Origin of the sequence: Bacillus sp. EB01 (genome assembly GCF_000613125.1) — a bacterium.
Classification (GTDB): Bacteria; Bacillota; Bacilli; order Bacillales; family Cytobacillaceae; genus Bacillus_D.
This window is the reverse complement of record NZ_HG964497.1, coordinates 4418470-4474639: the sequence shown is the minus strand read 5'-3', so window position 1 is coordinate 4474639 and position 56170 is coordinate 4418470. Positions and strand designations below refer to the sequence as shown.

General features: G+C 42.3%; 66 protein-coding genes, 1 tRNA gene and 1 pseudogene (2 of these 68 running past the window's edge). 14 read left to right on the top strand and 54 right to left on the bottom strand.

Features of this window, described 5'->3' with window-relative positions:
• Positions 1-47 carry the 3' portion of an MFS transporter gene (locus tag TY16_RS20975; protein WP_043933719.1) on the top strand. It extends 1225 nt beyond the left edge of the window, so only the last 47 of its 1272 coding nucleotides appear in the window; the start codon falls outside the window, past its left edge; it ends in the stop codon at positions 45-47.
• A gap of 333 nt (positions 48-380) precedes the next feature.
• Positions 381-464: transfer RNA gene (locus tag TY16_RS20970), tRNA-Leu, on the top strand.
• A 96-nt stretch (positions 465-560) separates the two neighbouring features.
• Here the strand turns inward: TY16_RS20970 and TY16_RS20965 are convergent.
• The 3 genes from TY16_RS20965 to TY16_RS20955 are packed head-to-tail and all read right to left on the bottom strand — an operon-like array spanning position 561 to position 4194.
• Positions 561-1139 carry a DMSO/selenate family reductase complex B subunit gene (locus TY16_RS20965; protein ID WP_043933718.1) on the bottom strand — a complete coding sequence of 193 codons (579 nt, stop codon included), beginning with the start codon at positions 1137-1139 and terminating at the stop codon, positions 561-563.
• A 15-nt stretch (positions 1140-1154) separates the two neighbouring features.
• Positions 1155-3539, bottom strand: coding sequence for a DMSO/selenate family reductase complex A subunit (locus TY16_RS20960; RefSeq protein WP_043933717.1), 2385 nt, complete (start codon positions 3537-3539; stop codon positions 1155-1157).
• On the bottom strand, positions 3529-4194 hold the full coding sequence (locus TY16_RS20955; RefSeq protein WP_043933716.1) for a TorD/DmsD family molecular chaperone: 666 nt from the start codon (positions 4192-4194) through the stop codon (positions 3529-3531). The genes TY16_RS20960 and TY16_RS20955 overlap by 11 nt, the downstream gene beginning before the upstream one ends.
• 272 nt (positions 4195-4466) lie before the next feature.
• Here TY16_RS20955 and TY16_RS20950 point away from each other — a divergent pair, with 272 nt between their 5' ends.
• Positions 4467-4754 (top strand): DUF6509 family protein, encoded by a 288-nt coding sequence (locus TY16_RS20950; RefSeq protein ID WP_043933715.1) that lies wholly within the window; start codon positions 4467-4469, stop codon positions 4752-4754.
• Positions 4755-5194: 440 nt separating this feature from the next.
• Here TY16_RS20950 and TY16_RS20945 read toward each other — a convergent pair whose 3' ends face one another.
• From TY16_RS20945 to ku, 5 genes are all read right to left on the bottom strand, one after another.
• On the bottom strand, positions 5195-5398 hold the full coding sequence (locus tag TY16_RS20945) for a cold-shock protein (RefSeq protein WP_043933714.1): 204 nt from the start codon (positions 5396-5398) through the stop codon (positions 5195-5197).
• A gap of 217 nt (positions 5399-5615) precedes the next feature.
• A complete protein-coding gene (locus TY16_RS20940) occupies positions 5616-6113 on the bottom strand; it encodes a metallophosphoesterase family protein (RefSeq protein ID WP_043933713.1) in 498 nt (165 codons plus the stop codon).
• A 23-nt stretch (positions 6114-6136) separates the two neighbouring features.
• Positions 6137-7627 (bottom strand): glycerol kinase GlpK, encoded by a 1491-nt coding sequence (gene glpK / locus TY16_RS20935; RefSeq protein WP_043933712.1) that lies wholly within the window; start codon positions 7625-7627, stop codon positions 6137-6139.
• A 77-nt stretch (positions 7628-7704) separates the two neighbouring features.
• The gene (locus TY16_RS20930; RefSeq protein WP_052342817.1) at positions 7705-8367 is read right to left on the bottom strand and encodes a phosphatase PAP2 family protein; all 663 of its coding nucleotides are present in this window, start codon (positions 8365-8367) and stop codon (positions 7705-7707) included.
• Positions 8368-8510: 143 nt separating this feature from the next.
• Positions 8511-9341 carry a non-homologous end joining protein Ku gene (gene ku / locus TY16_RS20925; RefSeq protein ID WP_043933711.1) on the bottom strand — a complete coding sequence of 277 codons (831 nt, stop codon included), beginning with the start codon at positions 9339-9341 and terminating at the stop codon, positions 8511-8513.
• Between the two features lie 138 nt (positions 9342-9479).
• On the opposite strand from ku, the gene TY16_RS20920 reads away from it, so the two are divergent.
• Positions 9480-11318, top strand: a complete 1839-nt coding sequence (locus tag TY16_RS20920; RefSeq protein ID WP_043933710.1) for a DNA ligase D — start codon at positions 9480-9482, stop codon at positions 11316-11318.
• A 138-nt stretch (positions 11319-11456) separates the two neighbouring features.
• Here the strand turns inward: TY16_RS20920 and dapF are convergent, their stop codons facing one another.
• The 3 genes from dapF to TY16_RS20905 all read right to left on the bottom strand — a co-directional run bounded on the left by dapF (position 11457) and on the right by TY16_RS20905 (position 14224).
• The gene (dapF, locus tag TY16_RS20915; protein ID WP_043933709.1) at positions 11457-12434 is read right to left on the bottom strand and encodes a diaminopimelate epimerase; all 978 of its coding nucleotides are present in this window, start codon (positions 12432-12434) and stop codon (positions 11457-11459) included.
• A 114-nt stretch (positions 12435-12548) separates the two neighbouring features.
• Positions 12549-13301: a hypothetical protein gene (locus TY16_RS20910; protein ID WP_043933708.1), complete on the bottom strand. Its 753-nt coding sequence runs from the start codon at positions 13299-13301 to the stop codon at positions 12549-12551.
• 65 nt (positions 13302-13366) lie between these two features.
• Positions 13367-14224 (bottom strand): patatin-like phospholipase family protein, encoded by an 858-nt coding sequence (locus TY16_RS20905; protein ID WP_043933707.1) that lies wholly within the window; start codon positions 14222-14224, stop codon positions 13367-13369.
• Between the two features lie 140 nt (positions 14225-14364).
• On the opposite strand from TY16_RS20905, the gene TY16_RS20900 reads away from it, so the two are divergent.
• The 3 genes from TY16_RS20900 to TY16_RS20890 all read left to right on the top strand — a co-directional run bounded on the left by TY16_RS20900 (position 14365) and on the right by TY16_RS20890 (position 17272).
• Positions 14365-15495, top strand: coding sequence for an amidohydrolase (locus TY16_RS20900; protein ID WP_043933706.1), 1131 nt, complete (start codon positions 14365-14367; stop codon positions 15493-15495).
• Positions 15496-15789: 294 nt separating this feature from the next.
• The gene (locus tag TY16_RS20895) at positions 15790-16350 is read left to right on the top strand and encodes a GNAT family N-acetyltransferase (RefSeq protein ID WP_043933705.1); all 561 of its coding nucleotides are present in this window, start codon (positions 15790-15792) and stop codon (positions 16348-16350) included.
• A gap of 475 nt (positions 16351-16825) precedes the next feature.
• Entirely contained in the window at positions 16826-17272 is a 447-nt protein-coding gene (locus tag TY16_RS20890) for an Hsp20/alpha crystallin family protein (protein WP_043933704.1), read from the top strand.
• A gap of 8 nt (positions 17273-17280) precedes the next feature.
• On the opposite strand, the gene TY16_RS20885 is transcribed toward TY16_RS20890, so the two are convergent.
• On the bottom strand, positions 17281-17544 hold the full coding sequence (locus TY16_RS20885; RefSeq protein ID WP_043933703.1) for a hypothetical protein: 264 nt from the start codon (positions 17542-17544) through the stop codon (positions 17281-17283).
• 114 nt (positions 17545-17658) lie between these two features.
• On the opposite strand from TY16_RS20885, the gene TY16_RS20880 reads away from it, so the two are divergent.
• Positions 17659-17901 carry a hypothetical protein gene (locus TY16_RS20880; protein WP_043933702.1) on the top strand — a complete coding sequence of 81 codons (243 nt, stop codon included), beginning with the start codon at positions 17659-17661 and terminating at the stop codon, positions 17899-17901.
• 443 nt (positions 17902-18344) lie between these two features.
• Here the strand turns inward: TY16_RS20880 and TY16_RS20875 are convergent, their stop codons facing one another.
• The 7 genes from TY16_RS20875 to deoD form a co-directional block, all read right to left on the bottom strand.
• Positions 18345-19181, bottom strand: coding sequence for a hypothetical protein (locus TY16_RS20875; protein WP_052342816.1), 837 nt, complete (start codon positions 19179-19181; stop codon positions 18345-18347).
• A gap of 107 nt (positions 19182-19288) precedes the next feature.
• Positions 19289-19465 carry a hypothetical protein gene (locus tag TY16_RS26700; RefSeq protein ID WP_197028436.1) on the bottom strand — a complete coding sequence of 59 codons (177 nt, stop codon included), beginning with the start codon at positions 19463-19465 and terminating at the stop codon, positions 19289-19291.
• Between the two features lie 63 nt (positions 19466-19528).
• The gene (locus TY16_RS20870) at positions 19529-20449 is read right to left on the bottom strand and encodes a CobW family GTP-binding protein (RefSeq protein WP_043933701.1); all 921 of its coding nucleotides are present in this window, start codon (positions 20447-20449) and stop codon (positions 19529-19531) included.
• A gap of 23 nt (positions 20450-20472) precedes the next feature.
• Complete coding sequence (locus TY16_RS20865) at positions 20473-20850, bottom strand: hypothetical protein (protein ID WP_043933700.1); 378 nt, start codon at positions 20848-20850, stop codon at positions 20473-20475.
• A 388-nt stretch (positions 20851-21238) separates the two neighbouring features.
• Positions 21239-22741 carry a S41 family peptidase gene (locus TY16_RS20860; protein WP_043933699.1) on the bottom strand — a complete coding sequence of 501 codons (1503 nt, stop codon included), beginning with the start codon at positions 22739-22741 and terminating at the stop codon, positions 21239-21241.
• A 442-nt stretch (positions 22742-23183) separates the two neighbouring features.
• A complete protein-coding gene (locus TY16_RS20855; RefSeq protein ID WP_043933698.1) occupies positions 23184-23981 on the bottom strand; it encodes a M15 family metallopeptidase in 798 nt (265 codons plus the stop codon).
• Positions 23982-24200: 219 nt separating this feature from the next.
• The gene (deoD, locus tag TY16_RS20850; protein WP_043933697.1) at positions 24201-24905 is read right to left on the bottom strand and encodes a purine-nucleoside phosphorylase; all 705 of its coding nucleotides are present in this window, start codon (positions 24903-24905) and stop codon (positions 24201-24203) included.
• A gap of 207 nt (positions 24906-25112) precedes the next feature.
• Here deoD and TY16_RS26695 point away from each other — a divergent pair, with 207 nt between their 5' ends.
• Positions 25113-25241 carry a hypothetical protein gene (locus tag TY16_RS26695; protein WP_197028435.1) on the top strand — a complete coding sequence of 43 codons (129 nt, stop codon included), beginning with the start codon at positions 25113-25115 and terminating at the stop codon, positions 25239-25241.
• A 192-nt stretch (positions 25242-25433) separates the two neighbouring features.
• Here the strand turns inward: TY16_RS26695 and TY16_RS20845 are convergent, their stop codons facing one another.
• The 7 genes from TY16_RS20845 to TY16_RS25910 form a co-directional block, all read right to left on the bottom strand.
• Complete coding sequence (locus tag TY16_RS20845; RefSeq protein ID WP_043933696.1) at positions 25434-26204, bottom strand: sporulation protein; 771 nt, start codon at positions 26202-26204, stop codon at positions 25434-25436.
• Positions 26191-27012 carry a serine/threonine protein kinase gene (locus TY16_RS20840; protein ID WP_043933695.1) on the bottom strand — a complete coding sequence of 274 codons (822 nt, stop codon included), beginning with the start codon at positions 27010-27012 and terminating at the stop codon, positions 26191-26193. The genes TY16_RS20845 and TY16_RS20840 overlap by 14 nt, the downstream gene beginning before the upstream one ends.
• A 79-nt stretch (positions 27013-27091) precedes the next feature.
• Positions 27092-27262, bottom strand: coding sequence for a hypothetical protein (locus tag TY16_RS26690; RefSeq protein WP_197028434.1), 171 nt, complete (start codon positions 27260-27262; stop codon positions 27092-27094).
• Positions 27263-27387: 125 nt separating this feature from the next.
• Complete coding sequence (locus TY16_RS25915; RefSeq protein ID WP_081773062.1) at positions 27388-27552, bottom strand: YozD family protein; 165 nt, start codon at positions 27550-27552, stop codon at positions 27388-27390.
• 115 nt (positions 27553-27667) lie between these two features.
• Positions 27668-28360, bottom strand: a complete 693-nt coding sequence (locus tag TY16_RS20835; RefSeq protein ID WP_043933694.1) for a hypothetical protein — start codon at positions 28358-28360, stop codon at positions 27668-27670.
• A 446-nt stretch (positions 28361-28806) separates the two neighbouring features.
• Positions 28807-29028: a YozE family protein gene (locus TY16_RS20830; protein ID WP_081773158.1), complete on the bottom strand. Its 222-nt coding sequence runs from the start codon at positions 29026-29028 to the stop codon at positions 28807-28809.
• Positions 29029-29528: 500 nt separating this feature from the next.
• Complete coding sequence (locus tag TY16_RS25910; RefSeq protein WP_081773061.1) at positions 29529-29660, bottom strand: YjcZ family sporulation protein; 132 nt, start codon at positions 29658-29660, stop codon at positions 29529-29531.
• 198 nt (positions 29661-29858) lie between these two features.
• Between TY16_RS25910 and TY16_RS20825 the strand changes: the two genes are divergently transcribed.
• Together TY16_RS20825 and TY16_RS20820 are read left to right on the top strand one after the other, a co-directional pair.
• Complete coding sequence (locus tag TY16_RS20825) at positions 29859-30962, top strand: SGNH/GDSL hydrolase family protein (protein ID WP_043934890.1); 1104 nt, start codon at positions 29859-29861, stop codon at positions 30960-30962.
• A gap of 61 nt (positions 30963-31023) precedes the next feature.
• Positions 31024-31617 (top strand): DUF502 domain-containing protein, encoded by a 594-nt coding sequence (locus tag TY16_RS20820; RefSeq protein ID WP_043933692.1) that lies wholly within the window; start codon positions 31024-31026, stop codon positions 31615-31617.
• Between the two features lie 24 nt (positions 31618-31641).
• Here the strand turns inward: TY16_RS20820 and TY16_RS20815 are convergent, their stop codons facing one another.
• From TY16_RS20815 to rsgA, 3 genes are all read right to left on the bottom strand, one after another.
• On the bottom strand, positions 31642-32142 hold the full coding sequence (locus TY16_RS20815) for a PTS sugar transporter subunit IIA (RefSeq protein WP_043933691.1): 501 nt from the start codon (positions 32140-32142) through the stop codon (positions 31642-31644).
• A 288-nt stretch (positions 32143-32430) separates the two neighbouring features.
• On the bottom strand, positions 32431-33129 hold the full coding sequence (locus TY16_RS20810; RefSeq protein ID WP_043933690.1) for a DUF1287 domain-containing protein: 699 nt from the start codon (positions 33127-33129) through the stop codon (positions 32431-32433).
• A 285-nt stretch (positions 33130-33414) separates the two neighbouring features.
• The gene (gene rsgA / locus TY16_RS20805; RefSeq protein WP_043933689.1) at positions 33415-34473 is read right to left on the bottom strand and encodes a ribosome small subunit-dependent GTPase A; all 1059 of its coding nucleotides are present in this window, start codon (positions 34471-34473) and stop codon (positions 33415-33417) included.
• 261 nt (positions 34474-34734) lie between these two features.
• Between rsgA and TY16_RS20800 the strand changes: the two genes are divergently transcribed.
• On the top strand, positions 34735-35331 hold the full coding sequence (locus tag TY16_RS20800; RefSeq protein ID WP_043933688.1) for a DUF4397 domain-containing protein: 597 nt from the start codon (positions 34735-34737) through the stop codon (positions 35329-35331).
• Between the two features lie 272 nt (positions 35332-35603).
• Here TY16_RS20800 and TY16_RS20795 read toward each other — a convergent pair whose 3' ends face one another.
• The 10 genes from TY16_RS20795 to TY16_RS20750 all read right to left on the bottom strand — a co-directional run bounded on the left by TY16_RS20795 (position 35604) and on the right by TY16_RS20750 (position 42661).
• Positions 35604-36188, bottom strand: a complete 585-nt coding sequence (locus TY16_RS20795; protein ID WP_043933687.1) for a YpmS family protein — start codon at positions 36186-36188, stop codon at positions 35604-35606.
• Positions 36189-36214: 26 nt separating this feature from the next.
• Positions 36215-37015: an SGNH/GDSL hydrolase family protein gene (locus TY16_RS20790; protein ID WP_052342814.1), complete on the bottom strand. Its 801-nt coding sequence runs from the start codon at positions 37013-37015 to the stop codon at positions 36215-36217.
• Between the two features lie 441 nt (positions 37016-37456).
• Positions 37457-38005, bottom strand: a complete 549-nt coding sequence (locus tag TY16_RS20785) for an SCO family protein (RefSeq protein WP_442853260.1) — start codon at positions 38003-38005, stop codon at positions 37457-37459.
• A 148-nt stretch (positions 38006-38153) separates the two neighbouring features.
• Positions 38154-38996, bottom strand: a complete 843-nt coding sequence (locus TY16_RS20780; protein WP_043933685.1) for a DegV family protein — start codon at positions 38994-38996, stop codon at positions 38154-38156.
• Between the two features lie 101 nt (positions 38997-39097).
• Positions 39098-39373: a DUF2535 family protein gene (locus tag TY16_RS20775; RefSeq protein ID WP_081773059.1), complete on the bottom strand. Its 276-nt coding sequence runs from the start codon at positions 39371-39373 to the stop codon at positions 39098-39100.
• 87 nt (positions 39374-39460) lie between these two features.
• On the bottom strand, positions 39461-39670 hold the full coding sequence (locus tag TY16_RS20770) for a hypothetical protein (RefSeq protein WP_043933684.1): 210 nt from the start codon (positions 39668-39670) through the stop codon (positions 39461-39463).
• Between the two features lie 100 nt (positions 39671-39770).
• The gene (locus tag TY16_RS20765; RefSeq protein WP_043933683.1) at positions 39771-40427 is read right to left on the bottom strand and encodes a hypothetical protein; all 657 of its coding nucleotides are present in this window, start codon (positions 40425-40427) and stop codon (positions 39771-39773) included.
• A 108-nt stretch (positions 40428-40535) separates the two neighbouring features.
• Entirely contained in the window at positions 40536-41354 is an 819-nt protein-coding gene (locus TY16_RS20760) for a TasA family protein (RefSeq protein WP_043933682.1), read from the bottom strand.
• 90 nt (positions 41355-41444) lie between these two features.
• Positions 41445-42017 carry a signal peptidase I SipW gene (gene sipW / locus TY16_RS20755; RefSeq protein ID WP_043933681.1) on the bottom strand — a complete coding sequence of 191 codons (573 nt, stop codon included), beginning with the start codon at positions 42015-42017 and terminating at the stop codon, positions 41445-41447.
• Between the two features lie 26 nt (positions 42018-42043).
• Entirely contained in the window at positions 42044-42661 is a 618-nt protein-coding gene (locus TY16_RS20750) for a SipW-dependent-type signal peptide-containing protein (protein WP_043933680.1), read from the bottom strand.
• A gap of 295 nt (positions 42662-42956) precedes the next feature.
• Here TY16_RS20750 and TY16_RS20745 point away from each other — a divergent pair, with 295 nt between their 5' ends.
• A complete protein-coding gene (locus TY16_RS20745) occupies positions 42957-43322 on the top strand; it encodes a helix-turn-helix domain-containing protein (RefSeq protein WP_043933679.1) in 366 nt (121 codons plus the stop codon).
• A 56-nt stretch (positions 43323-43378) separates the two neighbouring features.
• On the opposite strand, the gene TY16_RS26685 is transcribed toward TY16_RS20745, so the two are convergent.
• The 4 genes and pseudogenes from TY16_RS26685 to TY16_RS20730 form a co-directional block, all read right to left on the bottom strand.
• Positions 43379-43552, bottom strand: coding sequence for a hypothetical protein (locus TY16_RS26685; RefSeq protein WP_197028483.1), 174 nt, complete (start codon positions 43550-43552; stop codon positions 43379-43381).
• Positions 43553-43564: 12 nt separating this feature from the next.
• Positions 43565-43729: pseudogene (locus tag TY16_RS26980) on the bottom strand (hypothetical protein); the annotation flags it as partial.
• A 232-nt stretch (positions 43730-43961) separates the two neighbouring features.
• Positions 43962-44705, bottom strand: a complete 744-nt coding sequence (tatC, locus tag TY16_RS20735; RefSeq protein ID WP_043933677.1) for a twin-arginine translocase subunit TatC — start codon at positions 44703-44705, stop codon at positions 43962-43964.
• Positions 44706-44920: 215 nt separating this feature from the next.
• Positions 44921-45121 (bottom strand): twin-arginine translocase TatA/TatE family subunit, encoded by a 201-nt coding sequence (locus TY16_RS20730; RefSeq protein ID WP_043933676.1) that lies wholly within the window; start codon positions 45119-45121, stop codon positions 44921-44923.
• Between the two features lie 333 nt (positions 45122-45454).
• On the opposite strand from TY16_RS20730, the gene TY16_RS20725 reads away from it, so the two are divergent.
• Complete coding sequence (locus tag TY16_RS20725; RefSeq protein WP_043933675.1) at positions 45455-45694, top strand: hypothetical protein; 240 nt, start codon at positions 45455-45457, stop codon at positions 45692-45694.
• 179 nt (positions 45695-45873) lie between these two features.
• Here TY16_RS20725 and TY16_RS20720 read toward each other — a convergent pair whose 3' ends face one another.
• The 11 genes from TY16_RS20720 to TY16_RS20670 all read right to left on the bottom strand — a co-directional run.
• Positions 45874-46467, bottom strand: a complete 594-nt coding sequence (locus TY16_RS20720) for a lysophospholipid acyltransferase family protein (protein WP_231505656.1) — start codon at positions 46465-46467, stop codon at positions 45874-45876.
• A complete protein-coding gene (locus TY16_RS20715) occupies positions 46464-46964 on the bottom strand; it encodes a dihydrofolate reductase (protein WP_043933674.1) in 501 nt (166 codons plus the stop codon). Before TY16_RS20715 ends, TY16_RS20720 begins: the two co-directional genes overlap by 4 nt.
• On the bottom strand, positions 46961-47755 hold the full coding sequence (locus TY16_RS20710; protein ID WP_043933673.1) for a thymidylate synthase: 795 nt from the start codon (positions 47753-47755) through the stop codon (positions 46961-46963). The genes TY16_RS20715 and TY16_RS20710 overlap by 4 nt, the downstream gene beginning before the upstream one ends.
• 67 nt (positions 47756-47822) lie before the next feature.
• Positions 47823-48524 carry an anthrax toxin lethal factor-related metalloendopeptidase gene (locus TY16_RS20705; RefSeq protein WP_043933672.1) on the bottom strand — a complete coding sequence of 234 codons (702 nt, stop codon included), beginning with the start codon at positions 48522-48524 and terminating at the stop codon, positions 47823-47825.
• Between the two features lie 224 nt (positions 48525-48748).
• Positions 48749-49336, bottom strand: coding sequence for a YpjP family protein (locus tag TY16_RS20700; protein ID WP_155922292.1), 588 nt, complete (start codon positions 49334-49336; stop codon positions 48749-48751).
• A 221-nt stretch (positions 49337-49557) separates the two neighbouring features.
• Positions 49558-50334 (bottom strand): class I SAM-dependent methyltransferase, encoded by a 777-nt coding sequence (locus TY16_RS20695; protein WP_043933671.1) that lies wholly within the window; start codon positions 50332-50334, stop codon positions 49558-49560.
• An 83-nt stretch (positions 50335-50417) separates the two neighbouring features.
• Positions 50418-50852 carry a BrxA/BrxB family bacilliredoxin gene (locus TY16_RS20690; RefSeq protein WP_043933670.1) on the bottom strand — a complete coding sequence of 145 codons (435 nt, stop codon included), beginning with the start codon at positions 50850-50852 and terminating at the stop codon, positions 50418-50420.
• 454 nt (positions 50853-51306) lie between these two features.
• Entirely contained in the window at positions 51307-52440 is a 1134-nt protein-coding gene (locus TY16_RS20685; RefSeq protein ID WP_043933669.1) for a conserved virulence factor C family protein, read from the bottom strand.
• Positions 52441-52630: 190 nt separating this feature from the next.
• On the bottom strand, positions 52631-54511 hold the full coding sequence (locus TY16_RS20680) for an ABC-F family ATP-binding cassette domain-containing protein (protein ID WP_043933668.1): 1881 nt from the start codon (positions 54509-54511) through the stop codon (positions 52631-52633).
• Complete coding sequence (locus TY16_RS20675) at positions 54508-55143, bottom strand: HD domain-containing protein (RefSeq protein ID WP_043934886.1); 636 nt, start codon at positions 55141-55143, stop codon at positions 54508-54510. Before TY16_RS20675 ends, TY16_RS20680 begins: the two co-directional genes overlap by 4 nt.
• 316 nt (positions 55144-55459) lie before the next feature.
• Positions 55460-56170 carry the 3' portion of a DegV family protein gene (locus tag TY16_RS20670; RefSeq protein WP_043933667.1) on the bottom strand. Its footprint extends 138 nt past the window's final position, so 711 of the gene's 849 nt are visible here — the last part of the coding sequence; the start codon falls outside the window, past its right edge; its stop codon occupies positions 55460-55462.

The following is a 56170-nucleotide window of genomic DNA, read 5'->3' as shown; positions in this document are numbered from 1 at the left end:
TCCGGCAAATCCGCCCAACTAACAAAAAACATCCTAAAAATTTCTAAGGAGGCAGCAAATAGCTGCCTTTTTGTATTCTCCACAAAGGAAGGCTTCTGAGAAATCTCCTTGGCAGAGATAGGCGCGCATATTGCCGATTAGAGGGCTTACGACTGCGGAATCACCCTATTTATTGACGACCCTGATGATTTAGAACTAGCCGGTGCGGTCGTCAATAAAGGCTCTTGACGACCGTAATCGTTTAAAAAGTGAGGGTACGGTCGTCAATAGAGGTTCTTGACGACTCTAATGGTTAAGAATTGAGGGCTGCGGTCGCCAATAAGAAAAAATTTCGTGCACAGAAATCGGGAATTGTGTTATAGTGTAAACGTATTCTTTTTGCGGGTGTGGCGGAATCGGCAGACGCGCTAGATTCAGGTTCTAGTGGGGGCAACCCCGTGGAGGTTCAAGTCCTCTCATCCGCATAAAAAAGGCTTCAGCATTGTGCTGAAGTCTTTTTTGATTTGCCCCGAAAAGAGGCCATCACTAGCCTTTCCAGAGGGTATCTTCTCTTCTGCTGTTTAACTCATGTACGCATCTTTATGTGGTGTGATGACCAAATTAGGGTTCGTGATCGATGAATCCGGCATTCCTTTTATCTGATCAACCTTGCCGTATTTTTCCCTGAGCTCCTCGATCGGCCCATACTCAATAGCTCTCATGATACAGGATGAAACGCAGACAGGGTCTTCACCCTTTTCCTGAAGATCAAGGCAAAAATCGCATTTATTTGCCTTGAATAATTTATCGTTGTATTGAGGTGCTCCATAAGGACAGGCGGATATGCAGAATTTCGTCCCCCGGCAAATATCCTGGTCGATGATAGTGATGCCATCTTCCTTTCGCTTAATAATTGCTCCAGTTGGGCAAGCAGGCAAACATGCTGGGTTTTTGCAATGGTTGCACGATATCGAAAAATAGAAGGCCTTTATATTATGAACAATCGCTGTTCCCTTTTGGATATAGGAACCTTCCTCATAAGCATATACTCTCCGGAAATTTTGGCCTACTTCAAGGTCCTTCTTGTCCTTACAGGCAACTGTGCAAGCCTTGCAGCCAGAGCAAAGTGTTTGATTTATATAAAATCCCATTTGTACCATTATGCTTCACTCCCCCTACGCTTTAGTTACTTCAACAAGATTGGTTTGCTGCGGGTTTGCTTTTGCAAGCGGCGTAGGGTGGTGCTTTGTAAGCACGTTAATCGAGCCGCGCTGGTCGATTCCATTCTCGTCAGGAGTGTACCAGGCTCCTTGAGGTATCCCCACGACACCAGGGATGATTTTGCTAGTAATTTTTACAGGGATGTGAATGAGCCCGCGATCATTGAACACTTTAGCCCTATCCCCTTCTTTAATTCCCCGTGCTCTCGCGTCGCGCGGGTTGATCCACATTTCCTGAGGAGCAGTTTCCTCGAGCCACGGATTATTGTCATGTGTCGAGTGGCACCGTCTTTTATAATGCCAGCTGATCATTTGAAGAGGGTACTTGGCTTTTATTGGATCAGCCGGCCCTTCCCATGCAGCCACATATTTGGCGAAAGGCGGTATCTCGTCATGTTTTTTCATATCCCACAATGCCTTTGAGAACAATTCAATTTTGCCTGAAGGAGTTTCAAATGGATTGTTTTTTGGATCCTCAATTTGTTTTTGGAATGCAATTAATGGTTCATCGTACCTAAAATGATAAACCCCGTTTTTCTGGAATTCCTCAAAGGTTGGAAAGTTTGGATCGAGTTCTGCCCTTGTTCTTTCAATGCTGACTTTTACCCAATCGAGCATCGTGCGCCCTTCAGTATACTTCTCCTTCAGCCCGAATTTACCGGCAACATCGGCAAAAATATCATACTCATTTCTGCACTCATACAAGGGGTCGATGGTCTTACCGCCAAATAAAGCATAATCACCGAAGCACCATGGCATTCCGATATCCCATCGTTCAAAAAAGCTTGTACCGGGCAGGAGGATATCCGCATATTTCGCGCTCGGTGTCATGAACAATTCAGTGACCAGGATAAACTCCACCTTGCTTTCGTCTTCGAGCAATGCCTTTGTCTTGTTGATGTCTGAATGCTGGTTTAGCAGCATATTTCCGGCTATATTATAAATCAGCTTAATGTTGGACTTTAGCTTATCTGTGCCTTCAAGCCCGTCTTCAGCTGTCATTTCCGTTCCTCTTTCAACAGCAGTTGTCCACTGGAAGCAAGGAATTGATGCGGTTACCGGGTTTTCACTAGTGACTGGGTAGACGATATTCGAACGGGACCAATACCCTGTCCCCGCCGCGCCTCCGCCAAGCTTTCCGATATTTCCGGTTAAGGCAGTCAATTGAGCGCCGCCTCGGATAATTTGTTCTCCGTAAGCTGCGCGCTGAGGACCCCAGCCATTGATTAGGGTTGCAGGCTTTGTTGTCGCGAATTCGCGGGCAATTTCGATGATTTTTGAAGCTGGAACCCCACAAATCTTTTCCGCCCATTCAGGTGTTTTCGGAATTCCGTCCGTCTTGCCAAGGAGATAGTTTTTGATAGTCGCTTCCTTTGGTGCTCCGTCCGGCATATGGTCTTCATCAAACCCAAGGCAATACGTATCTAAAAACCTCTGATCGTGCAAGCCTTCAGTTACGATTACATAGGCCATTGCGTCCATCATCGCGACGTCTGTAGACGGCAGAATCGGAATCCAGTCATCGGCAAAAGCAATCGCTGTATCGGTATAACGAGGATCAATAACGATAATCTTTGCCCCATTTTTCTTTGCTTCGCGGAGGAAAGCTAAATATGGAGTAGAAAATATCACTTCTGACGGATTCTGGCCCCAAAGTATGATGTATTTCGAATGGAGCAGGTTATCAAAGCTTGAACCAGTATTATTAGTCCCGTACGTGTAAGGTGTAGCTACGTTAGCGCACCCTGAGCTATAGTCGTTCCGGTAATTCAGATATCCGCCCGTCATCGCCAGCAGGCGTCTAGCCATTTGTTTTCCGCCAAACAGCCCTCCAAGTCCAGAGCCATAATTGACATATCTTGATTCACGTCCGTATGTGTCACCAATCCGCTTTGTTTCTTTTGCGATTGTATCAATAGCTTCTTCCCAGCTAATCCTTTCAAACTTTCCTTCGCCACGTTTGCCTATGCGTTTCATTGGATATTTCAGCCGGTCAGGATGATACAGCATGCTTTTATAACTCCGTCCCCTGACGCAAGCCCGAAGCTGAGGGGTCGGAAGGGAATCCTCATTGGTATCCGTACTAATCCGAACCACCACTCCATCCCTGACATGTGTTTTGATTAGGCAGCGGCCCCCACAGTTAAAAGCACTGCATGTATTAATGATTTCTTCAGGAATATCCGATTTCAAACCTTTTGCAGTTTCATCCTTGCTGATTAACTGGCTGGCCCCAACTCCACCAAGGATAAGCGGTAACCCGATACCCCCCGACCATTTTAGGAACGTGCGCCGTTTGAATTCCTTATTTAATATACCCTGCTCCCTTTTAGTGGACATAGGCTAATCCCTCCATCAACTCTTTCAGGCATTCTTTGTCTTCAGTTATGAAATCAGCCAGAAGCCGGGCTGCCCCTACATATAGGACACTGTCCGATTTTCCGGCAAGTTTTTCAGCGAATAGTGGAACCCAGCTGCCCAGTTGCTTATCCAGGAAGTAGTATTGGCGCTGAAATAAATCGTTAAGTTTGGAAGGTTCGGTTTCACTGACACTTCTACGGGATAAATGAATCATAAATTCAAGCTCAGTAAGTAAATGGTCATCCGGTTCCTTATTTTCTTTAAAAAACTTCAGACCCGACTCATGATATGCCCGCCTTACTTCATACATTGAGTCATCGAAAAGCAATCTCTCCCTGCTTTTGTAAAACGACTCCCAGGGAGGGGCTGGCAATGAAAGCGGTCCAATAAATAACCGTGCAAACTGGATTTCTTCTAGTTTTAATTCATCTTCTCCAGCTTTTGTAAAAAAGTGAAACAGGGCTTTCCCGCCGTCCCCCAGTTCCAATAAACCTTCTATATTCCCAAATAGCTTTATTGAATTTAGGCTGTTAAGATCCAGCGGTGACGAAAATAATTGGTGAGTGAATTCATAGAAATTCTTCCTTGCCGACAAGATGGTGGTAAAATTAGATGTTGTATGAGCTGCAGCCAAAGCAACTCCTCCTTTTTTGTGAAAATATTCACATGATTAGTGAGGTAATGAATTTTTATAGAAATATCAGAGTAATTCTCATTACCAGTTTAGCAATTATTTCTAGTAGTGTAATGATTTGAATGAGTCGTTCACAGTTTCTTCGTTTTTATATGACAAGAATTAGCCACTTTTTATTGTAAAATTCACAGAGCTTTGATTTACCTTTTGGTTGTGTTATTTTTATTAAAGTCTATAGTAAATATTTTCTTGAAGTTTGGAGGTTGACATATATGGAGATTATCGGCCATACAGTTGAATATTTGGAAGATCCGTTTGGACTGCTAACCGGGGAACGATTTGAATTTCTACTCGATTTGGATATCGACGAAGAGGACGAGTTATACACTGTAGCTGGTACAGGGCTAAAGGTTATTTTTGCTGTGGAAGGCAGCGAAAACAAAATTGCCCAATATAATTTTTTCGAAAAAGGCTCTGGGAAGGTGCTTGACTTTGCCCTTGAGGATGACGAGGAACAAATGGTTATCGACTATTGCAGCAATCATTTTGAGGAAGCTTAACGACCCAAGGGAAAATATTTGAGTTAAAAAATAAAAACCGCAGCCGCGGTTTTATTTTTACATTAATTTGTTTACATAATATCGTTATTGTTTAGTTCTCGTTTTATGTTTATTGAATCAGGACACGTTTTTAAATATTCAGGACAGATTTTACGATATACAGGACATTTCCCGAAAAATGCAGGACATTTCCCAAGCATTGCAGGACAGATTTTCAACTTTTCAGGACAAACTCTATTTCACTCTAAAAACCCGAGTACATCCAACCGAGCAACATTCATTATAATTCGGCATTTTTTTAATTAATTCAGCGGTAATAGAATTAATTCGGCGATTTTAAGACAAAAGGTGCCTGCCAGTAATCTGACAGACACCTTTAACTTTTTAATCATAATGGTATTAATTATAAAACTCAACAACACCTTGAATCAAACTTCTGCCTATATATAGCGCTTGCTAGTATTTGCGACTGCTTGAAGTTCTTTGGTGGCCCGTCTCATCTCACTTTTGCAAATGGGGCATTCTGGTGTATCCTCACTTTTGAAGTTATCTCGGATCCAAGCCTTGCATCCTTCAGCAGTGCACTCCCAAACTTCAGTAGCTTCCAACACAACTTCTTCCATATTTCTCCGTCCAAACGCCATTCCAGGCACCTCCATTAGTTTGTTTCATCGGCGGATTCCCATTCCGCATCCGGAGTATAGATACCTAAACTGCCGGATGACCTGAAGAAAAAAACACCGCGTTATAAAAAGCACATTCCTTGCCGCTTTTTATAATTTGGTGATGCTGTAAAATGGTTTGTTTTTTCTTCTATTAATTATTATAGCACATTTTTGTTAAAAGGTCATACCGAAACTGCTATTTCCTGCCTTCGAAAAAAATTAGCTTCGCGCTAAGTGTTTCCCCAGCGTGAAGAATACCAAATGAATAGCGCTTTTGCCGCCGCTTATCGGTAGGTGAACCAGGATTAAAAATAAGAATATCTTTTTCATACCGCAGGACCGGAATATGGGAATGGCCATAGATAATACAATTTACTTTTTCCTCAGAAAAAGCTTTAATTGCCCGTTTTTCGGTTGTCATTCCCTTTCCATGTCCATGAACGATTCCTAACCTGAATCCATTGACCTCAACAATTTTTTTAAATGGAAAAAGGGACTTCATCTCTGGTCCATCTACATTCCCGTATACTCCTTCAACTTTTGCATACCGGGAAAGCTCCTTAATAACTTCAATAGTTTGCCAATCACCAGCATGAATGATCAAATCTGCTGTCCGTGCCTCTTGAAATAGTTCCTCGGGCAGCTGTTTCGAACGCTTTGGGATATGGGTGTCCGAGAGAACAAGAATTTTCATGATGGTATCCCTCTTTCGAGTACTTATTTAAACGCCATCGCCGCCTGGACAGCCTTTTTCCAGCCTGAATAAAGCTCTTCTCGCTCTTTTTCTTCCATCGAAGGTTCAAAGCTTCCACCAAGTGCCCACTGTTCGCTGATTTCCTTGCGATTCTTCCAGAATCCAGTGGCCAGCCCGGCAAGGAAAGCTGCGCCAAGAGCTGTTGTTTCATTTATAACGGGCCTTTCAACAGGAACATTCAAGATACTGCTCTGGAATTCCATCAAGAAGTTATTGCTGACAGCTCCCCCATCAGCCCGCAGTGTTTTAAGCCTAATGCCAGAGTCGGCTTCCATTGCCGACAGGACATCCCTTGTCTGGTAGGCCAGCGATTCGAGTGTTGCCCTGATAAAATGCTCTTTCGACGTCCCTCTTGTCAGCCCAAATACGGCGCCGCGAACATCACTGTCCCAATAAGGCGTTCCAAGCCCGACAAAAGCCGGTACCACATACACTCCATCTGTTGAGCTAACCCTTGAGGCATACGATTCACTGTCTTGCGCTGAACGAATCATCCGCAAGCCGTCACGGAGCCATTGGATTGCTGACCCGGCAACGAATATACTGCCTTCAAGGGCATATTCAACCTTGCCATCAATTCCCCAAGCAATCGTCGTCAGCAGGCCATGATTGGATTTTACTGCGTTTTCACCAGTATTCATTAGCATGAAGCAGCCGGTTCCATATGTGTTCTTGGCCATACCTTCCTCAAAGCAAGCCTGGCCGAACAATGCCGCCTGCTGGTCACCTGCAGCCGCAGCAATCGGGACTTCCTGCCCAAAGAAGTGATGCGCAGCTGTATTTGCGTAAATCTCTGATGAAGGTCTTACCTCAGGCAGCATCGATTCAGGTATCCCAAGGATGGAAAGAAGCTCAGCATCCCATTTCAAGTCATAAATATTGTATAACAATGTCCTTGAAGCATTTGAATAATCGGTCACATGTGCCTTCCCGCCGGAAAGCTTCCAGATCAGCCACGTATCAATCGTACCGAACAGTAATTTTCCGGCTTTTGATTTTTCGCGGGCACCCTGGACATGGTCCAATATCCACTTCACCTTTGTCCCGGAAAAATAAGCGTCTATTAGCAAACCTGTTTTGTCACGAAACAAATCACTATGTCCAGCTGCTTTTAGCTCCTCACATATGCCATTTGTCTGTCTGGACTGCCAAACGATCGCATTGTAAATTGGGCGGCCGGTTTCCTTATCCCATACAACCGTTGTTTCCCGCTGATTAGTGATTCCGATACCTGCAATCTCTGAAGGCTTTACTCCTGACTCTGTCAGGCATGAAGCAATGACAGCAAGAATTGACCCCCAGATTTCATCTGCATTATGTTCAACCCAGCCTGGCTGCGGAAAATGCTGTGTGAATTCTTTTTGCGCCATGTGAACGATTTGTCCGTCATGGCCGAAAAGGATGGCACGCGAGCTCGTCGTGCCTTGATCCAATGCAAGAATATACTTCCCCATACGCTCCTCCTTGCGAAAAAAACTGGTACTATCTTTTAATTATTGTAATTCATAAGCCGGAATTCTGCCTGTCTCGGCTATTGGGATATCCGTTCTTTTTTCTCATAAAATTTGAAAAGGATTACGCAGACTGCCAGCCAAGCCCCGCCTGCGGAAAACCCGCCGATAATATCGCTTGGGTAATGGACTCCAAGATAGACTCTGCTCAGGCCTACCATAAAAATTATAAAAAAAAGTGCTGCTGAGCCAGCAATTTTTATTTTCCATCTCCGGGCAAAATGGAAAACCAGGAATGCGCAGGCTCCGTAGAAAATAAATGAACCCATTGAATGGCCGCTAGGGAAACTATAACCCTCTTCTTCTATTAAAGGCTTAATATCCGGCCTCTCCCGCTGGAATAAATCTTTCAAATACATATTGAACAGAGCGCCGACACCTGATGAAAAGGCAATGAACAAACCTGAACGCCATTTCTTTTTTAAAAAGCAAAAAACGATCGTCCCAATAACTGAGGCAGTAAGCCACGGTATAGAACCTAACATCGTAATATACAGCATTAGCTCTGTTAAATCAGAAGAAATAAACCTTTGTACATATGTCATGACTGTAACATCGAATTCTTCCAGTTCCTTCTCCTTAAGCTCGCTGGCTATTTCCAAAAAAATAAAAATAAATCCGAAAACAATAGCCAATGAAAGCCCAAGGTAGGAAAATGCCAACTTCATCAATCTGCCTGCCATATTCTCCACACCTCCAATAAGGTAAAAAGGGCCGTTTTGGGAACCGGCCCCGTTAGTTGATGCGTTCCTTTTTTAGCTTATTTGAACGAACGGGCTGCTAAAATACCCTGCTCGAATTCCAGATTCCATAAGTGCTCCCACTACTACGCTTCCTTTTTCTTTTTTGGAGTCGCTTTTTTACGTGGAGCCGCCGCCTTCTTCGGCTTTGTCTTGTCAATTGAAGCTTGAAGCGCAGCCATCAGATCGGTAACATTAGCAGGCTGCTCCGCCGCAGTTGGGGCAACAACCTCGCGTCCTGCCCGCTTTGCATCAATAAGTTCCATTAAAGCTGTACGATATTCATCATTGTATTTTTCCGGCTGGAATTCTGTGGTCAATTGATCAATTAGAAGGATCGCTGTTGAAATTTCCTTGTCAGTCACTTTATCTGCCTCAGGAACATTCGGAACATCGCCTGCATTCCTCACTTCATCCGGATAATGGATGGTTTCCATCACAAGTGTATTTTCATATACCCGGATAACAGCTAACTGCTCTTTTGAACGAATAACAATCTTGGCCAGACCAACCTTTTGCGAATCTTCAAGAGCTTTCCTCAGTAAGGAATAGGCTTTACCGCCCCCCTCATGTGGAGACATGAAATACGTCCGGTCAAAATAGATCGGATCAATTTCCTCCATTTTGACAAAATCAATGATTTCGACGGCCTTATCCTCATTTCCCTTCTTTAGATTAGCCAGGTCCTCATCTTCGAGAACGACAAATTTTCCTTTTGTATATTCATACGCTTTGACAATTTCCTCACTTTTTATTTCCCTTTCACAGACGGGACAAACCTTTTCATATTTAATTGGTGAATGGCATTCCTTATGCAGGGTTCTGAGTTTAATATCCCTGTCTTCTGTAGCGGCATGAAGCTTGATGGGGATATTGACGAGCCCAAAGCTAATACTGCCCTTCCAAATCGTATGCATCGTACTTCCTCCTGTCATTTTCTTTTAGTTTGCGCATTTCGCTTATCTTTAGCACAAATCAAAAAACAACAGTTTTGGCTGGATAAATGCAGTTTTTATAAAGCAGACTAAACCAAAAAGGATTGGGGAACTGCGACGATGAAGCCTATGCTTCCTGTACTTAGCTTTGAACAACCTGTACGCCAAGGGTGGTCGTATGAAGTCAAATATGATGGTTTTAGGGCAATGCTTGAATGGACCGAAGAAAGCATCAACATAGTAAGCAGGAACGGAAAGCCGCTGCTCCCGCAGTTTCCCGAAATAAACCAATTCCTTTCTTTGCATAGTGAGGCTTTTAGACCCTATTTGCCGCTTCTTCTTGATTGTGAGCTTGTTATTCTGGAAAATGAGTATAAAGCAAATTTTTCAGCGATACAGGTACGAGGCCGGATGAAATCCGAAAAAAGAATTCAGGAATCGGCAAAGAAGGTCCCCGCGCGTCTATTGGCTTTCGACCTCCTTAAGCTGTCAGGAACAAGTCTTTTGGATAGGGCCTATAGCGAGCGAAAAAAACAATTACACGACTTATTTATAAAAACCGGGCTGCCGGTTAAAGTGAATCCATCTAACCAACAATTGCTTCAATATGTAAAATCCTATAGTGATTTTAATGAAATATGGGAACATGTCACCCTTCATGACGGGGAAGGAATCGTTGCCAAGGACCCGGCTGGACGATGGGAAGAAGGAAAGCGAACAGACAAATGGGTGAAGTACAAGAATTTCAAGCTGGTAAACTGTTTCCTAATTGCTTTTGAAAAAGCAAATGGTTATTACTATTGCGCTGTTTACAAGGATGAAGAAATTTTTCAAATTGGCCATATTCTTTTTGGCTTGAAGCCTGAGGAAAAACAGGCGCTATCGGCTGTAATCCGGCAGAACAGTAACAACGAGGATAATCGATTTATTTATGTTGAGCCTGCGATTTGCTTTGAAGTAAAATACCTGGAGCTTTATGATGGGGAATTAAGGGAGCCTCATTTTAACAGGTTCAGATTCGATTTAAAGCCTGAGGATTGTACGTATGACCACTTTCTTTTTAATCAAAAAAACGCTCCTGAGGATGTCGAGCTAACCCACCCTGATAAGCCAGTTTGGGAGAGTCCGCCTGTTCGAAAAATTGACCTTGTTCATTATTTGAGGGAGGTCTCTCCTTCAATGCTGCCATTTTTACAAAAACGGCTTTTGACAGTTATCCGCTATCCGCATGGAATGTTTGGTGAACCCTTTTATCAGAAAAACTGTCCTGATTATGCTCCTGATTTCGTCGAGACGCATTTGGACGAGGGTATAAATTATATTGTTTGCAATGGGTTAAAAACCATTGTCTGGCTTGGAAATCAGCTTGCAATCGAATTCCACATTCCGTTTCAGACGATTGATTCCCAACCAAATAAAGTGTCCGAAATTGTTCTTGACCTTGACCCGCCTTCCATCGATGATTTTCAGCTTGCCGTGACAGCTGCTTTGCATATTAAAGAGGTGCTGGACGGGTTGAACCTGACCGGATTCGTCAAAACCTCCGGAAATAAAGGCTTGCAAGTTTATATCCCTCTGCCGGCCAACACATATACGTTTGATGAAACACGATTGTTCACTGAATTCATAGCCCATTATCTCGTTTCAAAAGAACCTGATCTGTTTACAATAGAGCGAATGAAGAAAAACCGCGGAAACAAGCTGTATGTTGACTATGTCCAGCATGCCCACGGCAAAACTATCATTGCCCCCTATTCACCAAGAGGGAACCAGCATGCGGGAGTGGCGGCACCTCTTTTATGGGAAGAGGTTGGTAAAGGGCTTGATCCGAAAGAATTCAATTTGCCAAATGTGTTAAAACGGTACAGGAAAATCGGCGACCCTTTCAAGGACTATTTCGCTGCAGGTGAGGAACAGCCTTTTGCTCCGGTACTGGAGTTTTTAAAAAGCACAAAATAGAGCCGGCTTATCGCCGGCTCTTTACCTTTGTTAAATTAGCGTTTCTCATTTTGCTTCTGGTACTGATGGCTGCTATATGTGACCTGTTTATCGTTTCTCGATCCGGTTCGGTCACCGAAGCGGTCACATTCATTTAAATTAATTGTATTGGCTCAGGGCTTTCCTTGCTTCTTCCTGCAACAGGGAGTAACGCTCCTGCTCTCCAAGGTCCACTTGACCGGATAATTCCACGGAATTGGTTTCAAAATCGAACTCTGCTGTTGCCCGGTAAACGAATGTCGCATTGCCAACAAGCTCGATTTTATATGTTTCTTCCTGCTCGCGGACGATACATTCGACCATCCCGCCATCATTGAATACCCTGATCGGTTTTTCAGTCTGATTGTATCCATACAGGCACGTGACCAAAGAAGATGCTGACATGGCGGTGCCGCAAGCATGGGTAAAGCCGACGCCTCTTTCATATGTACGTACATAAATCTGCCCTGGAGAAAGAGTGCGAACGAAGCTGACATTCACTCCATCAGGAAATAACTCATTCGGTCCATTCACTTTTTCACTAATTGTCCGCTGAAGGTCACCTGATAATTCAGGCAAACCAACGATGGAAATTAAATGTGGATTCGGAACTGCCAGCGCTGTGAATTCGAGGCTGCTGCTTAATTCAGGAATTTCGCCTTTTACAAGCGTTTCCTGATCCAGCATCAGTGGCAAATTCTTCAACTCAAATAAGACTGGTGAAATTTCCACATTGTAAGTGGAAACTCCCTCAAGGATGTCGGAGTATTTTTGAACTAAGAGATTGGCCTTCATTGTCTCAACAATGGCGGAATCCTTTCCAAGCAGTTCACATAAAAGTCTCGCAGCACAGCGCAGGCCATTGCCGCACATCGATGCTTCGGAGCCATCCGCATTGAATACTCTCATCGCTCCATCAGCAGTTTCACTTTTTTGTAGGAACAAAATGCCATCTGCCCCGGGCCCGTTCTCTCGGTCGCAAAGCAATTGGGCTAGCTTTCCCCGTTCTTCATATGTAAAAAGCTCCGGCCTTGAAAATTCGTCTATCAACAGAAAATCGTTTCCGGAACCATGTACCTTAATAAATTCTACTTTCACAAACATACCCCCAACTTATGCTGCTTATATTCTAATGAAATGTACTATCAACAGTGAATCTTACTTAAAAATTATATAGCTAAAGAATGGCATACCGATAAAATTATTGCAAGGTTAGCGTTCTACGAAAAATTCACGGACAAGCACCGAAAAATAAAGCAGCTTCTCTTCGTTTGATGAATGATCATTGATTGTAAAAACCGGTGTATTCGGGTCAGGGAATCGCATCCCCCACTCCAGCGGCATGAGTCCTCTCCTAAGCCTTGCGCGATTGCTGCCTTCTGTTTCTACTTTTACATCCATAAAGAACCTTGAACCGGAAACAGACATGAAAACCATGCCATGCATTTTTGTTAATTGTAGTTGGCCTTTCCCATCCTCATACAGTCTTCCAATCCAGTTGCCTCTTGAATTGTATACATCTACCTTTCCCCGGGTTACGTAATAAACAGCCAATGGTTTCATCTCTTCATTACACAATTCGAACTCACGGCGCCGCGAAATGATTTGCTGAAACGAAATTTTCCTTTTCCTGAGCTCGCCATTTTTCACTCCAGTTGGTGAAAACAGAAGAAGACCAGGTGATAAATGATTGTCATAGAAAACAAGCAGGCTTTTGGCAGTCAATAAGGGATTACTGGTTAAAATGACTGCGGATTCTGCTTCCTCTGCGAGTCTTGCCTTATTAAGATGGATTTGGTAATAAATCAAACTCATTGCTGCAAAAGGAAGGCATAACAGCATAACCTGGCGATTGCCGATATAAGCCAAGTTAATGAACACCAATAGAAAAGCAGGCAAAAGAAAGAGGATACTGGAGTTTAAAAAAGCTCTGGCGCTTTCGCTATAATAATCGGATATTTTCATATTCACTCCTAAATTACCCTTTTTCTATTATTCTATTGTCTGCTTGTCCATTTCATGTATGTTCTTTAAGCTTCCTCCACCCACTTCATTAAGTCATCGCTAAGCAGTTTTGCATCCGTGTACCCTTGCTCGTACAGGTTTGACAACTTTACCGGATCCTTTTCCATCCTCCCAACTTTTAACGGAAGGTTTGGCTGAATGATAAAAGCCCTGCCATCCTGTTTTTCTTTTTTTAAATATGAAACGGTATCATTATATACCTGGTATCTCTGACGAAGGCTGGATTGAAGCCCGCGGTAATCGGGGTACTTGCGATTTACTAAAAAACTGAATCGTGACGGCTTTTTCAAATACCCTTCATTTCTTGTTAAAATAACTACGTTTTTCTTATAGCCTTCTGACTGTGCTTTCTTAATTGGAATAGGGTCACTTATTCCCCCATCCAAAAGAGTTCTTCCTCCAAACTTAATCTCAGGCGCGATGAATGGAAGCGAGCTAGAAGCTTTTAGCACTGTAAGCAAATCCGTTCCATAATCGCTTTTCCCAAAATAAACAGGCTCACCTGAAATACAATCTGTTGTTCCTACTACAAATTCTGTGCTGTTTTGATTAAAAGCCTGATAATCATACGGAACCAACTTATTGGGAATTTCATCAAAGATGAAATCCATTCCAAATAGCTGCCGGTTCCTCCTGAAGTTTTGCCAGGATAAATAACGAGGGTCCGAAACATAGTCAATATTCACAACCTTGTTCCGCCCTTTTTGCCCGGACAGATAGGATGCTGCATTGCAAGCTCCAGCTGAAACGCCAATGACATATGGGAACGAAATGCCGTTATCAAGGAAATACTCCAGGACACCAGCTGTATAAACGCCCCTCATTCCTCCCCCTTCAAGTACAAGCCCAATCCCATTTTTCATGTTAAACACACCTCTCTCAACAAGAATTATAGTTGAATCGCCGCTCGGAAACAAAGAATGAAACCATAGTAGTTATTTCTTTTCCGCAAGACTCGATACCTGTTAAAATAGAAAAAACTACTCTCGTGGGGTACTAATTAATGGATTCAATATTGTTAAGGAACGCGACCATTGTCCCGATTACTTCCGAGCCTTTGGAAGGCTTTGACCTGTTTGTCCATAAAGGGAAGATTGCTGAAATACGTAAAAACATTCAGGCACCTGCGGGAACAGCCATCATTGATTGCGGGCTAAATTTCCTGCTTCCAGGATTTATTGATGTCCATACCCACCTCGGGCTGTATGATGAGGGAACTGGCTGGGCCGGTAATGATGCGAACGAAACGATTGAACCGATGACACCCCATATCAGGGCAATTGATGGTGTTTATCCTTTTGATACGGGGTTTGCCGATGCTGTCCAAAGCGGAATAACCACCGTCCATGTTATGCCTGGAAGCGCAAATGTCATAGGCGGAACTACAGCTGTCATTAAAACGACAGGGAAAAACATTCAGGATATGATCATTAACCCTCTTGCAGGATTGAAAATTGCACTTGGCGAGAACCCGAAACGCATACACAGTAATGGCTCAAATGATTCGATTACAAGGATGGGGCTTATGGGTATGTTAAGGGAGGCGTTTTATAAGGCTCGGAAATTTGGAGACCCGGAAGACTTGAGGTTTGCTCCGCTTTTAAAGGCATTGAATCGGGAAATACCCGTCAGGATCCATGCGCACAGAGCCGATGATATTATGACCGCTCTCAGGTTTTCACAGGAGTTTGACCTTGACCTCCGGATTGAGCATTGCACTGAAGGACACCTTGTTGCAGATGAAATGGCAGGGCTTGGACTTAAAGTTTCTGTTGGACCGACATTGACAAGAAGGGGGAAAGTTGAACTAAAGAACAAAAGCTGGACCACGTATCAGAGGTTGACAGAAGCAGGTGTTGAAGTCTCAATTACAACCGATCACCCTTACACACCTATTCAATATTTAAATGTATGTGCTGCAATCGCGGTAAGAGAAGGCTTGTCCGAACAAAAAGCACTAGAGGGGATTACCATTCTTCCGGCGAAGAATCTGGGTGTCGACAGCCGCGTCGGCAGCATTGAAAAAGGGAAAGATGCCGATCTTGTGCTCTGGAGCAATCATCCGTTTCATTTCCTCGCCAAGCCTCTTTGGACCATGATAGACGGCAAATTCGTTTATCAGCGAATTATGTAGAAAATGCTCACAAAATCGCAAAAATTTCCTCTTAAAAAACTATTTATTTTTGGTGAAATTTCTTGTATGATACTTTTTGTGAATAACTATTTTTTCTGTTTTACCGCTTAACAACGTTGATTTTCATAAAAATTCATATATGTGCAATGGGAAGGCAAATGGTGCGCCACCAGTCAAGACTGGTCTTAGTGGGTTCGATTCCCACCCCGAAATTTTTTACGCAATTTTAAAAATTTCGAGGGTGGAAATGTTCCTGTCCACAGGACTGGTCTGCCCTGACTGGAGGCTATTTTTATGCTAAAAAAACGCGATCTCAACGATTGCCATGCCCTCTATGACCTAATTACACATCCTGATGTTTTCCCTTATGTACGCCATAAGGCAAATTCATATGATGAGTTTCTGTTTCTGACAAAACAGATCATTGAATCTGAGGAACGCGGCGAGGTTATTTCAAGGACAATTTTGGACGAATGGGGTACGCCAATTGGTACCATCTCCCTCTTCGATGTTTCTGACAATGCAGGTTTCCTCGGTACCTGGCTTGGCAAACCTTATCATGGAAAGGGTTATAACAGCCCAGCCAAGGAAGCGTTTTTCCAGGAAGCCTTTTACGAGCTTGGCATAGACACAGTATTCATGCGGATTAGGAAAGCTAATATCCGTTCTATCAAGGCTGCGGAAAAACTGCCCTATACAGTGAAAGCCAATGAAACAAGGCCAGCTCTATATGCGCAGCTGAATGCAGAAGGCGAAGTATTTGATTTGTACGAAATCCCTAAAGATCAATATACTTTCCATTTGATGAGGCAACAGGCTGAAACACAGGAAGAAACACATCTGCTTGAGGCTTAGGTTCTGTCCTATCCCGGTGTTTCTCTGCAGAATCAATAATATTTAAAATAAAACCGCTATTGCGGTTTTATTTTTTGTTTGGGTGTTTACATAATATTATTATTGTTTAGCATTTTTCGGTTTTTAATTTATGAGATTAATTGATGAATATTTTTCTTCCAGTTGGATGCCTGATAAAAAACGATGTTCTTTTTATCATACCTCTCTTCCCTTTGAACCTTTTCATTACACAGCACTCCAAAATTACTTCTGAAGTTTTGGTCTAAGTTCAGCAGTTTTGGATAATTCGGCGATTTCGAAAATAATTCGGCGGTTTTAAAATTAATTCGGCGGTTTACACTTAAGCTCGAGAAAAATCACTAGCCAAAGTTTTATGAACTAATTCTTGATTCTGAACCTCTAGGCTACTTGTCGCATAATATGTGATAACCGCTCTATTGGGCTGAAGTCCATAAGGTTTGAGAGGATGATCGCCATGTTTCCGTGGGGGAAATTTCCTTTTTCCAAAGATATGATGAAATCGATGAAACCTGAAATGATTGAGCAATATGTGATGGATGCGATTAGCCAGTACATGCCTCAGGGCTCTGAAACAGGGCCGATTATTCCAATGCAGCAGGAAACCCGCCAGCCTGAAGCCTCTAGCAAAATCCAGGCAATGATTTTTGAAACACACGAATTTGTATTTGTAAGAATTCCCCTAAAGGACGATTGGTTGGAAAAGATCCGTATCTTCCATACAGCCAATCAATTGATGGTTGAAAATATTCCTGAGTCAGGGGATAAAGAGACCTTCACACTGCCCGCGCCTGTTCGAAAAAAAGGCGCTACAGCAGCCTATATTGACGGGATTCTGGAGATAAAATTCCAAAAACTCACGTCTTCCCATCTTTCAGAAATCCACATTGGTCCCTCTTCATAAAGGTGACCTTATAAATTCTCCATGATTACCACATAGATTTCTAAAAGGCTGGTTTTGTCACTGTCTTTAAGGCTTGAGGCAAGCAGCCTTTTCGATGCTGTGTAAAATTTTTCATACTTTCCTTTGCGGACCCTGGGATGGCTATTCTCATCCAATAACTCTCTTCTAATCGCTTCCTTTAACGTCTCCTCGCTGTTGAGTAAATTGGATTCCTCCAACTGCCGGTTATTCCAAAGCTTTCTGTATTCTGTTAACAGGTGTTGGTAATCCATTTATAGCACCTTCCTCTTAACTATTTCTGTTTGCGTCACTAGAATTTTACATAGTAGGGACTAAGTTTGCAAAAAATAAAAAGGAAATCATTAGACTAGGAGGAAGCGGAACCCATGCCATCACCATACAGATGCCCAAATTGCAAAACAAACCGAAGCAGATTTACCATCATCGAACAGGTCCCGCGCGCCGTCAAGCTGGACCCTTCAACTGGTTCAATCGATAGGGAATATAATCAAGGTGAATTAGAACCCTTCCATCTTGCATACAATGGGCCAGAGGTCAGAATACAGTGTGGAACATGCGGACTGATTGAAGACGAAAGAACCTTTGTCCAATTCGGAAGGTTACCTTAACATAAGCAAAAGCACCCAGAGGAGGAGGGCCATTTAGCCTCTCGCCGCTGGGTGCCTTTGGCAATAGGATATTAGTGTTCCTAATAAAAGGCTGTCCAAAAATCTATTGGACCGCCTACATTAGTTAAGGAGAATATATTTAACTTATCTTACCTTAGCTCAATCTTTGGATTAAGTGCAATTATCCAGCTATTCGCTACCTTTGTGTGATTAGCCAATAATCCAATCCCTATAAACCAAAGTTTTATTAAAACACCTCATTGGTTACATTTCGGATGCCTTCAGAACTCAAAACGGTGCCAATAAAGACTATTGGCTACATTTCAACTAACTTTAGAATCCAAAATGTGGCCAATACAGCCTTACATTTCACTTGTCTCCACTCCCTAAAATGTGACCAATACACCCTTTCGCATTTTTCAGAACAATTGAATGAAACCCCGCTATTCATCAACGTTATCCCGATCCACTAAAAACGGATTATCCTCCAGGAAGGCGTGAGAGTCGACTTTCCATGCACTAGCAGGAGATGGGCGGAACAAATGAATTTCTGTCTCTTCAACCACTCTTCCTTCCCCTTCAATTTGCCATTCAATTTCAACTGGTACATCCACCGTTAATTCATCCTGCAAATCCTCTGCTGGGAGGAGCGGCAACCGCGCTATCTTTGCATTCTCAACATTCTTAAGGAATGGCTGCCAGTTCGTTTTCTTTAATGAGAGCAGGGAGAGAATGCGTTTATCCTGTTCTTTATACCCTGCAACATAGTAGGTTACAGTTTCAACAGGATTAGCATTGGCAAGAAGCATATTAAGCTTGCCGCCTGCTTTATACACCATCAATTTATGGGATAGGTCCATTTCCCGTCTTCTGTGTGTAGAGCTTTTGTTAAAATGAATGCAAAAATGTCCTGGAAATTTATTTTGCAGAGCACCTGCTCCGTGCGGCATTCCGTTCATCGATGCAGCAATCTTCTTATTCCCTTTTACAGCGTAGATTGCCCTTCTTTTCCAGCTCCATTTTCCACCGTATATTTTTTTCATGATTTTTGTATCTTTTGCTGTTAAAGGCTGGACATCCGCGTGCCTGTTTCCGGCTCTTCTTTGCACATTGAAAGAAAGGCCAGTTTCGACGTCAATAACAGTAAATTTACTATACCTGGGAAAGACTTGTCTTGCCTCATCCCATGGTGTCATCACTGCGCCGCGCTTTCCAGCTTCTATCTCGGGAGAAAAACTGAGGGAGATTATAATCACAAACAAACCAATTCGTTTTAACACAGGAATCCACCCATCCGGTTAAAATTTACTATAAAAGTTTGCCACCAAGCCCCTCGCTCCATTCCATGAAAATGCCTCCATCTCAATGGAAGATGGAGGCAGCGAAATTATTTTTTTCCATGATTCTCAAAATATTCTCTAGCCTTATCTATCCCGATGGCAATTGCCTTTCCCTCATCGTTGTCGTCCTCAAGAATGGCATTTGCGATTTCAATCGCCTTTTCCCGGACTTCGGGATCGAGATTTTTCATTGAGGCAGGGTAATCATTCTTTGACCAAGGCATAACTTCAACAACTCCTTTAAAGGGATGATTTAAGGTTCAATACCCCTTTAAAAAGAAGCCAAACTATTGGCCGTTTTCCAACGCCTTCAGTCCGTTGCTGACCGATTCCCAGTCTATCCCTTCGCCTATAAACACCATATTGAGGGGAAGATTCATATACTCTTTCATATAGGATGGCATTCCATACGAATATTGAAACAGCTCGGGAAAACTGGCGCCCTTAAATTTAACATATCCTTTTATCCGGTAAATTGAATCAGGAAGGCTCCGTAGAAAGTGTTCAAAGTCCTCCCTTTGAACTCCAGCTGAAAAGGTATGTACATATGTACCCAGACCAAGATCCTTTGTATGGATATGTGTATGTTTTCGTTCACCAGGAAGAAGGGTAATTGCCCTAATATCCTTTAAGGGCACCTTTGAAAAATCAGTTAGCACACATCTGGCATGTGAATTAAGTGCCTGGATGCTGGTTATAGCATCAGCTTGTTGTTTTTCTGATAAATCACTTGCTTTATTAACAATCAAATAATCAGCATGTCTCACCTGTTCGAGCAGGAGCTGCTGCAGCTGTGGCCCAAGGGATACCCTGTCAAGCCACCTCTGGCCATCAACAGTCGTAATAATTCCTTTTGGCATGATTTTATCCGCGAAAAGAGGTGAAACAAGCGCATCAAGGATTTCGACTGGATGTGCGGCACCTGTTGTTTCAACATAAATTGAATCAGGCTTTTCCGATTGCAGCAAACCCTGAAGCTGAGCTTCCACCTGGCCGCTCATCGTGCAGCAAATGCAGCCACCCAGCAATTCCTTCAGTGCCACATCCTCCCCGACGGCATCGGAATCGATGGAAACAGTACCGAGTTCATTCATCATGACAGCAACCTTCCTGCCATTTTTCTTTTCATCTTCAAGCAGTCTTTTTAACAATGTTGTTTTGCCACTGCCAAGGAAACCCGAAAGGATATAGATTTCTGTTTTACCCATATTTACTTTTTCCTCTCTGTTAATTATTCTTCCAGCATTTCTAGTACCATGGCTCGAAGGACTTCTTCAAGATCGTTTAAATTCTTGTCCGTCAAGTAACCTGTCTTTTGGAACCATTCTTCCTTGCATTTCCAGATAGGAATATATCCATTCGGAAAATAGTCCTCATCCTGTTCAATGCCGATTTCAATGAATGATTCATATTCATCCTCAAAGCAATCCTTATCCGCCTTCCGGTTGCCTTTTTGCGTCCTCATCAGTTCCAGAACCAATTGTTGTTCTCGTTCCTTAAAGTGGGGCTGGTATTCTTTGCAAACAGATATACATACCTCAACGCAACCCGCCTCCAGGTTTTTAATCTCTTCCTTAAGCTTATTATCAAAATGGATGATATGTTTCATCTTTCTCACCCCGTTTTTCCATTCATATCATAAATTGCACTATTTATTTACTAGGCCCTTGTTTTTTCAGTGCCTCTCATTTTAAAAAACATTCAACCAGGGGAAGCTTTATCAACACTTCTTCCTTCATGATGGTTTCGGTTTCCACGGAAGGATGACTCATCGGCTGGCCCTTCAATATGTTCTACTCATTTAAGTTCTTACATTACCTACTATCTAAACAGTCATTTTATAGCATTTATCGGGTCCTTACAAACCAAACGACCCGCCTCCCCCATTTACCGGAAAAATAAAAATCCAAACACCACAGATTCGATTAGCTACGCAAAAACAAATTCAAGCCTTTTACCGTAAGCAAAAACCCCGGCATTGGCTGCCGGGGCTGAAATTACTTCATTTCTTTTTTCAATACTTCAATTGCTTTTTCTAATTGTGGATCTTCCTTCTGGATTTTTTCCTGAAGAAGCTGGATGATTTTCATTGTTGTTTGATCCGTAACAACACCTGTTTGTTCAAGTTTATTTGCTGCCTGGAACGCTTTTACTGCAGCAGTCGTTTTCCCGTCGAAGAAACCATTTTCACTGCCAGGATCATAGCCCAAAGCCTTTAACATTTGCTGGGCAACCTTCACGTTTTCAGAAGAATCGCCTTGTTTTAGCTTTAGCTTTGGATCAAGGTATGGAAGGCTATAGTAGGCCGGTAGCTCCACCTTATAATCCGGCTCAATTCCCTTTTTGTGAATCCAATTGCCCTTGGGTGTCAGCCACTTGGCAGTTGTGAATTTTACATTCGAACCATCAGGGAAATCCTGAGCGGTCTGGACGGTTCCCTTTCCGAATGACTTTTGTCCAACAAGCGGAATGTTTGCTGATTCTTTTACAGCTCCAGCCAGGATTTCAGACGCACTTGCACTTCCGTTATCAATCAGGACGACCATCGGATAATCATGTGTGTCCTCGCCTTTGGATTTATAATCCTTCGTGTTTCCATTTCGGTCTTCTACCTTGAAGAGGATTTCACCCTCTGGTACAAACATGCTTGATATGGCAATAGCCTGATCCAGCAAGCCTCCCGGATTCTGTCTCACATCCAGGACGAGTCCCTTCATACCTTGCTTCTTAAGGTCCTTCAGCATTGCCGTCAGTTCATCGTATGTGTTTGTTGAGAATGTCGTAACCTGGACCCTGGCGATTCCATCCCCAACCATTTCGCCATATACAGTTTCAATCGGAATCTCATCGCGAATGATAGGTACTTTGATTGTACTCTCGGAGCCAGGCCTTTGAATGGTTAATTCCACCTTCGTGCCTTTTTCACCCCGAATCAGCGCAACAGCTTCTGTTGACGTAAATCCTTGTATGCTTTTGCCATCTACCTCAAGAACAACATCCTTTGGTTTCAAGCCGGCTTTTTCAGCTGGCGAACCCTTTAACGGGGATACAATCATAATATGGCCGTCTTTTTCCTGTATCTCAGCCCCAATTCCTTCAAATGAAGAATCGACGCTATGATGGAATTGCTCGGCAGCTTCCTCATCCATATAGGAGGAATACGGATCGTCAAGTGACTTAATCATGCCGTTGATTGCACCATCTACTAGCTTGTCATTATCCAGGTCTTCAAAATACCCTTCCTGAAGGATATCATATGCTCTATAAAGCTTTTCAAATTCTTTTCGCTCCTGGCCTCCGCCAATCACAACCGGAGAAGTATTGTCCCCGTTTGAAGTCGCAAAAGCTGTTATTCCTGCTGTCAAAACAACCAGGAACACAAGAAGCATTACAAAGTAGGACCTTTTCATCCGAATTTGTACTGGCTGCTTCACTTGCTCTTGCGGCTGATCCTGCTCCTGTATTTGATTTTGTTCATCCACAGCTTTCACCACTTCCATTTTCCGTAAATAGTATAGAAACTCTTATCATTTAGAATACCATCTTTTCCCGATAATGAAAAAAGAAATATTCATGAAGGTTTACCTAAATATATCATGAATGAGAAACTATCTTGAAACGATTTCAAAATTCTTATGTAAAAAAGAATCCTGCTTTTTTTCTGGAATAAAGCTCGTTTTCCAGCAGGAGTCCTTACCTAAACAGAGAAAATCTCATCAAGCATGATTGCCTAGATTCACTTGCTTCTGGTTTTGGTTAATCCAAAGCTAATTCAAAAACGAGTAATTGGACGAAATGATTCTGAGTTTCCAATAAATGTCTAAATGCTCATATACATGCAAAAACGGCTCATATACATGGTAAATTGGCTCATATATTTTTGGGACTAATCAGCTCTTCTCTTAATCCACAAAAACGAAAAGGAACCTGCAAGAGGCTCCTTTAGATTTTCTCCACTTCCTGGAAATACTCCTCCAAAGTCCAGTCGTTCTCAAACATTGTCTTGGCGGCTTCCTGTCCAACATAGCGATAATGCCATGGTTCATACTGGTAGTTGGTTACTTCTTCCTTGCCCTTTGGATAACGAAGGATGAAACCGAATTTATGGGCATTCGCCATTAGCCATTTTCCTTCCTTCGTTTCACCGAATTCTTCAGTTAAATTCAAGTTTGTTGCCCTGCTCGCAATATCCATTGTCAGCCCTGTTTGGTGCTCACTCTGGCCAGGCAGTGCTACAACTTCTTTCGCTTTTTGTTCCCCAATATTTGCAACCTCGGCATCGAATAATGATTTTTGGCGAATATACGAGCGGTAGCCGGAAACTGCAAAAATTTCAATATTTTCCTGCTTAGCCTGTGCGAACAGTTTTTCAAGTGCTACAGCCGCTTCTTTTCTCATTAAGCTTTTTTCAACATCAGTTTCCCCAAAAGAAAATGGGACATTCGGCCGTACGAGGTCATTCGGCTTGTAATGGCCTGGCAGAGAAAATTCTTTGTTCACCAAGGCAAGAATGTTTTCAGGATTCATAATTTCTTTTTTCCCGCTTGTTTCCTGAATCTGATTAAAATAAGCAGCCTCCAGAACGGGACCATCATAAGTAGTTTGTTCTTTCTCTTTTTCAGTTGGCGTTTCCGTATCTATATTCTTGTCTTTAGAGAATGGATTTTTAAGAATCGACTCAACTTGGCTGCAACTTGTTAGAAGGAAACAACTGCAGAGTAGAATTGCTAGTTTTTTCAAGTGATCACCTGCGTTTCAATTTAAAGCGAATTTATCTATTGTAGTATAAGCCCCCAGCTTGGACAGAGCAAGGGGAGGCATTCCCTTTCCAGCAATTCACTGTTGGTCACAAGTTATACATTGTGAAAGCCTAGTAGACTGTATACCCTGCTGTATATAATAAAAACTTTTATCCAAAAAAAGAAAGGCCCTCACAGAGGAGAGCCAATGTCATCCAAACTATTCCTTAATAGCGGCTTCAAGTGCCACTTCAATCATTTCATTAAAAGTCGTCTGGCGCTCTTCTGAAGATGTTGCTTCACCAGTTAAAATGTGGTCACTTACAGTCAGAATGGACAATGCTTTACGGCCATATTTCGCTGCAAGGGTATAAAGAGCAGTTGTCTCCATTTCAACAGCAAGAACTTGATACTTGGCAAGTTTTTCAAGGTCGCCATGGTCATTGTAGAACAAGTCTGCTGTGAATACGTTTCCGACGCGAAGATTTAAACCTTTTTCCAATCCTGCGTCATAGGCATTCCGAAGCAGCTCAAAGTTTGCATGAGGTGCAAAATCGATACCGCCGAACTCAAGTTTGTTGATTTGTGAATCGGTGGAAGAAGTCATCGCAAGGATAACATCCCTGACCTTTACATCCTTTTGGATAGCCCCGCAAGTACCAACGCGGATAAGTGTTTGTGCATTATAGCTTTCAAGCAGCTCATTTGCATAAATCGAAATGGAAGGAACACCCATTCCAGTACCCTGGACTGAGATCCTCTTTCCTTTATATGTACCTGTAAAACCAAACATATTTCTTACTTCGTTATAGCATGTTGCACCTTCAAGGAAAGTTTCAGCAATATATTTTGCTCTAAGCGGATCTCCAGGAAGCAGTACTATTTCCGCGATTTCATTTTCTTTGGCACCAATATGAATACTCATCTTAATCCTCCTAGAATTAAAAGTATGATGTCTAACAACTTACCTATCATAGCATATACTGGGACATTTTTAAAACGTTTACTTAAGCGATGGATGGAGAATTCCTAGCGGGGCAAACTATTTATAGCATAGCCTCTTCTTGGGAAGATATTCTTTGTTAACACATTATCCAGGCATGCTGCAATTAAAACCTTAGGAGGTATGTAAATGGGTAAAAAGCACAGAAATCGTATAAACTCTCCGAAAAAGAATAACCATATTCCTCCGGAAGCAATAATTGCCGAACATGAGGCACATGCCAAAGAGTATTCGGCCAAAAAACGCAAGAACACATAAGAAAAGTACAAGCGCCTCGAGACAGGCTAAGTGCGCCTGTTTCTGTGATGATTATTCACAGAAGCTTCCCTTATTGGTCAGCGCCTGCGCGAGTAAATCGATTTTGTCTATTCGTTACAATGGGACCGTTGTACACTTGGCGCCTGAGCTAGACAAAAAAAGAGGGTGGGTCTCCCCATCCTCTTAAATAACTTATGAATATCGTTCAATAATCGATTGAAGTTTTTGCCTGACGTAAGGCGCTTCTGAAGGTGTAACAACGAAACGGATGTTCGATTCATCCGTTGACAGGGCTTCAGACAAAAAGCCTCCAAATCCCCGAGCCCGGCGGTCAACCTGCATCAACACCTCGATATCACCATGGTTGTTGGGAATAAGGACCACTTCCAATTCATCAAGCCTTCCCCTGAACTGTCCGCCAACAGGGACAAATTCAAACTCCTGGACGAACGGCAGCCTTACCCGCATCCTGCGCGGCGCCTGTTCGCAATCTGCTTCCCTCAACCTGAATCCCAGTTCCTCTACAGCTGAAAGAATTGCGGACATTGTCGGATTTGGAGCAACCCGAATGTAATCAGTATCTGTTGGATCAATCGCATTTTTAATATCAAGCCCTGTTGAAAGCCAGATCTTTGAACGTCCAATCGTGACCGGTGTATCAAGAGGCAGCCTGAATGAGAAAGGAAGTTCCTTTTTTTCACCTGGTTTAATGATGAATGGATCCGCTACCTTAAAGCGGTCGATACACACATTAACACTGTATTTTTTATCATCTGATTCCTTTAAATATGTAGTATTTAATGACAGATAAATTGAATCAATGCTTTGTTCAGTGCTGCCTCCAGTAATGGCGACCACACCTTTAACAGTTTCACCCGGTGTAAGTGTATCCTTTTCCAGCCTCGTATCAACCTTAGAAGCTCCAATCCCCACTGATGCAAGCATCTTATTAAATAATGACATTCTGCTTCTCCTCCTCATTTATCAATCGTCTAATATCAATTTGAACTTCACTGCAACTACTATATTCACCATCGATTTTTAAAAGCCTTTTAATAATCGCCCTTGCCTGTTGAGAAATTTCAAGTTCTTTTTCCCAGCTTTGTTCCTTCTGTCCAGGTGCCGGACTATAGGAGGAATAAAGAAGGAAAAGGATAAAGTGGCCCAACCCATAGAAATCAGCCTGTACATTCCTTTCCTTTCGAGGATGATAATTTTTAAAAAAAGCATGCCCCTTTGCCATCACAGCGGTTTGTGCCAGGCCCAAATCAAGTAAATAGATTCTTCCTTTACTCTGGATAACATTGGGAATCCTTACGTCCCGGTGGATAATTCCTTGCTGATGCAGTCCGTATAGGATGTCAAGAATTTCGCTTGCAACCTCGAATGCTTGCCTTTCGTCGAATGAACGGCCTTCCTCAAAGATGATTTGTTCAAGATTTTCGCCTTCAACCAATTCCATCGTATAATACGGTTTTCCTTCATGCTCCCCGCTATCATAATAAGCTGGGACCCCAGCTATTTGAATCTTTTGCATAAATTCCTTTTCCCTTTCAAATCCGGCTTTTCCTGAGCGGGAAATACGTTTATGCAAGCGGAGCGCCTTCAAGGCAACCTGACTTCCAGTTTCTTGATCAATCACCTGATAAGTATGGCCATATCCTCCAGTTCCCAGCAAGCGGACCACCGAGTATCGTTCAGCTACAAGAGTGCCGGGTGGAAATGGCTTTTCAAACAGATGGGATAAAAAAAGAATAAGCCTTTTCAGCAAATTGAGAACCTCCCCTTAATGCCTCCTGTTTGTCGGATAGTCGAGATTCGCTTCAAGGCGGTATGGCTGCCCGTGCTTTTTAGCTGCTGAAGAAGCTCGAAAAGCTCTTCTTTTTATATGCGTGTTTATAGTGTCCGTGCCCATAGTGTCCATGCTTCTTGTGCTTCATGTGCTTCCAGGCATCACTGGAGCTGTAATATGGTTTATGCATCTTTGATTTCATAAGCATTTTAAGCAACTTTTTCAGCATTGCATTGTTCCTCCCCAATTTTGATAAAGATATATACGCTTCCTATTTAAAAAGGTTTCGGTGCTGCTGGATAATTTTTTTCACAATAATGCGGCCTTCCTTGTGGCAGGCCGCTTCAGTTGGCTTTAATTTTCTTCGTCGATGATACTCTTTTCCAGGAGGTATTCAAATGTGATGTCTGCAAGCTCTTCAAGTTCCTCTTCAGTTGGTGTATATCCTCGTTTCACAAGCTCATGAAAGAAAAATTCAGCAATTTCTTCTGTATCGATGATCACTTCGATTTCTCCCATTTGATCTCCTCCTTTTTAGAGAATGTATGTTCAAGTGGTTTTATTCATGCTTAGAGAATGGAAATTTAGCCGCTTGAAGGTTGATTATAGTGGGGAACGACTATGGAAGGGACGGTCAGACATGCTTTTTTCCGTCTTTTGAGTTCAGGTTCTTCAGCTTCTTCATTATAACTTCCATAACCTGAATGTATTCGTGGTCTCCGAACATTTCATTCAATATCCGGTAATCATTGTAGATATCAAGTAAACGGTCAATCAGCTGCCGCCGTTCTTTTATTCGGTCTAATTCTTCCGCCTCTGCGTTCTTTCTTGACACCTCTTGCTTCTGCTTCCTTGCTTTTTCTTGCTTACCTACAATATGCAAAAAACCAAGTTTATTGATAAAGGTTTCAGCGTGATCGGCATCGGCCAAAAGAGTTAGTTCCTCTTCACCTGCTTCAAGCCATTCGCCGTCTTTTACCCTGGAAAGCTCGTAAATAATATCTTCCCATGCATCTTCCTTGTAGCGCCATATTTCTGTCCTGACACCAACAACCCGAAATAGTTCATTGCCATATCCTTTAACCTGGACAATATCTCCGAAAAAATATTTGTATTCTATATCCAAATGCTCCTGCCCTACAGGGGTACCTTCGTACTCCGAAAGCAGCTGGAGCGAGGACTCGACATAAAGGCCTTCACTTTTGTTCACTTCGTACACATACTGTCCGCCGACCCATTGGATATCTGTAATTGTACCAACAGTTCCATACATGACAATAACAACCGTTTCACCCATTTTAAACTTTGGTTGCTTCCCCTTCTCCATCTGATTCACCCCCTTATGAGCTCCGATGATTACAATAGTATATGCACATATTGTTTAATCGCACACGATTGGCGAATAGAAAAATCGCCTCCCCGGGCTTGGAAGGCGATGGTAAATGTTGGAGAAGGGTGCAGGCTATTAGTGCTATATATATTAACTATATAGGCTAAACTTATGTTTTTCTGCGATTTCCGCTCCAGGCACTTCGCTTTCCACGGGCGGCCTGGGAGCCTCCTCGTCGCTTTGCTCCTGCGGGGTCTCCCACTGTCCTTTTCTCCCGTAGGAGTCTTCGTGCCTTCCGCTTCAATCAATAAAACGCCTGCAAATCTGAAATTCTTAAGTAACTTATATAGGGTGTACAAGGAATTTCCATTGAAGAAAGCATTTCGAATTTATTTTCATTGCACACTAGAACGTCCTAAAGTATCCACAAAGACATTTCCGCTTTATCTCTTCTCTGTCTCGATGTATTCAGCCCATGCGTCATCAAAAACAGACATCGATGGTAAGTAGTGGCCGTTCATTTCGAGATACCTGCTTAGTTCATCGTAATCCTCGGATGTTTTTGGGAAGCTATGGTCCTTGAACGCTTCGTTTGCAAATTCGCTAATATTATCTTTTGGCTTTGGATGTCTGTATTTCATAAGGAAATGATAGAATGATTTCAACATTCACATTCTCCTCCTTTGCCTTAAAAATCCGTATCCCCATCTTATTATTGCAAGAATAGAACATACCTTTAAAAATATTCTTATCATACCAGAATTGGCGGCTGCGTCAATAAGTTTGCAAAAAGGAAAATTCCTACAGAAAACTCATCTTCGGCCAATACTGTGATCCGAAATTGGTCCTAAAACACATTTCCTTCATTTAAATTCTCATTGATTTACTGTATCACAATTTATGAGGTTTTAACCGTTTACCGAAGCTGACCTATGTTGATTCATTTTTAATAGAGTGCCTTTCCAAAGCTGCAGCCATACTAAACGTGCTGTTGCTGGGAAACTGTGCTGCGAAAATAATAATAGCAGGGCTTTCGTTTGAATGGCCTGCTTGGAATTTTGATTCATCTCTGTTTTTCGAAGGAGATTAATCCAAATAATAATGTATTAGGATAAATGTTTACAACAAAAAAACACCTTTTCCACTTGGAAAAGGTGCTCCAGTATTAATCACAAATGTAGCAAGCGCCAATGATGATTAGAAGAATAAACAATACAACAATTAATACAAACGTGTCACGATAACCATCAGACCCAACTCCGCCAACATATCCACAAGGGTTATATCCGTAATGCATATATGCATCCCTCCGCTTTTTAATTTGTTCAACACACAATATGATATGGGTTATTGTCCCGAATGTGCATATGCCCATATATATGATGGGAAAATCCAAATTTAATTTTTTAAGAAAAAATAGTGCTTTGTTCTGTTTTTATTACAGTTAGGTTACGTTAAAATGTCAGTAGGATTACACGATGGGATGTTGATGCTTATGAACCGAAGAATAATTTGCTTAATGCTTGCCTCGATATTCGGCCTATCTATATTGTTTTTTCAATTATTTGAAATAACCGGGGCAAAGGACACCCCGGAAGAAGCAGATGGATTTTATGAAAAAATAGCTGCCGGTGATGATTATAGCTATTTGATTGTTGGAGACAGCATAGGCAGAGGTTCAGGAGCAAGCAGTCCTTCAACCGCATGGTTCTCTCTTTTTGAAAAAGGAGTTTCAGAGAAGTACGGCTCAAACGGGGAGCGGATATCCATTGTCCAAAGCGGGGCAACTGCATTTGAAGGCTTCATGAAATATAAAGATGAGAAACCCTCCTCACCGGTCCATCTGGTTTTCCTTGTTTTCGGGGAAAATGACCGTAAGTATATGAATGAAAAGCAATTTTCCTACTTTTATGAAAAACTGCTTCGTGTAGTAAGGATCGATCACCCTGCTGCAGATATAGTGACAATCACCGAAAGCTGTCTTGCTTATGAAGGATTCGCCAAGGAAATTGCACGGCTATCGAGAGCATATGGAGCTACCAACATCGATATGCGGATCCCTTTCAATGCATCAGGACTTAGTCCGGACAAACTGACAACAGACAAAGTTCACCCTAATGATGCGGGCTATCTCCTTTACGCAAACGAAATTATTAAAACTATCCAAGAAAAATCCGAAGCCAAAAATGCCAAAGAGATTGCAGTTATGCCTTCTCCGGTAAACGGCAACCTTGGAATTGACTATAAATTGCTAACCAATCCTTCTATTAATTCAGGATTTGTAAACATGCGTGATGGCTATTTTAGCAAAACGAAGAATAGCTATCTTGAATATACATTCGAAGGAACAATGGTTGGGTTTCTGCTTGAGCGCGGCCCTGACGGTGGAATGATTGATGTCACAATCGACGGGAAGCCTGCAGGGACACTGGCTACCTGGTGGCCGTTTGAAAGATCCCGCTACAACTATGTTGCCAGTTCACTTGAAGACAGCCAGCACACAGTCCGGTTTACATTTAATGGGGAGCGGCTCTCTACAGATTCCAAGAGCGGCCAGCCTTCTGTTAAAATAAAAGCAATCGTTGTAGAAAAACAATAATCGTTTCAAATTCATGTAACGGCGGCTATACTAGAGAAAAAACAAATGGAGAATTTAGTTTATGAAGTCACTTGCTAAAAATTTTATTAATGGAATTATCGTGATCGTCCCAATTATCATTGTGGTTTGGGTCATATACAAAACATTCCTGTTTCTCGATGGATTGCTCGGCAACCTTCTGCGCCCATATATGGAGGATACATACATCCCTGGAATTGGCCTACTGGTTACGGTCGCACTGATCACCTTCCTCGGCTTTCTGTCAACAAGGTTTATTACTGGAAAACTTATAGCTTTGATTGACAAACTGCTCGAAAAAATTCCATTCGTCAAAACAATTTATTCGGTTATTAAGGATACTGTCAATTCCTTTCTCGGCGAAAAGAAGTCTTTTTCAAAGGTTGCGCTTATCACCATTCCTGGCACCGAAATAAAAAGCCTCGGCTTCATCACCTCCGAGGAACTTGAAAGCTTTCATGAACCGTTAAAGGAGTACGTAGCTGTTTATGTCCAACAAACCTTCCAGGTTGCGGGGTTTACCTTCCTGATTCCTAAAGAGCAGGTCGAAATCCTCGATGTAAAACCTGAGGATGCAATGAAATTTATCCTGTCAGGTGGAATGGCTCAAAAAAGCAAACTTCCTGGAAAACAGTAAAACCGCCTCAATGGGCGGTTTTACTTATTTTGCAGAAACTCTGAGGAAAGGAGTTACGCCGGCTTCTACCTCACCGGATGCGAGCTGCTCAATAATCATCGCGTCAGTGTTTGTAATGATTAGTGGTGTGACTGTGCTTTTGGCACGCTCTGTCACTAGCGCCATATCGAAGCTGACAAGCTTGTCTCCCTTTTTCACCTTGTCACCTTCACGAACATGGGCAGTAAATCCTTCACCTTTCATTGCAACCGTCTCAAGGCCGATATGAATCAGGATTTCAGCATCATTTACCACCTTGATTCCGACAGCATGGCCTGTTGGAAACACCTGGACGATTTCACCGTCTGCAGGTGCCACTACAAGCCCTTCAGTAGGCATGACCGCAAGCCCGTCACCCATCATCTTTTGTGAAAAAACAGGGTCGTCTACGTTTTCCAGCATTGTCGCCGTTCCAGTTAGCGGCGACGCAAGCTCGACTTCAGTCACAACTTCTTTTTCTTTTTTACCAAATAAGTTTTTAAACATGTGCATTCTTCCCTTCTTAAAAAATAACCTCTGTTTACCTATTCCCGTTACGGGCTCGGAATAACAATGCGAGTTAATTATATTTGAATATTGTTGGGTTAGAAAATGAAATGCTTTGGTTTACGAGTAGGAACCAATAGGATAGTTATAAGGAAGATTGCTCATTACAAGTAAAAACAACTAAATTCCAAGTGATCACTAGTAAAAAAATAAATGAGTATAATTTTTAAAGCACAAAATTCGAATTAATAGTGTCTTTCCTTTTTACTTGACGTTTTTATAAAAAAATCAGTAACTCCATCTATAATGACCCACAATGGTTTGTTTATAAGAGGTTAGTTTAATTTCTGATGCAAAGGGAGGGGCGTTATGAATTAAATAAGGTATTCCATCTTTTGTCCGTTTATCAGAAATGATGCCTGCGTGGTCTGTACCCTCCAAATAAATCACAATATCCCCTGGCTGCCACTCGGCTAAATTATCTGGATCGCCTGGAATTAATTCAGTCGTCAGAGATTCGGCGAAACGTTGAAAAAAGACATACTGATTAGGAACCCGCCTGAAATCAATATGAGGATCAGGATTTCCCTCTACACGGGGATATAAAGATGGATGATCATGAATATCCTGATCCATTAATTCTTTCAAATTTATACCAGCTCCGGCCAATCCTCTCCAAATAACATCCGTGCATACACCTTCGCTATCTGGTGGATATCCGCCTTCATAATAAGCACTCTTGTATTGTGTTCGATTCTCCACTTCCTTCCTTGCAGCATTCACTATGTCTAGTGGATCAGCCACATTATTCTGATTCTTATCAACCCTTATATAATTTTCCTTCACTGTTACTTTTTCTGAAAAGGGATTAGTAAGATGAATACCTGCCATATCCAAAATCAGACCGTCCCTAAAAAACATAGAAAACAATGGTAGCGCCACTACCATTACAACACCAACAATCAAAAATATTTTTTTCAATTTCATTTTCCCCACCTCAATCCATTAAACGTTTTCTATTTTGAAAGAATACTACCCCACTCGTTAATGATTTAATATATTTAAATTCTGATAAAACCTCCAATAGGTGAATAAGCACTCTTAGATTTTAACATATTTATCCAAAAACCTAGTTATTTTTTTCTCACTTCATTTCGCATTCCGTAAGTGTGTTAAAAAGGGATGCAAATTAGTTTGATTAAATACCCTTGATATACCAGCAAAAAGATTTACGAGTCAAAATTAAAAAGGACCCTTTTACAGGTCCTTCCTTTACCGTTTTTTATGTTTTACTTGTTTAGTAATGGTTTTCCAGTGTTTCTTGTCTTCAGCCTGTGCCCGTTTATCTGCTTTTCGCTCGATGTAGGCAAGCTCTTTTTGCAGCTTATTGAAGCTGGCAAGCCGTTCAGCAGGCAGTAAGCCATTCGCAATTGCTTCTTGGACCGCGCACCCCGGCTCATCAATATGACGGCAATCACGGAATTTGCAAGCCTCAGCAGTTTCTTCGATATCTGAAAATGCCTCGGAAAGTCCATCATGGCTTTCCCAAAGCTGAAGCTCCCTCATTCCCGGAGTGTCAATCAACACGGCTCCATTCGGCAACAAGATCAATTCCCGGTGGGTCGTCGTATGGCGGCCTTTGTCATCTGCTTCGCGGATATCCTTGACGGCTTGCTTTTCCTCACCAAGCAGTTTGTTCGTAAGAGTCGACTTTCCAACACCTGATGAGCCCAACAATGCCACAGTTTTCCCAGGTGAAAGGAATGGCAGCAGCTTTTCCAAGCCTTCGTTCATCTCCGCACTGACCGGAATAACCGGAACCCCGTACGCAATGGATTCGACTTCTGCTACCTTTGCTTCAATATCTTCACTTAAATCAGCCTTGCTCAACACAATCACCGGTTTCGCGCCGCTTTCCCAGGCGAGAAGCAAATAGCGTTCAATCCTTCGTAAGTTAAGGTCATCGTTCAAGCTGTTGACCAGGAACACCACATCCACGTTCGCAGCGACAATTTGCTCCTCCGCTGTCTTACCAGCAGATTTCCGCGAAAACTTGCTGAATCGAGGCAGTACTCCATGAATTGTTCCCGTTCCTTCATTACTTCTCGCAGCAACCATTACCCAGTCTCCGACTGCCGGGAAGTCTTCCCTGCTTGATGCTTCGAAAGCCATTTTCCCAGAAACTTCGCAAAGCAGTTCGCCTTCCTCCGTCCACACGCGATACATATGCTTATGCTCCAGGGCAACCCTGCCGAGTACACAATCACTTTTTGAAAATTCCTTAGATGCTTGTTGAATATCTTTTTTCAATCCAATAGTTAGTAAGTTCAAATTACTTTCCTCCTGAAATATAAATAGACCACTGGCATACACAGCCAGCGGTCTAATATTCAGGAAGAAATGGACGGATTTGTCCCTTTATGCCTAAATAGCCGTACGGGCTGTGTTAGAGTTTCCAACAACTGAAAAAACAATTAACTTACTCATAACACTTCACCCGCCTCTCATAAGATAGTTTTAGTATATGCATATTTCAGAAAAAAGTAAACAATTAATTAATATGTTTCCAATTTTCCAATAGGAGGAAGCGGCTTGAAACAAGATTATTTTTATCAAAGTAATCTTCCCGGACGAGGTTATGGGACCTTTTTTAACGGCAGCGCACTGGTAGGAGAAATTTGTATTCTAATAAACGGGTTACCAATCCTAGAAGAATTTCATTATAAAGAGCACAGCCTAAAATTTGCCCTGCCAGAGGGGGAGTGCCAAATCGATGTGTATCATGGAGATAAGTGGATCGGTTCTGCCCAATTTTTTATCGAAAAGGAGCGGAATTATTTTATCGCTGTAACTGGTCTTCATGGCAAGGCAGACGTAATTGCATGCGCTTTGTATGACCATGTGCCAAGAGGCGAGGCAGCAGCCAGGTTCATTCACCTGGCCTCTTCTCACCAGGAACTCGACATTTCCGTCCATAAAGGCGATGTTGTCTTCCCCTCCCTCCAATATTGTGGAGTATCGGATGTCCTTGCTCTTACACCGGCGTACTATAATCTTGAAGCAAGAATGGCAGGAACAAAAACGATTATCCTGCCAATGCATGACGCTGTTTTTGAGAAGAATCAAGCTTATTTGGTATGTATCGCTCAGGGAGAGAGTGCTTCGGAAGCAGTTTTTATACCTTATTAACATGCAGTAAACCATGATGTGCGTAACTTTTATAGGGGATATTGCCAGAAACAGTCATCGCATTGTGAATAAAAGATGAAGAGATTTTTTGAGAAATGTCCTGTATTTATTGGAATGTGTCCTGTATTTTTTGGAAAGTGTCTTGTATTTTTTGAAAAGTGTCCTGTATTTTTTAAAATGTGTCCTGTATTTTTTGGGAAGCATCCTAATTAATGAAAAATATGTTTCCAGTCCACTCTCTAATAAAAAATGAGTGCCCAGCTAACGGGCACTCATTCTTTTACGGGAACAAGCAATGTAAAGGATATATCATCATTTTTTAAATCAAAGGTATTGGCCTTAAGCTTTGCATCGCTTTTCAATTTGAGTTCCTGCATGTGTACATAAATAACTTCCTCATTCGGGAGGATTTCAACTCCAGCCGGAAGCTTGTAATTTTTCCTAATAAAATCAAGCACGTATGGAACCGGAAGTGGCAATCTCCCCACCTGAAGATTGGTTTGCTTGAGCAGCAGGTCGCCGTTTTCAAGCGCCTCGGGCTCAAAAGCCATTTTCATATCAAGCTCCTGGCTAAAAAATGGCACGCTGCCGTATAGCGCAACGTCATCTTCAACCTGTACACGGTAGTCAATCGGAGATGAACCTATTTCTTTTTCCAAATAATAATTAACTAGCTTATTTACGTCTTCTCTGTTCGTTCGGATTGCGAAGCCAACATGTTTATCTTCATCGATATTTTTCGCCGGTTCTGCTTCAGACTTTTCCCCTGGCAGGATTGCCATAATAATCAATGCAGCAAATACAATTACAACCAAGCCAAACAAAACAAAGAAGGCGGTTTTCCACCTATTTTTCATTCATGATTCCCCTCATCAGCTGCAGTCTAGTCCTTTCCGGCCAGAACAGGCAGCGCTTCTTCTCCAAGCGTTTCATAAACACGCTCTGCAATTAATTCATACCCCTTATCGTTCGGATGAAACTGGTCATCAAACAAGAGGTTCACGTCTGTATCCACGAACAAATCGCCAATCTCAACGAAGTAGGACTCGGAGTAATGTGAGGCAACCGATCTTCCGGCTTCATTCCAATCATCGACAATTTGATTCAATTCATCTACCTCAGTAAACCATTTCCCGAACGGATTATATAACCCTATCAGTATGATGGCCGCTTCTGGATTTTCCGACCTGATTTTTTTAAAAATTTGATTCACTCGTTCGGTATAGGAAACCATTTCTTCTTCAAATACTTCATATTGCAGATTAAGAATGTTCTCCCGTGCGATTTTCATCATGTCATTACCGCCAATCGTAACGAGAACAATATCGGAATCCTCGATGGCATTCCTCATCTTAGAAGTATCAAGTTTCTCCAGGAGTTGATCGCTCCTCGTTCCGCGGACACCAAGGTTTATAAAATTCGCTTTCTTGACTCCTTTTTCCTGTTCAAGCAGTTCATCCAGGTATGGGAGATAACCGCCACTATCCGTGCTGTCCCCAACACCCTGGGTGAGTGAATCACCAATAGCGGCAACGGAAAACGTGCGTGGGATAAAATCTTCAGGAATCGTACGTTCCGCTTCAAGTAGGGTTTCCCTTGCACTATGGCTTTGCCACTCAGTGTTACCCTCGCACGATGCCAATATAAGGCTTGCTGCCAAAATGCACCCAATCTTCTTCCACACACGCTTCACCTTCCCTTCACGTTTTTTTCTTATTATATCATTGCTCGGCAGCTGGAATGCCTGAAAAGCACCGGGACAAGCCTGAATAATATTGGTTTTTCATTGTATCCTAGGTTTGGCTCATCAAAGATATGTTGGGCGGTACATGAAATACTTGAAGTATAGTTTATTGGCGACCCTGCGAGCCAGGGAAAGTGGTGTACGGTCGTCAATAGAGCTTCTTGTCGACCCTGTGAGTTAGAAAAATTGGTGTCCGGTCGTCAATGGAGCTCCTTGACGACCCTATGAACCAGGGAAACCTTGGTACAGTCGTCAATAGAGCTTATTGGCTACTCTATGAACCAGGAAAACTTGGGTACAGTCTTCAATAAAAGTCCAACTCCCTTTTTGGTCCTTGTCCGCTTCAAAACGACATTAACAAAAAAAGCCCAATTGAGGGCTTTATTGCAAAGCTTTGATGTCTTCAATAATTTGGTCTCTCGGTACGTCAGAGACACCAGGGTAGTATTTCTTAACGTTTCCGTCCTGGCCAACCAAATAAAACGAAGTTCCATGGATTACCTGGTCATCAGTCTCGGGTTTTTTGACAAGAGTCTGGAAGTTTTTCAAGGCGAACTCTTCTATTTCTTCCTGTTCATAGCCAGTTAGAAAGTTCCAGTTCTTCAAATCAACATTAAACTTTTGGCCGTATTCCTTGAGAGCTTCAGGTGTATCGTTCTCAGGGTCGACACTAAAGGAAACGAACTGGATATTCTCAATTCCCTCATCCTTAGCCATTTTTTGAATCTCACTCATGTTAGCCGTCATCGGCGGGCAGACCGTATCACAGTTTGTAAAGATGAAGCTAGCCATCCACACTTTGCCCTCAAGGTCCTTTGTGCCAAACTGTTTATTTTCCTGATTTGTGAAGGTAAATTCTTTAAGCGGCCAGTTTTCCGCACCTTCCAATTCTTTGTTGCAGGCTGAAAGCAGCATCGCGCAAACTGCCATTATCAGTAAAACTACTTTTGTTTTCACCGTCTTCACCGCCGTCATATCTCTATAGTCGTCCCTATCTTATCAAACGTTTTCAAAAGTGGAAAGGATTTCGTTTTGTTGATCAAAAAAGGCCGGAACCTATTGTCCCAGCCAAATCTTTTTATTCAAAGTGGTACATAAGCGCAAACGCGCCTGGGCCTGTATGGGTGCTGACTGTCGAATTCGTATAGTCAATTTCAACCCTATCGAAGCCTGTTGCTTCACGGATGCTGTCTGCGACTTTTCCTGCAAGTTCTTCCGCTCCGGCATGTGCGATTCCTACGCTCTTTATCGACTTGCCTTTTACATCTTCAGCAAATTGTTTTGCCAAGAACTTAACAACCTGTGTGTAGCTGCGCACCTTGGCAACCGGGTTGTATTCGGCTCCTTCAAGAGAGGCAATCGGTTTAATGTTCAAAAGTGAGCCAAGGAATGCCCTGCCTTTTCCGATCCTGCCGCCCTTCACCAGGTTTTCAAGCGTATCAACCATTATGTAAAGACGTGTATTTTCACTCATGGACTCAAGCCGAGCGAGGATTTCTTCCATTGATTTTCCGTTAGCGGCCATAATTGCTGCTTCCTTAACCTGAAAACCGAGAGCTTTTGAAATGAATTTCGAGTCAACAACGGTCACGTTATATTTTGTCATCCCGGCAGCACTTTCAGCAGAGCGGACAGTCCCACTCATTTTCCCTGTCATATGGATGGACAGAATGTCGTAACCTTCTGCTCCAAGACGGTCATACACCTCTAGAAAAGCACCAGCGGAAGGCTGCGAGCTTTTCGGAAGTTCCGGAGATTGTTTCATTCTTGCCAAAAATTCTTCCGGATGGATATCCACGCCATCGGTATACGTTTTTCCCGCAACAGATATTGTTAGCGGAACCACTTCAATTCCATACTGGTCAATTATTTCTTTAGGCATATCATGTGTCGAATCAGTAACTATCTTAATCTTTGCCATTACATTCACTTCCCTGCTAATTTACACTTAGTACTTATTATACCTATTAAAAACCATGGATACCAACGAAAAAGGATGCCGATTTTCGGCACCCATGCTAGTCATGCATTATTTTTTAATGTAGTAGACGAGTAAAGCTGCTCATAATCAGGCCATCTCAAGGTCCGTTTCAAATAATCCCTGAAGGAATAGCAAGGTTTCGGCTGCTGTTCTTCATTTAGGCTCATCATAAATGTCTGCAAACTGAATCGGATCATGAAATGATTCGGATTATCTTCCTCCAATACAGGAATCTCCACAATTTTAACCTTCAATCCCACTGCATTTGTGAACTCCAGGCTTTTCACTATTAAAATAGTATCAATCCTCTTTTTCACCCGTTTGAGTATAGTATACCGTAATGACTGCTCGAAATGTGTCTGATTATGCGCAGATTTATTGAAAAAATTCAGGTGATCAGTGGATTAAACTAGCTCATGATATAGTTTCTGATTACCTTGTTGCTTTATGTACTGTCCAGACAACAGTTCAACCTGGTTCTGCCCGCGCTGGCTCTCAGGCGCATGCAAACTTACCTTTGTTATATCAGCACCACAAACCGGGCAAAGCCATGTCCCAGAATCACAGCTGCTGTAAGACGGCTTCTCGCACTCCGTACAAATTTTTTTATACATCCCTCTCCGCTCCCCTTCTTCGAATACCCTATAAAATACGTCTTATGTAATCTAATTATGCCCGTATACGTACAAAAGACCCTGATATCCTATATCCAGTTCAGGGTCTCGTTAAACTTGTGTCGGTTATTTTCTTTTTAAATTTGATAATATACCTCACTGAAAAGCCAACAGTTAGCATGATTAATCCGGCAGCAAGGAAGTTGAAGGCTTCTGTTGCTGTATCCGGAAGCTTAATTGGCCCTAATGGTGTATCGATTGGTCCTAGTGGGACATCGTCTGGGGGGATTAAGCCGCCAAGAGTGCCTTCGGCGTAAAATTTGAATTCAAATTCGCTACTCATCCCTTGATATTCATTTCCAAGTTCAAGGGGTACTTCAATAGAAAATACTAACTTTTCACTTAATTTTGCATTAAGGGGCCTTAGGTTCAACTTTTCAAAGTCCATTAACTTTCCATTATATAAATCTCCATTTTTATCTGAGACCGTTAATAATAGTTCATTATAAAATTTCTTTGTACCATTTAAAAACTTGTTTGAAAAGAGGTAGTTATAATTTTCTGTCCCTGAATTAACTACTGTCAAAGTATTTGAATATACATCACCCGGTCTAGCATTTACTATATTAAAGAGTACCTTTTCCGGACTTGTAGCTATATCGATTTCCTTTTCGGAAAGTGCAAATACTTCTATTATTAATGGGGAGAAATTAAAGCTAAATAGTAAAATACCCATAACGAGATATAAAGATTTCATCTATTTTCTCCGTTCTAAACATTCTACTTTGTTTTTTAACTTTTAAAAAAAGGTGAATGAACATCCACCTTCAGGATGAACATCCACCTCTTAGACCACTGATTTTAATTATTTTCCAGTATCTTTCCAAGCTTCATCATCAGTTAGATCTGGATCTACAATATCACCTTTAGTAGGATCAATCGTATATTTCTGCGGATTGGCTTCGTCATCCCAATCTTGACCTATACCTTGTACTTCGTTTCCTGTAATATGTCCATTGTCTTTACTTGGACCATAGTATTTTCCGCCCATTACTTGGCGAGAATCTAGCTTGAAGTTAACCTTGGCAACCATTCCTTGCAATTCATTCTGTGGTTTATTTGTTTCAGGGAAAGAAATCATGATACGTATCCTTGTGTAATCCCCAACATCAATTCCTTCTGGTGTTAAATTTAGTTTTCCACCAACAAGGAATTCTGGTTTAATTTTACCTGTATAATTCCCATCAATGGCATCCTTTAACGTAATTGTTTCACCATGTACAAAAAGGGAATCAATTTTTTCTTGACCATTCTGTACTGTTTCAACAAAATAATGAATGTTTAACGCTTTTAAGAATGAATTTGCAGATGCCCCAGTTTCAAGCGGATTTGATACTTCTACTTTAGAAAAATCAAGATAAGTGTCTTCAATTGCAAGGCTGCCAACATTATTAAGATCGAATGTTCTTTCTACTACATCCCCCGGCCTTAGGTTTGAAAGATCAAAGTTAACAGGCCATTGTGTACCAGGATACTTTCCAACTTCAAGATTCAAAGTTCCTGCAGCAAAACCATTGTGAATTGTAGCTTCATCACTGAAGTAAGCGTAAGTCCCCCCACCAATTAGTGATAATCCTAGTGCAGCTGATGCTAAACCAAGGCCAAATTTCCTTTTAATACTCATGCTTCTTTCTCCTCCTCTTTCTCCTCATCTATGTGAGGTATGTAAAGTTTTATATTGAACCCTTATGCTTTGCATATGAGGTTACAACCTTCATGCAGTTTTCTCTACTTCATTTTGGGATTTTGTTACTTTATCTACTTCTCGGATTGCTCGGAAGATAGTTAGTGCTGAGTAAAAAATTAATAGAATTCCAGGTATTACTAGTAAGAGTGCAGAACCTTCTTTAGAATTCCCAAGGTCCGCTATATATCCAGCATAAGGAATAGTGAAACCAGTATATTTTCCAACTATGTTCTGACCAACAACAGCCTCAGAATCAGGATTATCATTGTTATCGCCTTTAGTTTGGAATAACATTTGCCCTTCGTTTTCCCATACTTTAATTATTCGGTGAGTGGCCAATGCATCTTGAGATTTCCAAAAGGTTATAACATCACCCTTTTTTAATAATGAAGGGTCTTTTACTGGTTTAATAGCAATTATTGATCCAGTTTTAAAAGTAGGTTCCATTGATCCAGAAAGGACGGTTTTTAACTGGAAACCCATAACCGAAGGTTCTCCGCCGTTAATCTTTGAGGAAACTACTAGATATATCATCAGAATTAATAGTATTGAGAGTAAAATAGTCGTAGCTTTACTAACAATTTTTAAAGATTTCTTCAAGTCTTTTACCTCCTCAGTTGTATAAGTTAGTTTGATCCATCAATAGATATATTTTCTTCGCCAGATTCCGTGTTTTCTGTAGGTGAACTATTTTCATTAGTTGAAACATTTTCTTCTGATCCAGCTTCTTTGACTTTCTCTAAGTTTGTGGATTTTTCATCACTATTTGATGTCCCCTCTTCTTTGGAGACGCCTGGGTTTTCTGAACTCCCTGGTTCAGTGGCATTTTTTAGATCTTCCGGATCTTCTGATTTTTCTGGTTTTTCTGGTTTTTCTGGTTTTTCAGGTTTACCTATACCTGGTTTAGGGTGATCGTCTTTTGGATTACCTGGAGGATTATCTGTTTCTGTATCTCCGTCCCCACATTCTCCTCCGTTACCTAAACCTGAGTTATCCTTACATTTACAGACCTCTTTATACTTCTTGGCATACTCTTTATCGGAGCAAAAATCATCCGCAGTTCTAAAAGTATTCTCTATCTTCTCATTGTCGTTAAAATACGAGTATGTATTGGTGGTTAAAGGTATAGAAGCTAAAATAATGAAATAGACAAGCCAAAGATTGATAATAATTGAGAATTTCTTTTTATTTGTTTTGAATAGGTCTTTTCGTGATCTGGCCGACCTTTTTGTAAAATAGCTCATTACATCACCCCTTCATCCGCCCAACTTTAAGAGCGTATGATGCTTTCCAGCTGCTTATAACTATGTAACGCACAAGTTGTTCTTTTTAACGAACTTTATAGGTTGAGTATATGTCATCCTAGTGAACTTGAAAAACCCTAAATATCCCCAAATATTCTAAATAAAGAATGAAAATCGTTCTTTATCTCGTATTATCTCTTGTTTTCTTACTATTTTGTATTTTATAAAGAATATTTTGTTCTGTATAATGAATATACAGATATATAGTAGAGTAGCTTAAAAAGGAGAATTTCAAATGCTGGGATCACGGATTAAGGAGATGAGAGAACGGAAAGGGTATTCGATTTCGGAACTGGCCAAGCTGGCCGATGTTTCAAAATCTTATCTGAGCCAAATTGAGAGAGGTGTTCAAACAAATCCCTCACTGCAGGTTTTGAACAAAGTCGCCGTTACACTAGGGACAACGATTGAATACTTGCTCTGGAATGAGGGTAAAACAGACCAAACCGAATTAGAACTCGATAAGGAATGGAAGGAAATGATTTTAACAGCCATCAAGGAAGGGTTGAGGAAAGAGGATTTCATGGAGTATTGGAAATATATCAAATACGAGAGTTGGAAGAAGGAGAGACAGTCCGTAAATGAAGAATTGCAAAAATGATGATGTAGAAAATTGAACCCCCGCTGCGAATTGCAAGCGGGGGTGTATTATTTTTATCAGCAAATTCTCGGAAACATGGTCCCAGATAACCTATTTAGAATCCGCCTTGAGCCGAGCTGGGTTTCCAGCAACAGTCGTCCTTGTTCTTTATTAATAACTGAACCAATTAAAGCCGAATCCCGGCCTTCAGGGAACTCGCGGAGAATATCCACCACCTTTTCCTTTTCCATCAGACAGTCTCCCATGTATTGATAAAACGCGGCACAGCTTCCTTCAGCTGATACCATGCACGGGCCGATTGGATTTATTGGTGAAAAATTGATTCGGAAGGATTTTTGAACTTGGTTGGATGTGTAAACAGTTAAAGGAGAAATTTCAAATGTGATCCCAGATTGGGGAATGTACATGCATGTAATTTCGGGGGGCTGCATTGTTTTATCATTCATCGCGGGTATGAATGACAATTGGCCTAGTTCGGTAACTCGAAATGTCATTTATCGGCGTTATGAATGACACTTTGCCTCTTTCAGAAACCTGAAATGTCATTCATCAGTTTTAAAATGTCTACTTATTTCAAATGCTATTAGCATTTTCCAAATGAAAAACCCCAGCCAATAGCCAGGGTTCAATCTTCATCTATTATTCAGCTGCGAACTCCGCTTCCTCTGCCACAAGCCGCTTTTGCCGCTTTTTGAAGACGAATTTCGAGAGGTTGACCGAAATTTCATATAGCAGCAGCAATGGGATGATGACAAGGAAATCGGACATTGGATCTGGCGGTGTAATGACAATCGCAATTACAATGAGCACAAAATATGCGTATTTCCTGATTTTTGTTAAAACATATGGATTCAGGATCCCTAGAGAAGTCAGGAACATGACAACTGCCGGTAGCTCGAACAAAACTCCGAATGGCAAGGTCATATTCAAAATGAACCTGAAATATTTTTCAGCGGTAAAGTTGGTGACAAGCATGTCGCCGCCGAGATTGACCAGAAATTTGAGGACGTTCGGGAATATAACAAAATATCCAAACGCCAAACCAACTATAAACAGAATGAACAATGCAGGTATATAGGATAAGGAAATTTTTCGTTCAACTGGCTTTAACGCTGGCTTGACGAACATCCAGAGCTGGATGGCCAGTACTGGAATGGTTCCGGCGATGGCAATTAGCGAGGCCAATGCAAAATAGATCCAGACAATGTCGCTTGGTCCGAGCACAATTAGCTTAACTTCTAAATCGCGGACAAACCAGTGATATATTTCCTCCACGTACGTGAATCCGGCAATGAAGAATGCCACAAAGGCAACTGCGGTGATGATAATCCTCTTCCTGAGTTCATCCAGATGATCAACTAAGTTTAATTCTGTATCTTCCATATCGTTCTCCCTGCCGTGTACTTTTTGCCTTTTTCTAAAACTGCGGGCCGGTAGAGCAGTTTAAAAGCGGGTAACAAAATACTCATCTAATGGCGAAATTCATATATGCGCAATAAGAAAATAACCTTTCCAATTAGCGTAGAAAAGGGCTCCTCCCCAAGCTCCGCCCTCAAGCTCGCAAGGTAAGTGAACCCCGTGGTTTACAATTTATTGGATTAAGCTTTTTTCTCTGCATTCTTTTTATCTTCTTCAAAATCTTCCATAACATCGCTAGTCAGTTCGCGAGTGGATTTTTTGAATTCACGTAGTGTCTGGCCGAAAGCGCGTCCAATTTCAGGCAGCTTTTTAGGTCCAAAAATAATTAATGCAAGAACAAGGATCAAAATTAATCCAGGAACACCAATATTATTCAACATAGTGTTTACAACCCCTTCAGAGTTTCATATTTATAAATCTACTATGATTATAGTACTTTACTGGCCAATTTGGGGTAAATCACTTCAAAATTCATAGTAAGTTCACAAAATCTCACGTATTTCAAGCTGTGTGATATTTGGCATTTGCAACAGGTTAACTGCTATGTCCTGCCTGTATCAATGTAACAAGAACGAGGCCTTAAGTCAATCGAGGACAAGGGTTACATAAGAAAAAATACCCGGTATTTTTCAAGAAATTGTTCGCACAAATTTGATTTTGCGGCAATTAACTACATATACTATACCAAATAGAATCCGAAGGGAGTGGGATTGATGGAGTTTTTATTGGATAGCTTTGAAGGCGCGTTGCCAGTCGAAGTGACAATTGATGAGGACAACGGCCGCTATATGATTCGAAAAAGCGATACAAGTGGTGTTTTCTTTAACAGCCCTTCGGAATTGATTGAATGGATCCGAACACACTTTCAGGAAGATGAATTTCGGAGTCCTGAAGAATTTAGGAAGATGTTAGGCGCGCTAAGTCACTATGAGCAATTTGGTTATCAAGACTAGAAATCAAAAACATCAGCCATCTTAATTGGCTGATGTTTTTGATTAGGACACCTTTCTGTTATCACCCATGTTAGCAATAATGGTCAGCCGGACTTCTTCTGCGACTTGCTTCAAGTCTTTTTGAAGAAATATCTCCGGCATCAGTGGTTCACCAATTGTAACAATAATTTCAGCGGGCCTTATGAGACGGCATTTTTTTCAAAAACATTCGATGTACCCTGAATCGAGATTGGGATTATTGGAACTTCACCATCTTTCGGGAGACGAAAGCTGCCGGATTTGAACATGCCGACAACACCGCCCTTACTGCGGGTGCCTTCAGGAAAAATCACCAGTGAATGTCCCTTCTTCAGCATTTCAGCTCCTTCACGAAGAGATGCAATAGCCTGACGGCGGTCGCCCCTATCCATGAAAACACAGTTGATTAACTCCATCCACTTTCTCATAATCAGTACCTTTTTCACTTCCACCTTGGAAATGAATCCGAACGGTTTTGATAAATATCCGAGCAGCACCGGCACATCAAAATCGCCTTCATGGTTGGAAATGAACACAACAGCACCTTTAGGTATATTCTCCTCACCAATTACGGTCACCTTTGACCCCGTCAATTTCATGATGTTTCGCGACCAGCGTTTCGGTGTTGCATGTATGATTTTGTCGCGGACTGCCACTGGCAAGGCCAGGTCGAGCTTTTTCAAGCGGCGAAGCTCAATGGTGCTGTATAAGAGATAGCCGCAAATATAGGCAAAACAGATTGCCAGCCTGATCATTGCTTCCCTCCGGATTTCCTTTTGTAAATAAGAAACTCGTAATCATATGGATTCTTCTCGTCTCTGAGTCCTTTTTCTCTTGAATCGAGTTCCCATTCATTCGGGCGGAAAATCGGGAAGTACGTATCCCCTTCAAAATCGGCATGGATCATCGTCAAATAAAGCTTATCAGCATACGGAAACAGTTCTTTGAAAATTTCAGCGCCGCCGATAACGAAAACTTCCTCTTCTTTTGTCCTGCAATAATCAAGGAATTCTTTTACAGAGTATACAACTGTACAGCCTTCAAAGGTGTAGTCCCTGTTTCGGGTAATAATAATATTTTCGCGGCCAGGCAGCGGTTTTCCTATTGATTCGAACGTTTTCCTGCCCATCGCAATCGGGTGCCCCATTGTTGTACGTTTAAAAAATTTTAAATCCTCAGGTAAATGCCATGGCAGCTTGTTATCCCTGCCAATCACCCTGTTTTCATCCATGGCCCACATAAACGAAATCATACAGAGACAACCCCTTTGATGTGTGGATGAGGATCATAGCCATCAATAGTAAAGTCCTCATATTTAAATGAAAAAATATCCTTTACGTCCGGATTAATGTTCATTTTCGGAAGCTGTCTTGGTTCGCGGCTCAGCTGCTCCTTCACCTGCTCGATATGATTGTTATAAATATGTACATCGCCAAATGTGTGCACGAATTCACCTGGTTCAAGGTCGCATACCTGTGCAATCATCATGGTCAACAGCGCATATGAAGCAATGTTGAACGGAACACCGAGGAAAAGGTCAGCAGAGCGCTGGTACAGCTGGCATGAAAGCTTTCCGTCAGCCACATAAAATTGAAACAGGCAATGACACGGAGCAAGCGCCATTTTATCAATTTCGGCCACATTCCAGGCATTCACAATCAGCCTGCGTGAATTGGGATTTGTCTTTATTTGCTCTATCAAGTCACTGATCTGGTCAACTGTTGTCCCGTCAGCACCTTCCCAGGAACGCCACTGCTTTCCGTATACCGGGCCAAGATTTCCTTCTTCATCTGCCCATTCATTCCAAATCCGCACACCATTTTCCTGCAAATAACGGACGTTCGTATCACCATTCAAAAACCAGAGCAATTCATGAATGATTGATCTCATATGCAGCTTTTTTGTAGTAATAAGCGGGAAGCCCTCCTGCAGGTTGAACCGCATCTGGTAGCCAAATGTCGAAACCGTGCCTGTCCCTGTCCTGTCGCCTTTCTCTGTCCCGTTTTCAAGAACATGGCGGCATAGATCCAAATATTGTTTCATCTAAGAGACCCTCCCTTGTTTTTACTTTTCATTCTATCAAAAAAGCAAAGGCCTTGAAACAAATATGTTAGTCAAGGCCTTGAATCAATTTATATGTGAGAGGAGCAGTTTTTTCTAAAAATTGATTACTCTCTTCTGATAAGTAATAAAGCGCGAATGCTTCTGCGAAATATTCCTCTGGATAGTTGTTAAAATATTTCAGTCCCGGAAAAAGCTTAGTGCGTTCCTTTTCCCACACTTTGATAAAAGCTTTTTGTTCAGATAGACCATCATATACAAGATTATCAATTGAATGAGCAAGCTCGTGAAGCTCCAAATTAATAGAGCCATGACCTTTTCCTTTCTCGCTTGCCCCGATTTTTACAAGAACAACCTCCGAGCCGCCAATACCAGGCACTGCATCCCAGGTCGCTCCATTCGTATAACCCCGGGGCGTCTCCCCTTTCAAATGGCTTGCTGTCGGATTATCTGTCAGTCTGCCCTCAAAGAGCCGGACGACAATGCCTTCCTGGTTTATTTTTGTAAGGAGCGAGTCTGGAAGCTTTGCAAGCCGTTGGATAATTGCCGCGGCCTCGAAAGTGTCGAACGTTTCCTCGGGTAAAAGGACTGTCCCTGACAGGTTTCCCCAATCAATGTATTGCAATTGCTGGCCGAGTGGCGTATCGCCATTGAAATTGGCAAGCGCCACACCACCAGGAGCAGCTTTTGAAGTAGAGATAAGGAAGAAGAACAGCACCGCCGGAACCACTATTAAAAAAAGCTTTTTCATTCTCATTTCCCCAGTACGCGATTTTTATAGTCTACCAGAATTATACCATCTATATAGTGGAAACAGGCTGTGGGTTTGATGGAAATTGTGGCTAAACACGAACAAAAGCGCATTGGTCTTACTACAGAATTTAGTTGCCCAAAAATTAATTCGGCAATCTTCCTTGAACAACGAAAAACCCGGCGTTTTGGCCGGGTTGTTTTAGCAATGAAGTTAGTAATCTATTAAGCCATCCATTTCGGAGGAGTATTCTTGTCCCAGTAAATGCTGCCAAGCTCATGATGTTCCTGGAAGCTGTCATGGGCAGTATGATAGTGGAAATTGAACCAGTATCCTGCCTGTGGCGGGTTGTCCCGTCTGACATGGAAGCGGATGACATCTTTTCCTGTCCGTACGTCCTTGATATGGAAGATTTTTTCCGAGAGCCCTGCACCAGGTTGTTCGGAAATTGCCAGTCCAGTCAGGTCCTCCTCAGGGAACTGGGCAGCTGTTTTGGAAATAGCTTGTTCTATATTAGGAAGGATGATTTCCTTAAATTCATTCTCAATCACTGGCTTTATCCTAGTCCCGAATTTTTCATATGAGCGGGTCTCCGCCAGCTTTACCATATCCTCAATAAATTGATCACGGGTAATGGAGGGGGTTTGTTGAAACTGGGTTGGTATGCTTGGGCCAAATTCAGCAGAACCTCGGCCTGGTGATTTGGTATCGGCATTGACCTGATCAAGAAAGTTCATCTGGGCTGGTGTAATAAGTCCAAATGTAAGGATCGATACCATGACCATCAATGATTTCCGAATCCACGTTTTCAAATGCCTATCCCCCCTTCATTTATGTATAAGCCTATTATACTTCTTTTTTTAATGAGTTTTAAAGTTTTTTATATGGATATTATAAATATAATGAAAATTTTTTCTTTAGGGGTGGGAAGTATGGAATGGGTGATTATGACTGGCGGCTTGATGATGCTTGGCTATTTTATATATTGTTCGATTTTCGATTAGGAAACACACAGCCGGACATGAGCCGGCTGTTATTTTTTTTCTAGGTATCCGTAATGGAATTTGGCCGCTTTCCTGATTGCCCGCCTGAAGCCGAACTCGTCAAATCTTGTGCTTTTGAAATGATCCTTGAGGACGACCCGGTTGCGAGACACTCGCAGCGACTCTATTATTTCCTCTTCACCAAGCCCTTCGTACAAGGCAAATTGGCGGAGCGACTTGATTCCCTCCGATTCGTCGATGCTTTCTTCAAACATCGGATCCCAGTACACACAGTCAACCGAATTGTCGGGCAGGCTTTTCAAAAAGGATAAAGAACTGGAATTTACAACCTGAACACGGCTCATTGCTTCATCAAGTGGAGCAACGCCTGTCGCCCAGCTGAGAAGCCCTTTTTTTACGAGATAAGCGACATATTGATTCCCTTCAATCCCTGTCACCATACCTTCTTTTCCGGTGACAAAACTTGCGACTATGGAATCTGAGGCGAGCCCAAGTGTACAGTCCAGGAATGAGTGGCCTCTTTCAAGGCCAGCAGCTTCGATTAAAGGGTCACTTCCCCCTTCAATCAGCCGCTTGACTCGGAACATCGCGGAAGACGGGTGAAAGAAAAAAGGTGTATCTTCTCTAAAGCTGTAAAGCTTGATGCTATCGTTGCCCGCGACAATGCAACCCGTACCCCTTTCCTCCTGCATGCGCGATATCGACTTTTTCCCGCGCGGAAGGAAAGGAATATCAAGGTCCATTGCAACTTCCTTAGCCTTATTTAACATTGTTTCAGTTACTCGGTACGCTGTGGTTACAAACATAATGAATCTCCTAATAGAAACAGCCTCGCCAATTGGAGAGGTCAGAATTTTTAGCTAAAAAAAGGACGCCATTCGGCATCCTTTTAGAAATTGTTTTTAATTCCTGTGGTAAGGTTTTCCATGACACCTTCCATTGTGTTTCCTTCAATATCATGGCGCGGAATGAAGTGGACAACCTGGCCGTCCTTCAAGAGTGCAACAGATGGCGAGGATGGCGGGATATCCCCGAAGTACTCGCGCATTTTTGCGGTTGCTTCTTTATCCTGGCCTGCAAAAACTGTAACCAGATGGTCTGGCTGTTTTTCAGTGTTCATGACTGTCTGTGTAATCGCTGGGCGCGCAAGGCCTGCTGCACAGCCGCAAACTGAGTTGATCACAACAACAGCTGTCCCTTTTGCTTCACCCATGAAAGCATTGACGTCTTCAGGAGTTGTTAATTCTTTAAAGCCTGCATTTGTTAATTCCTCACGCATTGGCTTTACCATTTGCTTCATATATTCTTCATATGCCATTGACATAAGATAGATCCCTCCGTTTCTGGTATTAGCATACTATAAATAGTTTCCATATTCCATTATACAAAACCAATATTTTTGTAAAAATGTATTTTAACAGGCACACTTCTTCTTGTTTGAATTCGAGGAAAAGTTTCCGGATTTTTAAATCAGTTTTCGAGGACATTTTACATGTTCTTTTCAGTCAAATTGTCCTCGAAACTTGGTTTGGTGGACATTTTGGCTGTCAGTGCCCCTCAAATTGTCCTTGAAACTCGATTTGCTGGACATTTTAAAGGTTCATGGCAGGCAAAATGTACTTGAAACTTAGTTTGCTGGACATTTTATATGTCCGTGAAAGTCAAAATGTACTTGAAGCTTGCTTACCTGGAGGTTTCGTGTCACGAGCCCTTCGCTCATCTTTAGGAAACGATCTTTCCCCAAAGATAAATCCAGGAAAGCTTCTCCAACAACCTTATTATAGATTTGCCTTCCTTGCTTCGGTCATCTGCTTCCACACCGAGCCTTTCGCTTCTTCGCCGCCTTCAATTCTGGCAATTGCCATTTTCGCTTGCAGAGCGACTTCAAATTCAGAATCATCGGCAGCCTCCTTCAGTGCTGGAAGTGCTGATTCATCTCCTTCTTCAAAAAGGAACATTGCTGCACGCCAGCGGACAAGCTTGCTTGGATCCTTCAACGCAAGGGCCATTTCTGGGCCAGCCTCGCTAAAACCAAGGTCGGACAGGCAGTCACCAGCTGTTCTCCGGACAGTAACGTTTTTGTCCTTTAATGCTTTATATAGAAGCGGCAATACTGCCTTATCCTTTATCATTCCAAGATAGACAGTGGCAAGCCTTCGGATGGAAGGCTTCTCATCCTGGAGTGCCTTCTCAAGCATCGGCAGATCTTCAATCTCTGGATCCGGAATTTGCTCCAGCTTCTGATACCTGATTTGCCATTCAGAATCATTCAGGTCTTCCGCAGTTATCCGGTGCCTTTCACGGGTTGGCTTAATTGGGGCAGACGGGCCTGCAGCCTTTGCGGCGTTTACAATGTCATCCAGCCGTGATTGTGGATAAGATGCAATCAGTTCCTCAATAACATCATGGCCTATTTGGTCAAACTCGCCATAACGTATCCCAAAGTCCTGCCATTTTCTTAGCAATATGTAGTTATCACCCTCAAGCTGGGCTTGCTCGCGTGCTTCAAGAAAGTACTCAGGCATGCCATAGCGTTTTTCTTCATTCCCGTCCAAAAGCTTTACTTGAAGCGGAATGTCTTTAAACATCTGGACCTGAACCTGGATCTCCCCAAAGCGTGAAATCTCCGCCTGGGCTTGTTCGCCAGTTGCCGCCTCGTCACCGAAAGCCTCCCTGACTTTTGCAAGCAGCTCTTTCCAATCGTATTTAGCATTCCGCTCAACCGCAATGAAGTCCGCTACGTGGTAAACGCCTTTAATCCCTTCAATTTCGAGAATGTTGCGGATAACAGCAGGAGCGCCTTCTGCCTTATCTCTTTTATAATTATGGCTCTTGCCCATTGGAAGTTCCTGGTCAAGATTAATCTTCATTGTATTCGGGCTTGGAGTCGGTTCTATCGACTTTATTTTCACAGGGTATCACCTCATTTTTAACTTTATCACAAACAGAATGGTAACTTCCAATATGCGGAACTGACAGCGGGGTGGCTTTCAGATGCTACATGCACAAATTATAGTAAATAGCACCCTGCACTGGGCAGGATGCCATAAAAACCGCGCGGACCATGTTACTATCTATATGATAGCAAATGCTAGCAATCCGCTACCCTTCAGCAATCTCGGATAAATACGACCATCTTTCTATTAATCGCTCAAGTTCTTCGTTTATTTCGGTTTCTTCTTCCATCAACTTATTTGCCTGTTCAAAATTGCTGCCTGTATTGGCAAGCTCTTTAGCTATTTGCTCAAGCCTTTCTTCAGCTGCAGCAATATTGTCATCGATGCTTTCCCATTCCTTTTGTTCCTGATAGGTCATTCTTTTCTTTTTCTCTTTGACCCTCTGGTTAGGGGCAGGTGCTGGCTTGGAAGCTGATGATGCGCTTTGGTCATCCTGCTGTTCCATATACCCGGAATAATTGCCATAGTATGTCCCTATCGTTCCGTTGCCTTTTAAAATCAGGAGCTGCTCTGCTATTTTATCAAGGAAATACCGGTCATGAGATACCGTGATAACAACACCGGGGAATTCCTCAAGATAATCCTCAAGGACAGTCAGAGTCTGGGTATCGAGGTCATTGGTCGGCTCGTCCAATAACAGGACGTTTGGAGCTTCCATTAAAATTTTCAAAAGGTAAAGCCTGCGCTTTTCCCCACCGGATAGTTTCCTGATCGGCGTTCCATGGGATGAAGGCGGGAAGAGGAAGCGCTCAAGCATTTGCGACGCGGAAATGGTTTTTCCGTCCGTTGTATTGATGACCTGGGCGGTTTCCTTAATGTATTCAATCATCCTCAGGCTTTCATCCATATCTTCGTTTTCCTGTGTATAATATCCAATTTTTACGGTTTGGCCCATTTCATATTCTCCGCTATCGAGCGGTATTCTTTTTGCGAGAATATTGAGCAGCGTCGATTTGCCAGTCCCGTTTTTGCCAATGATGCCAATCCTATCGCCTGGTTTAACAAGCAAATTGAATTGATTAAGAATAACAGTTCCATCAAAGGATTTGTTCGCATCTTTAAGCTCGAAGACCTGTTTGCCCAGCCTGCTTCCAGCCAGGGAGATATCGACTTTGTCAGCGGTCCTTCCACCAGAGATCTGTTCCTCAAGCTTATCAAACCTATCAATTCTTGCCTTTTGCTTGGTGGACCGGGCCTGCGCTCCCCTGCGGATCCACTCGAGCTCGCGTCTGAACAGGTTGTTTCTTTTCTCAAGGGTGGCAGCTTCATTTTCTTCACGAATTGCTTTCGCCTCGAGGAAGCTTGCGTAGTTTCCTTTATAGGTGTAAATATTGCCTCCATCCAGCTCCATAATCCGATTTGTAACCCGGTCAAGGAAATAACGGTCATGGGTAACAAGGAGGACGGAACCGCTGTAGTTCTTCAAATACTCCTCGAGCCATTTGACTGAATCGAAGTCAAGATGGTTGGTAGGCTCATCAAGAATCAGTAAATCAGGGGCTTCAATCAGGACACTGGCAAGGGCAACCCGTTTTTTCTGGCCGCCTGACAGTTCTCGGGTTATTCTTTGAAAACCGTCAATTCCCAGCTTTGTTAAAATTGTTTTTGCATTCGTGCTCGCATCCCAGCCATTTAAAGCATCCATTTCTTTCTGCAAGGAAAAAAGCTGTTCTTGAACCTCCTTGCTTCCTGGTGATACCTCAAGCTCCGCAAGACATTGTTCATACTTGCGCATTACCTTTACGACCGGAGCGTCACCATGGAAAACCTGCTCTAGGACAGTTAATTCAGGATTAAGATCTGGCTGCTGGTCCAGATAACCGATTCTGTAGTCTTTTGCAGCCGAAATTTCACCATTATCCGAATCATCGACCCCGGCAATGATTTTGAGGAGCGATGATTTCCCTGTACCATTCACACCAATCAAGCCTATCTTTTCTTTTTCAGTAATAGTAAAAGAGATAGTATTAAAAAGTTTTTTCTCGCCGTATGTTTTTGATAGATTTTCAACAGTGAGCATTTTCATAGTTTGGATTCCCACTCCCTGTAAAATTGCTTGAGAAACTCTTCCATTGCATTTTGGCGGCTTACAGCCATCCTTTTCGCGGTACCTGTGTTAAGTAGACTTTCTAGTTTCAACAGCTTCTCGTAAAAATGGTTAATCGTTGATGACTTTCCGCTCCGATATTCCTCTAGCGACATTTCTTCACGGACTTGGAGATCCGGATCGTAAATTGGCTGGCCCTTTTTTCCTCCATAGGCAAAAGTACGGGCAATACCAATCGCACCGATGGCATCAAGCCGATCTGCGTCCTGGACAATGCGGGCTTCAAGAGATGGCAGAGGAACACCCATCCCGCCTTTATATGAAATCGAATAAACAATATCGTTGATTTTATGCATTTCAGTTTCTGACATCCCGATTTTATGAAAGAAAGCATCAAGTTTTTCTTTTCCCGCTTCTGCAGAAGGGTTCAATTTTTCATCCGGAATATCATGCAGCAAGGCTGCCATTTCAATTATCGCTGTATCGGTAATGCCCTCTTCCCTGGCAATTAGCAGGGCGTTGTTCCTGACTCGGTTAACGTGGTGCCAGTCATGGCCTGTCGCGTCCTCGCCCATTTCGGTTTTCACGAATTCTTCTATCTTTGCAATCATATGTTCCAAAAGGTGCACTTCCTTTCATCCTGCTATTTTACCACGAAGCAGGCAAGCCTTAAAGACAAAAGCGCAAGCGGCTTGGTCATCGCCGTACAAAATGGAGGGCCTCGAAGGAGATAAAGGAAACACGATGAGCACATGCGAATCGATGTTGACTTATCGTAACGAGGGGACCGAAGTACACTTGGCGCTAGGCGCTGAAGCTAGACGTAGACACACTCAATAAAAAGTTATACTATTGGCGAAATTTGTTCTTTTCTTAAACAAGAAAAAAGTGCCGGTGCGGCACTTTTTCCGAAACAGTGGTTATCGTTTACCCAATATTATGATACCAGCTGATGCCAAGCGTGTTTTCGCCAGCATGGACGCCAATGACTGCTCCAAGTGGACAGCGTTTGAATTTAATCTCAGGGAATTGCGGCTCCAGTTCCTTTTGCCATTGCAGCGCGGAATCCTCATGAAGGCCATAAAGTAAATAGACTTCACTAAAACCATGCTTCTCATAGGCAGACCGCAAATAGCTTTCAATTTTATCCTTAGCTTTCCTGCTGCTTCTGGCTTTTTCCTTTACTTCCAGCTTGCCGTCCTCAATCGATATGATCGGTGTGATGCTAAGCATGCTGCCGAGGAAAAATTGGACCCCGCCCATTCTCCCGCTTCTATGCAGCTGTTCCAGGCTGCCAATCAGCACATATGTCTCATTCTCGTCCCGGTGCTTTTCAAGTTCTTGCTTAATAGCCGCTGAATCCTTCCCTTCCTTCGCTAGCTCAATTCCCTTTTTTAGAAGAGCGGATAATGGGAAGGCAAGAATTTTCGAATCAATTGTTGTAACAGGGATATCAACAAGCTGCGCCGCCTGCTCGCTCGAAGAAACTGTTCCGCTTAGCTTTGACGAAAGCAGGACCGCAATGATTTCGTCATAGTTTTCCGCCAGCTTTTCGAACAAATCCTTGAAGGCACCAACTGATGGCTGTGAAGTCTTCGGAGGCGTTTTTAACTCGCGCAGTTTGGCAAAAAGCTCCGC

Coding starts and splice junctions, on each gene's coding strand:
- TY16_RS20820 (WP_043933692.1), top strand. CDS start 31,024: ATGAAGTCACTTGCTAAAAATTTTATTAATGGAATTATCGTGATCGTC.
- TY16_RS20730 (WP_043933676.1), bottom strand. CDS start 45,121: ATGTTGAATAATATTGGTGTTCCTGGATTAATTTTGATCCTTGTTCTT.
- TY16_RS20845 (WP_043933696.1), bottom strand. CDS start 26,204: ATGTCATTATTTAATAAGATGCTTGCATCAGTGGGGATTGGAGCTTCT.
- TY16_RS20905 (WP_043933707.1), bottom strand. CDS start 14,224: ATGAAAAATGGGATTGGGCTTGTACTTGAAGGGGGAGGAATGAGGGGC.
- TY16_RS20910 (WP_043933708.1), bottom strand. CDS start 13,301: ATGAAAATATCCGATTATTATAGCGAAAGCGCCAGAGCTTTTTTAAAC.
- TY16_RS20865 (WP_043933700.1), bottom strand. CDS start 20,850: ATGAAACATATCATCCATTTTGATAATAAGCTTAAGGAAGAGATTAAA.
- TY16_RS20950 (WP_043933715.1), top strand. CDS start 4,467: ATGGAGATTATCGGCCATACAGTTGAATATTTGGAAGATCCGTTTGGA.
- tatC (WP_043933677.1), bottom strand. CDS start 44,705: ATGGAAGATACAGAATTAAACTTAGTTGATCATCTGGATGAACTCAGG.
- TY16_RS20725 (WP_043933675.1), top strand. CDS start 45,455: ATGGAGTTTTTATTGGATAGCTTTGAAGGCGCGTTGCCAGTCGAAGTG.
- TY16_RS20770 (WP_043933684.1), bottom strand. CDS start 39,670: ATGTATAAAAAAATTTGTACGGAGTGCGAGAAGCCGTCTTACAGCAGC.
- TY16_RS20965 (WP_043933718.1), bottom strand. CDS start 1,139: ATGGTACAAATGGGATTTTATATAAATCAAACACTTTGCTCTGGCTGC.
- TY16_RS20945 (WP_043933714.1), bottom strand. CDS start 5,398: ATGGCGTTTGGACGGAGAAATATGGAAGAAGTTGTGTTGGAAGCTACT.
- TY16_RS26690 (WP_197028434.1), bottom strand. CDS start 27,262: ATGCTGAAAAAGTTGCTTAAAATGCTTATGAAATCAAAGATGCATAAA.
- TY16_RS26685 (WP_197028483.1), bottom strand. CDS start 43,552: ATGGAAAAGGAAAAGGTGGTGGATATTCTCCGCGAGTTCCCTGAAGGC.
- TY16_RS20900 (WP_043933706.1), top strand. CDS start 14,365: ATGGATTCAATATTGTTAAGGAACGCGACCATTGTCCCGATTACTTCC.
- TY16_RS20675 (WP_043934886.1), bottom strand. CDS start 55,143: ATGATTGCAAAGATAGAAGAATTCGTGAAAACCGAAATGGGCGAGGAC.
- TY16_RS20810 (WP_043933690.1), bottom strand. CDS start 33,129: ATGAAATTGAAAAAAATATTTTTGATTGTTGGTGTTGTAATGGTAGTG.
- TY16_RS20720 (WP_231505656.1), bottom strand. CDS start 46,467: ATGATCAGGCTGGCAATCTGTTTTGCCTATATTTGCGGCTATCTCTTA.
- TY16_RS20760 (WP_043933682.1), bottom strand. CDS start 41,354: ATGAGTATTAAAAGGAAATTTGGCCTTGGTTTAGCATCAGCTGCACTA.
- deoD (WP_043933697.1), bottom strand. CDS start 24,905: ATGAGTATTCATATTGGTGCCAAAGAAAATGAAATCGCGGAAATAGTA.
- TY16_RS20745 (WP_043933679.1), top strand. CDS start 42,957: ATGCTGGGATCACGGATTAAGGAGATGAGAGAACGGAAAGGGTATTCG.
- TY16_RS20795 (WP_043933687.1), bottom strand. CDS start 36,188: ATGAAAAATAGGTGGAAAACCGCCTTCTTTGTTTTGTTTGGCTTGGTT.
- TY16_RS20940 (WP_043933713.1), bottom strand. CDS start 6,113: ATGAAAATTCTTGTTCTCTCGGACACCCATATCCCAAAGCGTTCGAAA.
- TY16_RS20680 (WP_043933668.1), bottom strand. CDS start 54,511: ATGAAAATGCTCACTGTTGAAAATCTATCAAAAACATACGGCGAGAAA.
- TY16_RS20785 (WP_442853260.1), bottom strand. CDS start 38,005: ATGGCAGTTTGCGCGATGCTGCTTTCAGCCTGCAACAAAGAATTGGAA.
- TY16_RS20930 (WP_052342817.1), bottom strand. CDS start 8,367: ATGGCAGGCAGATTGATGAAGTTGGCATTTTCCTACCTTGGGCTTTCA.
- TY16_RS20960 (WP_043933717.1), bottom strand. CDS start 3,539: ATGTCCACTAAAAGGGAGCAGGGTATATTAAATAAGGAATTCAAACGG.
- TY16_RS20780 (WP_043933685.1), bottom strand. CDS start 38,996: ATGGCAAAGATTAAGATAGTTACTGATTCGACACATGATATGCCTAAA.
- TY16_RS20870 (WP_043933701.1), bottom strand. CDS start 20,449: ATGGGTAAAACAGAAATCTATATCCTTTCGGGTTTCCTTGGCAGTGGC.
- TY16_RS20695 (WP_043933671.1), bottom strand. CDS start 50,334: ATGTTTGTAACCACAGCGTACCGAGTAACTGAAACAATGTTAAATAAG.
- ku (WP_043933711.1), bottom strand. CDS start 9,341: ATGCATACGATTTGGAAGGGCAGTATTAGCTTTGGGCTCGTCAATATC.
- TY16_RS25915 (WP_081773062.1), bottom strand. CDS start 27,552: ATGGGAGAAATCGAAGTGATCATCGATACAGAAGAAATTGCTGAATTT.
- glpK (WP_043933712.1), bottom strand. CDS start 7,627: ATGGGGAAGTATATTCTTGCATTGGATCAAGGCACGACGAGCTCGCGT.
- TY16_RS20920 (WP_043933710.1), top strand. CDS start 9,480: ATGAAGCCTATGCTTCCTGTACTTAGCTTTGAACAACCTGTACGCCAA.
- TY16_RS20705 (WP_043933672.1), bottom strand. CDS start 48,524: ATGAAAAAGCTTTTTTTAATAGTGGTTCCGGCGGTGCTGTTCTTCTTC.
- TY16_RS26695 (WP_197028435.1), top strand. CDS start 25,113: ATGGGTAAAAAGCACAGAAATCGTATAAACTCTCCGAAAAAGAATAAC.
- TY16_RS20860 (WP_043933699.1), bottom strand. CDS start 22,741: ATGGAAGTGGTGAAAGCTGTGGATGAACAAAATCAAATACAGGAGCAG.
- TY16_RS20895 (WP_043933705.1), top strand. CDS start 15,790: ATGCTAAAAAAACGCGATCTCAACGATTGCCATGCCCTCTATGACCTA.
- TY16_RS20765 (WP_043933683.1), bottom strand. CDS start 40,427: ATGAAATCTTTATATCTCGTTATGGGTATTTTACTATTTAGCTTTAAT.
- TY16_RS20885 (WP_043933703.1), bottom strand. CDS start 17,544: ATGGATTACCAACACCTGTTAACAGAATACAGAAAGCTTTGGAATAAC.
- TY16_RS20835 (WP_043933694.1), bottom strand. CDS start 28,360: ATGGAGAAGGGGAAGCAACCAAAGTTTAAAATGGGTGAAACGGTTGTT.
- TY16_RS20825 (WP_043934890.1), top strand. CDS start 29,859: ATGAACCGAAGAATAATTTGCTTAATGCTTGCCTCGATATTCGGCCTA.
- TY16_RS20890 (WP_043933704.1), top strand. CDS start 16,826: ATGTTTCCGTGGGGGAAATTTCCTTTTTCCAAAGATATGATGAAATCG.
- TY16_RS20750 (WP_043933680.1), bottom strand. CDS start 42,661: ATGAGCTATTTTACAAAAAGGTCGGCCAGATCACGAAAAGACCTATTC.
- TY16_RS20710 (WP_043933673.1), bottom strand. CDS start 47,755: ATGAAACAATATTTGGATCTATGCCGCCATGTTCTTGAAAACGGGACA.
- TY16_RS20880 (WP_043933702.1), top strand. CDS start 17,659: ATGCCATCACCATACAGATGCCCAAATTGCAAAACAAACCGAAGCAGA.
- TY16_RS20815 (WP_043933691.1), bottom strand. CDS start 32,142: ATGTTTAAAAACTTATTTGGTAAAAAAGAAAAAGAAGTTGTGACTGAA.
- TY16_RS26700 (WP_197028436.1), bottom strand. CDS start 19,465: ATGCCTTGGTCAAAGAATGATTACCCTGCCTCAATGAAAAATCTCGAT.
- TY16_RS20690 (WP_043933670.1), bottom strand. CDS start 50,852: ATGTCAATGGCATATGAAGAATATATGAAGCAAATGGTAAAGCCAATG.
- TY16_RS25910 (WP_081773061.1), bottom strand. CDS start 29,660: ATGCATTACGGATATAACCCTTGTGGATATGTTGGCGGAGTTGGGTCT.
- TY16_RS20715 (WP_043933674.1), bottom strand. CDS start 46,964: ATGATTTCGTTTATGTGGGCCATGGATGAAAACAGGGTGATTGGCAGG.